Here is a 57,671-nt window from a genome sequence, read left to right on the forward strand (position 1 = left end):
CTACCAAATTCAACGCATCGTGGACGAGGGTCCGTATGTTTGGGTGACGGAACAGACGGTTGTTTCCTACGCCTATGACGACCTTGGCCGACTGATTTCAGCGACTAACGCTGTCGGCGAAAGCGAGATTTATCGGTACGACGATCAGCACGTCATTCTTGAGCGCGGCTTGGCCGGTGGGGCGAGTTTCTACTGGGAGTGGGAGCGGGCTGGCAAGGCGGCGCGGTGTGTCCGGCATTGGGCGAGCTTTTCGCAGATGGACACGCGGTATGCCTGGGACGACAACGGGCAGGTCACGGTGTTTAACGCCGATGGTAGCCAGGAAGTCTACGTGCATGACCAGCGCGCACGGCTGGTGCAGCGGGTGGATCCGGACGGGGCCGAGCACTTCAAGTCCTACGATGCCAACGGGCGGCTGACGGTTGAGCAGGATCCGCTGGGCGCGATCACGGCGTATCAGTACGACGAAGCTGGGCGCTTGGTGGCGTTGTTTCCGGGGGACGATGAGCCAACGACCTACGAGCATGACAACGGGTTCGTACGGGTTGTAAGGCGGGGTGAAGCGGTTTGGAAGTATGAGCGCAATGACCAGGGCGATGTTGTTCGCAAGGTCGATCCTGACGGTCATGTGACTGACTACAGCTACAACAAATACGGGCAGCTGGTTGGGGTTTGGTACCCGGATCATAGCTGTCAGCGACTGGTGTGGAATGAGCGTGGGCAGTTGCTTGAGGAGCAGTTGCCGAATGGTGGGATTAAGCGTTATCGCTATGACGATCTTGGGCGACAAATTGCTCGGGAGGATGAGCATGGCGCGCTGACCCAGTATCAGTGGGACAGCGTGGGTCGGTTGATTCGCGTTGTGCAGCCAGGCGGCGAGTTCAGGGAATACAGCTACAACCCCTACGGAAAAATCACCGCCGAACGGGATGAACTCGGCCACGTCACCCGCTACGAATACGCCGACGGCTTGCACCTAATCAGCCGGCGCATCAACGCTGATGGCAGCCAGGTCAAATACCGTTACGACAATGTGCGGTTATTGCTGACCGAAATTGAAAACGAGGTTGGCGAAACCTACCGACTCCAGTACCACAGCAACGGCCTGATCCAGCAGGAAAGCGGGTTTGACGGGCAGCGCACGGCTTACGTCTACGACCTCAATGGCAACCTGCAGGAAAAGACCGAACACGGTGATGACGGCAGTCAGCTGGTTACCCGCTACGATCGCGACTACGCCGGTCGACTCGTAAGAAAAACCCTGCCTGATGGCAACAAGGTTGACTACGCCTACGACCGCCAGGGCAATCTCCTAAGCGTCGAAGACGACCACTGGGCCCTGGCCTACGAATACGACGCTCAAAACCGCCTCACCGCCGAACACCAAGGCTGGGGCACCCTGCGCTACGGCTACGACGCCTGCGGCAACCTTCGAAACCTACGCCTGCCGGACAACAACCGCCTCACGTTCAATCACGACAAAGGCGGTCACCTCGCCACCGTCGAACTGAACGGCGCAGTACTCACCTCGCACCTCTTTACTGCGGGTCGCGAACAGCAACGCCAACAAGGCCAACTGCTCAGCCACTACCAACACGGCCACCAGGGACGCCTGTTCACCCAGAGCATCGCCGATGCCGAAGGCCCGCTATACCGCCGTCATTATGACTACGACAAATCCGGCAACCTCACTCGCCTGCTCGACACCCGCAAGGGCGACCACCGCTACCACTACGACCCCCTAAGCCGCCTCACCCGCGCCGACCACACCCAAGACGAGCAAGAACGCTTCGGCCACGACCCCGCCGGCAACCTGCTCATGCAAAACCGCCCCGGCCCCGACATCGTCGCCGGCAACCGCCTGATGATCCAGGGCGACCACCACTACGACTACGACGCCTTCGGCAACCTCATTCGCGAACGACGCGGCAAAGGCCATCAACTCGTCACCGAATACCGTTACGACTGCCAGCATCGGCTGATCGGCGTTAAGACGCCCAACGGCCAGACCGCCAGCTACCGCTACGACCCATTTGGCCGCCGCATCAGCAAAACCGTTGATGACATAACGACCGAGTTCTTCTGGCAGGGCGACAAACTCATCGCCGAGCACCACGCGAACCGCCACCGCAGCTACCTCTACGAACCGGACAGCTTCCGCCCGCTGGCCTTATTGGAAGGCTTCGGCCCAAAAGAAACCAAGCCCTACCACTACCAACTTGACCACCTGGGCACCCCACAGGAACTCACCGCCCCGGATGGCGAAATCGTCTGGTCCGCGCACTACCGCGCCTACGGCGAAATCACCCGTCTCGACATAGGAAAAGTCGACAACCCGCTGCGCTTCCAGGGCCAGTATTTCGATCAAGAGAGCGGACTGCATTACAACCGCCATCGCTACTACAATCCGGATGTTGGTCGTTACCTCACGCAAGATCCAGTTAAGTTGGCGGGTGGGGTTAACGCCTACCAGTACGTGCCCAACCCTACGGGTTGGGTGGATCCGCTAGGGCTGAGCAGGTGTCCGGGGGAGGATGGATGTAAACCCACAAATCGCCCAGAAAATCCGGCGGAAAACGTCAAAGTCAGTGAGGGTGACGTTGAGCTCCCCAGAGGCTTTGATACCAAACTATCTAGAAATGGCGCGTTCAAGAGAGCAAAAGCAATAGCCGAAATTCCAAAGACCCAACATCCAAAGCTAGTAAGCAGAGTTAAGATTACTGATCAGGAGCGATACATGGAGGGGAGAGTGTATACATTCGAATTAAAAAAACGCCAAATTGAAATTAGGGAACACTCATTGGGTCATGAAAAAGGTAACCTTGGTCCGCACTTCAACACCGAGATTAGAATTGACGAACAATCAATACCGTTAAAAAACGACGTAGATAATCACTCATACTTTAAGAGATAAAAATGAAAACAGTATTCATCAGACAAATAGGAATCCATCCCTGGGACCAAATTAATCCTAGCAACGATGAGACCTATATAACGATAACGCTGCTACATCAAGATTATGCGGGGGTATGGAAAACCTGGTGTGAGTTCAGCTCTTCGATTACAAAAAGATGGCCAAAAATTGTACGGTGGCATACCCATCTATCACCTTGCTACAGTAAGAGCGAAGAATACATTCTACAAAAAACATTTACTAAAAAATCAAATCCAGGAGACATCTTACGAAAAAACGCCCATACAAACATCTACTCACGAATAACTAATTTAGATCGCGATCCATTTCGAATAGATCCTGATAGCATGGCAGGCTACCGCACATCTGTAACACTTATGCTAAATACTAACAGTAGCCTTGAACACCTATGGCACAACCTGAGCACACTCACGTACATTTCAAAAACTGACGACTTCAAACTGATTCTATCAGATGAGAGCTCTTTTTCTTTCCGATTCTATGATGCAGAAACACATGGTGTTGCCCAGTTAATTTGCCACGCAGAACACTTAGCTTTTTTGGAAAAAATAATCAAAGAAATGAATTTGGAAGAAATTCAGCAGGAAGGTGTCTACGAATATATCCACAGGTAATGGATTCAAAAGCGTGACACTCACGTTGTTCACTTCACCTGTACGCTCTCTCAGAAAAGCAGAAAGTTAGGCCGCGCAGGTTCGTGCCCGAACAGCTCGGTGGCATAAGGCTGCCAAATCAAATAAATAGACCTAAACACGGCTTTAAAAAATTTAAAAAATTACCTTGAAGCGATGGCATTGAGCACGACACAAAAAAGTACACATATCGATGCATGGACTCATAGAAAAAAAACGGAACACACTATATATTTAAAGGCACGAAAAAAACGTGTTCCAGCCAACTGAAAGGTTCGTAAAAACGAGCTATCCTGATATTGAAACAATCAATGAAATTACTTGCAAATACAATCAAACCACTCACTAAAAGTGTTTTGATTTTTTAGGCGCCTCTATCGACAGCGCAAACTTAATTAACATTAACGATACCCCTCAAGCTCTACGGATACTTCCCACAATACCGCAGCATACCTATATAACCCAAAAAAAATCCAATTTGGATAGCCGGCATGTCTTTTGAGAGTGATACTTACCTTTCAAATCTAGTAATTAAAACCACAAGAAACTCTACTTGGCACAAAACACAGCAGAGCGGATGGCATTGGAGCCCCTCAATTTTATGGCCTTCTAAACGACCCCGAACGGCAAAGCCATTCGCACTAGAGCACACTTTTTTCAGGAGAAAAAATGAAATTCTGGAATGAAGTAGATAAAAATATATTTTTTGAAAAAATCTTTAGCAAACCTGTTGAGATAAGTAATATCGCTCAAATTTCTCTACAAATAGACAATGATCGCCCGGCTCTGGGAATCGGCTTCGATATACCCGAGTTTCCAGATACGCTACCGGAAAAATGGAAAAATAAAGGTTACAACGTTTGCAGGCTTGGCATTGACTGCTATGGTATTAGCAATCTAAAAATACTAAACATACCTAATCGAGGTGACTTTTCTCTAAAAATAAAAAAAGAAGGCGATCACTTTCGACTCCAAGCCATGAACAAAAACTCCTTACTTGAACTCAATGCAAAAACCATATTCCTTTGTAGTCCAAACGTCTATACAAAAGACAAAAAATAAGAATTTTAAAAAACCACCTCAATAAGAAAACCTTTTTATACGGAATTCTAAAATGAAAAACTGGAACGAGCTAGATAACAGCACATTTTTCAGTAAAATCTTCACCTACCCCGTTGAAATTGGAAAGATATCTCTTTTTTCTTTAAGGATAGAAAATGATCAATCTTGTATCAACTTGAATTTTGACATATCCGAGTTCCCAGATAATCTGCCAGAAAAATGGAAAAACCAAGGTTACAATATGTGTAGAGTCGGGATAATTTGCAACGACATTGAACACCTGAAGATATTAAACATTCCCAAGCATGAAGAGCTTATTGTAAAAATCAATGTAGACGACAACTACCACACATTTGAAGCAATCAGTGAAAACGCCTCTATAAAATTCAACGCAAAGTTTATCAAGCTCAGTGGACCGAATGTTTACATGAACGCCGCAAGCAACCACCACTTCAAAACAACTATAATTACAACTCACGAAAACTAATAAAATCGGCAATTATTTTGGTGACCGATCTACTATAAAATGCATAATTGGGGCGCAAACGAGGCTTGGTACAAAAATGTGCTCTATGACCCCCATAGCCAGCCCCAATTCGCCCCTCCCCCCAACCCCACCTAAACTCTCTCCATGCTATTTCAACGGACAGAGGATTCACCATCATGGGCAAACGTCATCCCAATCTCCCCGCCTGGCAATGGCGTAACTACCCGCAGAACCATCAGCACCCGACCAACCTGGCGTTGCATCTGATTGCCGTGCCGCTGTTTATCATCGGGTTTCTGTTGATCGTGTCCGGGGTGTTCAGCCTGAACCTGGCCAGTTTTGCCGTGGGGGTGGTCGGTATATTGGCTGGCCTGGCGTTGCAGCGTCATGGCCATAGCCTGGAAGCCGAGGCCAGTGAGCCGTTCAGTGACCGTAAAGATGCGGTGCAGCGTCTGGTGGTCGAGCAGTTCGTGACTTTTCCGCGCTTTGTACTAAGCGGCGGCTGGTGGCGCGCCTGGCGGCAGCGCCACCGACATTGAGGTCAGGCGAAGACCACTACGGTCTGGCGGCTGATGGCGATCAACTCGCCGGTCGGGCTCCAGAGGGCGGCAGCGGCATGGCCGTAGCCATCGCGGGCGTGTTCGATGTTGACGTAATACTGACACCAGTCGAGGGTCGTCAGATCCTGCAAGGGCTGGATGAATTCAATGGTCCAGGTCAGGGTACTGCCGGGAGCCGGCTTTTTCAGGTGCGGCAGCAAGGCTGGGGGCCAAGCGTCAACCAGGGCGAGAATATGCGCCTCAGTCAGGGGTTCTTCTTTGACATCGCCGCGTAAACGAACCCAACCGCCCATGTCCCGGGATTTATTGCCAGTAAAGGGTAAGCCACCGACACTCCAGCGCATCGCCAAATGACGCATGAACTCGGGGGTAACGCCCTTGATATAGGGCAGTTCCTGGCACTCATCCCAATGTTTGAACACCGGGGGCGCTTCGCTCTCGACAGCGATCTCTGACTCACGGGACGCGCCGAAACTGGCCTGCACCAGTGTCGCCACTTCACCGTTCTGTATCACGCGGCCAAGCAGTTGGCTGACGGCTTTGCCTTCGCGCAACACTTCGACTTGATAACTGGCAGGAACGTCTGGCGCTACAGGGCCGACGAAGGTGATGGCCAGCGACCGTAGCGGACGATCGGCTGGCACCTGGGCGCGCAGGGCTTCGTATTGCAAAGCAGCCACCAGACCACCAAAGGTCGCGCGACCCTGGGCCCATTCGGCAGGGATGGTGACATCCAGCGGGTTGCTGCGGGCGGCGTCGAGCAAATCACTAAAGCGCATGGTGGTCTCACATCAAAAGGAACAGATGATGGATCTTAACCATCGCGCCCGACAGGTACAGCGCCTATTCCGGCCAAATGCCGGACCGGCTTAGAAACAATCGGCGCTGAGTTTGTCCAGCACCCGATCTGCCTGGCCTTCAGCCTTGGCCATGGTTCGATGCCAGGTCGCGACACACGGTTGCAAATCCGGCTGGTGCTCAGCCTGGATCAGCCACTGCCAGCAGTCGTGCCAATCCCCCAGGGCGCCCTGGGCCTTTTTCAGGCGCGACATGGCGTTGGTGGGCAACTTGTCCAATTCGGGGTAGGCCTCGGCGGCGTAGCGTACGCGCTTGATCAGCAACCGCAGGCGATGGCGATCGTGGTCCGGATCCTTCAGGGCCTCATCGAGTTTCTGCCACTGTTTGGCCAGGCGTTTTTCAATGCGCGGGCGCAGGCCTTTGAGCAGTTTCTGGTGTTCGGAAGCACGGATGAAACGCGGAAAGGCATCGAGGATTAACAGCAGATGCGCGAGTTCCGGGCTTTGCGCCACGTGGCGATAGGCATTGGGTTGCAGGCGCAGGCGCCGGTCGGCGGCTTCGTGATGGCCATGCTGGTGCAAATACGCCGCCAGCACCTCGCGGTCGCGTAGCGGCGTCGTCAGTTGGCCGATGGTGCTGGCAGCCAACTCAAGCTGTTCAACCCCAGGCAGCCCGCGCAAAGGGCGCAAGAGGCTGCGCAAGCGGCGCACAGTGGTGCGCAGGTCATGCAGGGCTTCATCGTCGGTGACGGCGGCGAGGCGAGCCTGGCAGCTCAGTAACCCTACTTCCAGGCCAATGACCTGAGCGACTAACTGATCGACCAAAGCTGACATCCTGCCCTCACTGTCTGATGAAAATTTCTACTCGCGACTCCAGGTCGCCCCTACAGGTCAACGCCCGGCACGCGACTCACGAATATAGAACCGCGCCTTCTCGGCCTTGTTGGAACAGCCTTCAAACGCTTCAAATTGTTGCTGGGTTTTGGCGCCCGTCAACAGCGACAAGGCCTTGGAGTAGCTCACGGTGCCAGCAAACCCTTCAGCCTTGGCAAGGTCCAGTTCTTTCCAGGCCGCGTCCAATTGGGTGCCGCAGCTGTCGCGGTATGCGGTTTTCCCGGCACAACCGGCCAGGGCCAACATGATCACAGGCACACACATCCAGGCTTTCATCGATGACACCTCAAAATAAAGAAAAAACAGTCGTACGCTGTAGACGTTGCCTACATGGAAAAGTGCCTGTCCTTAGCCTGAAATCGGTAGTACCTAGAGACCAGAGCATACCCGAGCAGCACCGCTACCCAGGAAAAATATTGCAGGCCGCCACGAAGATTGAAGCCGGCCCCTCATGGGTGCATTGTGGGCACCTGCCTTGGGGAGGACATGGTCCATGAAAAAACGTGTTGCCTTGGTGCTGGGCTCCGGCGGGGCCCGGGGCTACGCCCATATCGGGGTGATCGAGGAAATCGAACGGCGTGGCTACGACATCGCCTGTATCGCGGGTTGTTCCATGGGGGCCGTGGTCGGCGGGATCTACGCCGCCGGCAAGCTGGATGAATACCGGAACTGGATTGAGAGCCTCGACTACCTCGACGTGCTGCGCCTGGTCGACGTCAGTTTTCGCCTGGGTGCGATTCGCGGTGAGAAGGTCTTCGGCCAGATCCGCAAGATCGTCGGCGAGATCAATATCGAAGAACTGCGCATTCCCTACACCGCCGTCGCCACCGACCTCACTAACCAGCAGGAAATCTGGTTCCAGGAAGGCTGCCTGCACCAGGCCATGCGCGCCTCGGCGGCGATTCCCAGCCTCTTCACCCCGGTGATGCAAGGCAATCGCATGCTGGTGGACGGCGGCCTGCTCAACCCGCTGCCCATCGTGCCGGTGGTGTCGAGCCATTGCGACCTGATCATCGCGGTCAACCTCAACGCCACCAACCAGAAGCACTACCAGTTGCCCATGATCCAACGCCCGCCCGCCTTCAAGAGTCGCTTCAACAACCTGGCGAAATCTCTCGGTTCGCACCTGCCATTTCGCCGTAAGCAGGCCGAACAGTTGATGAAGCTGGAGCAGGAGGCTTTGGAGGCGCAGGCCGCTGAGATCAACCCGTGGCTGGAGTCCGCCGAGCCGGAATCCCAACAACCTGCCGCCGCACCGGAAAAGCCCGGCGCACCGAAGTCGGCGACCGGGTCGTTCATCATCGATAACGTCGGCCCGGCGTCGCTGCTGGACCTGATCAACCAGAGCTTCGAGGTGATGCAGACGTCGCTGGCGCAGTACAAGATTGCCGGGTATCCGCCGGATGTGCTGATCAACGTGCCGAAGCGGGTGTGCCGTTTTTTCGAATTCTACAAAGCGCCGGAATTGATCGCCCTGGGGCGGGAGATTGCCAGTGATACGTTGGATCGGTATGAGAGTGAGCAGCGCTGAAATGCGTGGTGTCGCCGATGGCGCCATCGCAGGCAAGCCAGCTCCCACAGGGGAATGCATTCTGGATGTGGGAGCTGGCTTGCCTGCGATGACGCCAGAGCAAGCGCCGAAAATCTATCCGCCCAACAACCGATAACCCACCCCCGCCTCGGTCACGATAAACCGCGGCTGGGTCGGGTCATCCGCCAGTTTCTGGCGCAGGTGCCCCACCACGATACGCAGGTAGTGGCTGTCTTCGGTATGGGTCGGGCCCCAGATGTCCTTGAGCAGTTGCTGCTGGGTTATCACCCGCCCCGGATGCCGTGCCAGTTGCGCCAGCACCGCGTACTCCTTGCGGGTCAGCGCCACTTCAGCACCGTCGAGCAGCACCCGGCGATAGGCCAGGTCCACCGTCAGCGGGCCAAACCGCAGGGCGGCTTCCTGGGCTTCGCCCGCCGGCGCCTGGCGCAACAACGCGCGTACCCGGGCAAGAAATTCCTGGATGCCGAAGGGTTTGGTCACATAGTCATTGGCGCCGCCATCAAGGGCTTCAACTTTCTGCACTTCGCTGGCCCGTACCGACAGCACCAGCACCGGCACCGTCGACCATTCGCGGAACTCACGCAGTACTTGCTGGCCGTCCATGTCCGGCAAGCCAAGGTCGAGCACCAGCAAATCCGGCTTGCTCAGGGCGGCCTGGGCCAGGCCTTCGTTGCCGGTGCCGGCCTCAATCACTTTGTAACCTTGGGAGGCCAGGCTGATGCGCAGGAATTTGCGGATCTGGGGTTCGTCGTCAATGACCAAAATCGTCGAGGTCTGGCTCATGGTGTCCAATCAAAATCCGTGAAGAAAACAGGGTAGCTCATGCCTCGCGCTCCAGGCCAGGCTGTGTCGGCAAGGGCAGGAACAAGGTGATACAGGTGCCATGCCCTTCAATACCGTCGGCCACGCTGATATGCCCACCGTGGGCTCCGACCATGCCCTGGCAGATCGCCAGGCCCAGGCCCGTGCCCTGCCCGCCTCGGTCACCGCGTGCAGCGGTGTAGAACATGTCGAAAATTTTCGCGCGCTCGTCCTCGGGAATTCCCGGCCCCTCATCGGCCACGGCAAAAAACAGCTGGTTGTCCGACACGCCGGCGCTCAGTTGCAAGCGACCTTGAGCCGGCGAGAATCGTGCAGCGTTCTCCAGCACATTGACCAGTGCCTGCTCGATCAACGCGGCATGCACATACAACAAGGGCAACTCGGGCGGCACATCGGTACCCACCTGCAACGGTGCCAGCACCGCACGTAGACGGCCGAGGGCGCTGCCGACGATGTCGCCTGGCGACACCCAATCCCGCGCCAGTTTCAACGCGCCGTGGCCGAGACGCGTCATGTCCAGCAAGTTCTGGATATAACGATCGAGGCGCTCGGCCTCATCGCGGGTGCCTTCCAGCAGCTCGCGGCGATCCTCCAGGGGGATGGCCTCACCGAGTGCCAGCAGGCTGTCGATGCTGCCGCGCATGGAGGTCAGCGGTGTGCGCAAATCGTGGGACACCGAAGCCAGCAAGGCACTGCGCAGTTGCTCGGTTTCGCCGTGCAGCCGCGCGGACTCCAGTTCCTGGGCCAATTGCGCCCGCGCCAGCGCCTGGGCCAGTGGTTGGCTCAAGGCAGTGAGCAAGCGCCGGCGTTGGCCGCTCAATTCCAGGCCGGGTTTGGGGCTGACACCCAGCAAACCCAAGGGGCCTTCTTCGCCCGACAACGGCCACCACCACCAACGCCCGAACGGCAAGGTGCCGGTGCCCATGCCCGCTGGCTGATCATGCTGCCAGGCCCAGTCAGCAGCGGCGCGCTCGGCTTCGGTGAGGGTCAACGGGCCACCGGTCTCGATCGTCCAACCGCCCTGGCCATCGCGATTGACCAGGCACAGATCGAGGTCGCTCCAGCCTTGCAAATGATGCGCTGCGGCACTGATCACGGCCTGGCGATCGGTAGCGGCGGTGAGTTTGCGTGACAGGTCAAGCAGCTCGCTGGTTTCCTCCTGCGTGTCGCGCAATGCCTGCAACTGCCGGCGCTGACGTGCGGCCAGGTTGCCGGTCAGCGCTGCCATCAACAGGAAGAACAACAGGGTCAGCACGTCTTCCTCGCGCTGGATGGCAAAGGAAAAATTCGGCGGGATAAACAGGAAGTCGTAGGTCATGAACGACAAGGCTGCACACACCAGCGACGGCCCCAGGCTGCTGCGCACCGCCACCAGCAACACGGCGGCCAGGAACACCAGCGAGATGTTCGGCAGCGGCAAGACGCTGGACACCGCCCAGGCCACTGCCGCCGCCGCCACCGTCGCCACGACCGCCAGTGCGTAGTCGAACCACACCAGCCCGCGCACATCCGGCAAGCGTGGCGGTGCGGGGATGTCATCGCTGTCGAGCACGTTGATTTCCAGACCGCGCGCATTGCGCAGCAAACGCGCGGCCAGGCCACCGCCGAACAAGCGACGCCGCCAACGCATCCGTGACTGCCCCACCAGCAGCAGGCTGGCACGGCGTTCGGCGGCGTGCTGGATCAGCGTCTTCGCCACCTCCCCCGCTCGCAACAGCACCACCTCACCGCCCAGGCGCTCGGCCAGTTGCTGGGCATTCTGCAGGCGTAGCCGCGACTGCTCATCCCGCGCTCGACCGTTATCGATATGCACCAGGCTCCACGGCAGATGCCGGCGCTGGGCAACGCGACTGGCATGACGCACCAGGCGCTCGGCTTGCGCGTCGCCATCCACACCCACCAACAATCGACCGCGCACCGCTGGCGCAGCCTGGCCGAGTTGGCGATAGCCTTGGGCCAAATCATCATCGACGTGGGCGGCGGCGGTTTGCATCGCCAACTCGCGCAGGGCCATGAGGTTGGTCTGGGTGAAAAACGCATCGATGGCTGCGCGGGCCTGCTCCGGCACATAGACCTTGCCGTCGCGCAGGCGCTCCAACAACTCGCGGGAGGGCAGGTCGATCAATAGCAGTTCGTCAGCCTCCTGCAGCACCCAGTCCGGCAGGGTTTCACGCACTTGCACACCGGTGATGCCGCGCACCTGGTCGTTGAGGCTTTCCAGGTGCTGGACGTTGACCGTGGTAAACACGTTGATGCCCGCGGCGAGCAGTTCCTGAATGTCTTGCCAGCGCTTTTCGTGGCGGCTGCCGGGAGCGTTGCTGTGGGCCAGTTCGTCCACCAGTACCAGCTTGGGCTTGGCGGCGAGCAGGCCGTCGAGGTCCATTTCTTCGAGCATCACGCCGCGGTATTCGCTGCGCAGCAGAGGCTGTTGCGGCAGGCCGCTGAGCAAGGCTTCGGTCTCGGCACGGCCGTGGGTCTCGACTACGCCGGCAATCAGGCGCACGCCTTGGCGCAACTGCGTGTGAGCGGCCTGGAGCATGGCGTAGGTCTTGCCCACCCCTGGCGCGGCGCCGAGAAAAACTTTGAGCCGGCCACGGCCGTCCCGGGGCAGATCGGCTAAGAGGGCGTCGGCGCGGCCGGAGTCGCTCATGCTCGGGGGTTCCTTCAGGTGTTTATTGGTTGCGCTTAAGGCCGCCTTCGCGGGCAAGCCCGCTCCCACATTTGGAATGCATCCCCCTGTGGGAGCGGGCTTGCCCGCGAAGCGGTTTCACTGCTTACAATTTTTCCAAGGCCATATTCAGCGCCAGCACATTCACCACCGGCGGGCCCACCAGCGGACTTTCGATGTGCTCATCCAGCAACCGCTGCAAGGTCGACACCGGCACATTCCGCGCCGCCGCCACTCGCGCCAGTTGATAGGCAATCGCCGGTGGTGGCAAGTGTGGATCAAGACCGCTGCCAGAGGTAGTCAGCGACGCCAAAGGCACAGGCCCCTGGCTGGGCACCCACTGTTTGTTCGCATCCTCGAAGACGCGCGTGGCCAGCGCCGGGTTGCTTGGGCCCAGGTTACTGGCGCTGCTGGAAACCGTGGCAAACGCGCCGGCCGAAGGGCGCGGATGGAACCAGCTGTCACCGGTAAAATCCTGGGCGATCAGGCGGGAGCCGCGCACTTTGCCGCTGTCGTCGCGCACCAGGCTGCCATTGGCCTGGTTCGGGAACGCCACTTGGGCGACGCCGGTGACTACCAACGGGTAAGCGACGCCGGTGATCAGGGTCATGAGCACCAGCAGGCTCAGGGCCGGGCGGATTATGTTGGACATATCGGATTCCTCAATTCGGTCATTGCAACCTGTGGGCACCCACCGGGCGCCCACAGGAATAGGGTCAAACCAGGTGCAGCGCAGTCAACAGCATGTCGATCGCCTTGATGCCCACGAACGGCACCAGGATCCCGCCCAACCCGTAGATCAACAGGTTGCGCCGCAGCAACGCCGCCGCACTCGCCGCCTGCACGCGCACACCGCGCAGCGCCAGGGGAATCAGCACCACGATGATCAGCGCGTTGAACACGATGGCCGAGAGGATCGCGCTCTGCGGGCTCTGCAGGTGCATCACGTTGAGCACGCCGAGTTGCGGGTAGATCGAGGCAAACAGCGCCGGCAGGATCGCGAAGTACTTGGCCACGTCGTTGGCAATGGAAAAGGTGGTCAGCGCGCCGCGCGTCACCAGCAATTCCTTACCGATCTGCACCACGTCCAGCAGCTTGGTCGGGTCGCTGTCGAGGTCGACCATGTTGGCGGCTTCGCGAGCGGCCTGGGTGCCATCGTTCATCGCCATGCCGACGTCAGCCTGGGCCAGCGCCGGGGCGTCGTTGGCGCCGTCGCCGCACATCGCCACCAGGCGACCGTCGTTCTGCTCATGACGAATGCGGGCGAGTTTTTTCTCTGGCGTGGCTTCAGCCAGCACGTCGTCCACGCCCGCTTCGGCAGCAATCGCGGCGGCGGTCAGCGGGTTGTCGCCGGTGACCATGACGGTACGGATGCCCAGTTTGCGCAGTTCGGCGAAACGCTCGCGGATGCCGGGCTTGACCACGTCCTTCAGGTGGATCGCGCCGAGCAACTTGCCATCGGCACACACCAGCAACGGGGTGCCGCCGCTTTGGGCGATCTTGTCGATTTCCCGCGACAGCGCGGGCTGCAGGTCGCGACGTTGTAGACCGATGAACGCCAACAGCGAATCCACCGCGCCTTTACGGAATACGCGGCCCTGATAATCAACGCCGGACAGCCGGGTTTCGGCACTGAACGGCACGGCCGTCAGCTCGTCCGCAGTCGGCTCGGCCTGAGGGTGCAAGGCGCGCAGGTATTCGACGATGGATTTACCTTCCGCCGTGTCATCCGCCAGCGAGGCAAACAACGCCCCTTCGGCGACTTCCCTGCCGCTGACGCCAGGCGCCGCGACCACCGCCGCACACCGACGGTTACCAAAGGTGATAGTGCCGGTCTTGTCCAGCAGCAACACATGCACGTCCCCCGCCGCTTCCACGGCACGGCCGGACTTGGCGATCACGTTGAGACGCACCAGGCGGTCCATGCCAGCGATACCGATGGCCGAGAGCAAACCGCCAATGGTGGTAGGAATCAGCGTCACCAGCAGTGCGACCAGGAACACCAGGGGCAAGCTGCCACTGGCGAAGTGGGCGAACGGCTGCAGGGTCACCACCACCAACAGGAAGATCAGGGTCAAGCCGATCAGCAGGATATCCAGCGCGACTTCGTTGGGGGTTTTCTGGCGTTTGGCACCTTCCACCAGGGCGATCATGCGGTCGAGTGTCGACTCGCCCGGGTTCGCGGTGATGCGGATCAGCAGCCAGTCCGATACCAGTCGGGTGTTGCCGGTGACGGCCGAACGGTCGCCGCCGGATTCACGGATGACGGGGGCGGACTCACCGGTGATCGCGGCTTCGTTGACCGCCGCGATACCTTCGATGACTTCGCCGTCACCGGGGATCATTTCCCCGGCGGCAACGCGCACCACATCACCTTTGCGCAGGCCGGTGGCCGGCACGACCTTGAAGCTGCCATCGGCTTCCTTGCGACGTGCGCTCAGGCCTTCGCTGCCAGCCTTGAGGCTGTCGGCACGCGCCTTGCCACGCCCTTCGGCCAAGGCTTCGGCGAAGTTGGCGAACAGGACGGTGAACCACAGCCAGACGGCGATTTGCACGGCGACATAGGTCGGCACGCTGGTGTCGGGCACGAAGCACAACACGGTGGTGAGGATGGCGGTCAACTCGACCACCAGCATCACCGGCGAGCGTTGCAGTTGACGCGGGTCCAGCTTGACGAACGCCTGGACCAGCGCCGGGCGCCACAGGGCGGAGATGGCGGTTTTGGCGGGTTCCTGGGTGTGCGCCGGAGCCGCGTTTTTTGCAGGCATATTCATTTTCATATCCCTTTACTAGAAGCCCATGCTCAAGTGTTCAGCAATGGGACCTAACGCCAGCGTTGGCAGGAAAGTCAGGCCGCCCACCAGCAAAATGGTCACGGTCAACAGGGTCACGAACAGCGGGCCATGGGTCGGGAAGCTGTTCTGGCCGATCGGGGCGGTCTTCTTCATCGCCAGGCTGCCGGCCAGGGCCAGTACCGGAAGGATGTAGCCGAAGCGGCCGATCAACATGCCCAGGCCCAGCATCAGGTTGTGGAACGGCGTGTTGGCGCTGAAACCGCCAAATGCCGAGCCGTTGTTGGCACTGGCCGAGGTGTAGGCGTAGAGCAACTGGCTGAAACCGTGGGGGCCAGGGTTACTGATGGCACCGGCCGGGCCGGGCAGGCTCGCGGCAATGGCGCCGAGCACCAGCACGCCAACCGGCATCACCAAGAGGGTCACGACCAGCAATTGCACTTCCTTGGCCTGTAGCTTTTTGCCCAGGTATTCCGGGGTGCGGCCGATCATCAGGCCGGCGAGGAACACCGCAATCAACACGTTGAGCAGCATGCCGTACATGCCGGCGCCGACGCCGCCGAAGATCACTTCGCCGACCATCATGTTGACCAGCGCAACCATGCCGCTGAGGGGGTTGAGGCTGTCCTGCATGCCGTTGACCGAACCGTTGGACGCCGCCGTCGTCGTCACCGACCACAGCACCGTACCGGTGGTGCCGAAGCGGGCTTCCTTGCCTTCCAGCGGCGCGGTCTGCTCCACGGCCGGGTTGCTCAAGGTCGGGTTGGGCTGGTATTCGGCCCACAACGAGGTCGCGCCGCCGATCAGGAACAGCGCCAGCATGCAGCCGAGGATCGCGCGGCTCTGACGCAGGTCTTTGACGTAGTGGCCGAAGGTGAACACCAGCGCCACCGGAATCAGAATGATGGCCGCCAACTCAAACAGGTTGGCCCAGGCCGTCGGGTCTTCAAACGGGTGCGCCGAGTTGACACCGAAGAAGCCGCCGCCGTTGGTGCCCAATTGCTTGATCGCAATCTGGCTCGCCGCCGGGCCCAGGGGAATCACTTGATCCACGCCTTGCATTGTCACGGCGTCAACGTAGTGAGCGAAGGTCTGCGGCACGCCCTGCCACACTAGGAACAACGCCAGCACCAGGCACAACGGCAGCAGGCCGTAGAGCGTGGCGCGGGTCATATCGACCCAGAAGTTGCCCAGCGTCTTGGTGGATTTGCGACCGATCCCACGGCAAAGCGCGACCAAGACCGCCAGACCGGTCGCCGCGCTGACGAAGTTCTGCACCGTCAGGCCGGCCATCTGGCTGAGGTAACTCAGGGATGCCTCACCGCTGTAGGACTGCCAGTTGGTGTTGGTCATGAAACTGACCGCGGTGTTGAAGGCCAGGGTCCACTCCTGCCCCGGCAATTTCTGCGGGTTCAGTGGGAGGTAGTCCTGGAACAGCAGGATCGCGAACAACATCAAAAAGCCCGCGAGGTTGAACGCGAGCAAGGCCAGCATGTACTTCTGCCAGCTCTGTTCCTGCTGCTCATCCACGCCCGACAGGCGATAACAGGCACGTTCCACCGGGCCCAATACCGGCGTGAGCCAGGTGCGCTGCCCCTCCATCACCTTGTAATAGAACCGCCCCAGGAACGGTGCCGGCACCAGTACCACGGCGAAGAAGGCGATGATCAGCCAATAGTCATAACTGTGCATAGCCCGCTCCTAGTTCCGATCCGCGCGTAACAGCGCAACCAGCAGATAAATGAACAGCGCCACGGCCAATAGCAGTGACACCCCGTCCAGAACGCTCATGGAAGTCTCTCCGTTTAGCGGCGAGTGCCGCGTGTAGGGCAATTGTCGGCAGGAGTGGCGTAAAGGAACGAGAGCGAGGGGGTAGGCAGGGCGTAAAGAAGGCGTAAAGAGTGGGTTTATGCGGGGTTTACAGGGGTAGGTGTGGGGTCTTCAAGGGCCTCATCGCGGGCACGCCCAGCTCCCACACTCGCCCGCGTTTCAGCAGGAAATACACGCTCCAATGTGGGAGCGGGCTTGCCCGCGAAGGCGCCGGCTGAGTCAACACAGCACTTATCTGGTGCAACACAGGGGAAATTCAAACGCCAAACCGTTCCCGCGGCGACACTTGCACCGCTTTACGACAATGATTCTCAGCCTGGCATGCACGCTGCAACACCTTGAATCATTCCAAACCGTTCAGGGAGCAACACAATGAACACTCAACTCAAACCCACCTTGGGCACCCTGCACTTATGGGGTATCGCCGTCGGCCTGGTCATTTCCGGTGAATACTTCGGCTGGAGCTATGGCTGGGGCGTCGCCGGGACGCTGGGCTTCCTGGTGACCTCCCTGATGGTGGCCGCGATGTACACCTGCTTCATCTTCAGCTTCACCGAGCTGACCACCGCCATTCCTCACGCCGGCGGGCCGTTTGCCTACAGCCGGCGGGCCTTCGGAGAAAAAGGCGGTTTGATCGCCGGCCTCGCGACACTGATCGAATTCGTCTTCGCGCCACCCGCCATCGCCTTGGCCATCGGCGCTTATCTGAATGTGCAGTTCCCCGCACTGGACCCGAAACATGCGGCCGTGGGCGCCTATATAGTGTTCATGGGCCTGAATATCCTCGGCGTGAAACTCGCCGCCACCTTCGAGCTGGTGGTGTGCGTGCTCGCCGTCGCTGAGTTGCTGGTGTTCATGGGCGTGGTTGCACCCGCCTTCAGTTTCAGCAACTTCGCCCTCAACGGCTGGGCCGGCTCCGACACCTTTGGCGCACCAGCGATTGCCGGCATGTTTGCCGCGATTCCTTTCGCCATCTGGTTCTTCCTCGCCATCGAAGGCGCAGCCATGGCCGCCGAAGAAGCGAAAGATCCGAAGCGCACCATTCCAAAAGCCTACATCAGCGGCATCCTGACCCTGGTCATCCTGGCCATGGGTGTGATGTTCTTTGCCGGCGGCGTGGGCGATTGGCGCACACTGTCCAACATCAACGACCCCTTGCCACAAGCCATGAAAACCGTGGTCGGCGACAGCTCCGGCTGGTTGCACATGCTGGTATGGATCGGCCTGTTTGGCCTGGTGGCAAGCTTCCACGGCATCATCCTCGGCTACTCGCGCCAGTTCTTCGCCCTGGCCCGCGCCGGTTACCTGCCATCTTTCCTTGCCAAGCTGTCACGCTTTCAGACACCGCATCGGGCGATCATCGCCGGCGGCGTGGTGGGTATCGCGGCGATCTACAGCGACGGCCTGATCAACCTGGGCGGCATGACACTGACTGCGGCGATGATCACCATGGCGGTATTCGGTGCCATCGTGATGTACATCATGAGCATGCTTAGCCTGTTCAAACTGCGTAAGACCGAACCCCTGCTGGAACGCACCTTCCGCGCTCCGGGTTACCCAATCGTGCCGGGCATTGCGCTGGTGCTGGCGGTGGTGTGCCTGGTGGCCATGGCCTGGTTCAATGCGCTGATCGGGCTGATCTTCCTGGGTTTCATGGTGGTGGGGTTCGCCTACTTCCAGATGACCGCGCAAGACCGTGCCGACGCGCCGGCGGATGCGATGTTGACCGGGCTCTGATCTACTACGAGGCAGAACGGGCCTACACTGAACTAGTAAGAAAGCCCGTCACTCAAAGCAGTTATTACCGTGGGAAAACTCTCCCACGGCAATCTGCCTCAAGGAGAGCCTTATGCCGTGGTATGCATGGTTGATTTTAGTGGTCGCCATCGGGTCGATCGTCGGTGGACTGATGATGCTGCGTGACAGCGCCAACAAAGTGGAACTCACCGACGAACAACGCAAGCGCGTGGCCGAGCGCAACGCCCAGGCGGATGCCAAGGATGCGCAGGATCGCTGAACCTTGGGTTACTCCCAAGCCGCCTTGGCAATATGCAAACCGTGCTGCCCCTTGTAGGCAGCACGTTCCGGCTGGCTCCAGCCGTTCAGCAACTCATCCTCCAGCTTATAGATCTCAACCCCAAGCGGGCGGCACACCGTCAGCGGATCCTGCGCCTCAGGCCCCCACATCGGCAGCGACAAATCCCCACCGGGACACGTCGACAACGCGCACAGCAAATCAATCTCGGCAAAAAATTCCAGGTAATCGCCCGTCTGCGCCGGGCAGGCTTTCATGAAATACATGTCGTCATGATTCAGGCCCGTGCACTGGAAAATATTCAGCACGTCATGCACGTCGAATTCCGTCAGACCGTGGGGTAAAACCGCGCGGGTCAGGTTCGAGTGACAATGGTGATGGAAGTCCTCGCCAGTGAGCATGCGGTTCACATACGGATCACAGCGCGTACCCAGCAAATCATGCAGACGCCCGCCGTGCTCATCGATGCCGTAACTGGCCAGGCTGTCATCGGTGATCGTCACCAAAGGCCGCAGGAATGGCAGGTTCGACCACAAGCGGTCATGGGTGCTGACATGGGCACCTTGCAGCTGACGCGTACGCGCCGCCCACAAACGCTCGCGGGGGTCGTTGGCGTTCCACACGTTGAAGTCACCCACCTGCGGGCCCACCGGCGTGGTGACACGAAACACATGCCCGGCCGGCACCTTCCACGCCCTGCCCGTACGGATCGGCACTTCAAACTGCTCGATCAATGTGCGTTGCTGTTTTCGATCACGAATACGCTCGTAAAACGGCGTGTCGACCTGCAACGCCGAACCTTTGCTGACCTGATAAGCGGCCGGGTAGTCTTTGTACATGGTGCAGATCCTCGATCAAGGGTGGTTAAACAAGGCCAGGGACAGATGTTCCGAATCCTCCAGGTACAGGCTCATCGCCTCCCCTGCCGCCGTTTTATCCTGCTGGGCCAGTAAGGTGTAAATTTCACGATCACGCTCTAGCCACGGCGACTGGAAGCGCTGCTCATCGGGCGCGGCGCAAAACACCAGGCGCAATTGGGCGATCACCTGGGCAAAAAACTCATCGAACAGCGGGCTGTGCATCAACCCGACAATATGCTGGTGAAACACCAGGCTGTGGGTAGCGACCGCACGCCAGTCTTCTCGCTCACGGGCCAGGGTGGTGGCGTCGATGGCGTTCTGCATGCGTCGGGATTGATCTTCTGTCAGAGGGCCGCTGTGGGCGATGGCCTGCAACTCCAGGGTGCGACGGACGACAAACAAGTCACGCACTTCCTCCCGCGCCAACCGCCGGACCATCACCCCTCGATTGCGCACATAACGGGTCAAGCCTTCCTGCCCCAATCGGTGCAACGCTTCACGAATAGTGTTACGCGATGCGTTATAGGCCTTCACCAGTTCCATTTCGACCAAGGGCATTCCTGGTAGCAGTCGCCCGCCGATGATGTCAGCACGCAGCTCCAGGGCAATCTGGTCGGCTAAAGACAAACTGAGTGTCATGGCTACCTCACGATTGTTGAACAATCTTCCACATAGAGGTAACCACTTTTCGTGCCAAAGGCTAACGAACAGGACATGGGTGTAAATCAAATCAAGTTGGTTAAAATGTCAGCCTGTCACCGAGGCCGTCCCTATGCGTTATTCATCCGACCACAAAGCCCAGACGCACCAACGCATCATCAAGGAAGCCTCAGTACGCTTTCGCCGCGACGGTATCGGCGCAACCGGCCTGCAGCCGCTGATGAAAGCGCTGAACCTGACGCATGGCGGGTTTTACGCGCACTTCAGGTCCAAGGACGAACTGGTGGAAAAGGCCCTCCAGGCCGCAGCGACCGAGCTGGATGCCCATTGCGAGAAGCTGTTCAGCCAAGAGCGGCCGCTGGAAGCCTTCATTGACAGCTACCTGTCGGAGTGGCACCTGACCTCGCCGGCAGAAGGCTGCCCGTTGCCGACCATGTCTTCTGAGCTAGGCCTGAGAGGCCAGCACAGTGCAACAACAGATGCAGTACTCGGCGCTCGACTCAAGCAGATTGAAACAGCCTTGGGGAATGGACAGTCTGACGCGCAAGGCTTGGTGATGATGTCGACACTGGTAGGAGCCTTGGTACTAGCCCGGAGTGTCGAGGACAAGTCACTGGCGATGCGCATCCTGGACGTGGTGCGCGACAGCTTGAAAAACCAGGTTGCAAAGGATGAAAAAGCCGGTCAATGACCGGCCTCCCCTTATTGGCTTAGTTGATGACAAGCCGATCGCGGTTCTTCTCCAGCAGCGCCTTGCCAATCCCCTTCACTTCCAACAACTCATCCACCGCCGTGAACGGGCCATTGCTTTCGCGGTAGGCGATAATTGCCTTGGCTTTCGAGGCACCAATGCCGAATAAATCACGGCGCAATGTCTCGGCGTCTGCGGCGTTGAGATTGACCTTGACGGATTGCTCTGCTTTGACTACCTGGGCGGTGATGGGAGTCGTGGCTTCCGGTTTGATGGACGGTGCCGCGGTGGTGGTGAAGGACAGGGTAGTGAGGAACGCGAACATAAGAGAGGTTAGATAGATATTTTGCATTGTGACACTCCATGAATTAACTAAGCGAAGGCAGCTTTCCGAAGCCGCACTCGAAACTTAGACGATCTATTCAAATCGTCAAAACGGAGAACGTTACATTGTGTAAGTACTACCGATCTGAGCATACCCACCCACGCAAACATATTTGGCCTCATTTCACCTATTTACTTCTTTACCTGCTTACCACCATCATTGACTCGATAAACACATACATATCGTTGAAGCGCGAGTAATTTAGTTAGGTATAACTGCCCTGCTAATTGAGCCCCGCTCTATAAAAAGTGTGCCTAGAGATTTCCGCATTTGAAAAATTAGCGCATACTGTAGGAATTTAGGAAGATGGGGAGGGGAAAATGGGAGCGTACAAATGCATGTTCAAAATCGACGAGACGGCTGACTCCGCAGCCTTCTTCGAGGAATTTGAGCGCGTGTGTGCTAAGGAGCTTACGCCTGCGTACTCAGGATCCGACGCCTGGACGGGCGTCAGGGTCTTCGATTTGCGTGGAGCCAATCGTTTATCAGAACTACCCTACTTGAGATCACACCTGGAAAAAATCGGCATGAAAAACGTCGCCATGGTGAATTATTACAACATGGCACCGCGTTCAGAACAGCATGCTCATCGAGACCAATCGGGAAATCTACTGTTTGGAATATCTCGACTCCATATACCACTGAAAACAAACCCTCTTGCTTTTTTGGAAATTGAGCACATTCGTTACCAACTTAAGCTGAATGAAGTTTGGGCGCTTGATACGTCAGGACTCCACGCCGCACAGAACGAAAGCGATGTAGAACGCGTTCATTTGGTTATTGATGTCAAACGCGCCCCCGAAACAGAAAAGTACTTCCCTAAGATGACAATGGCAGTAAGGCTTCACTTAGCTAAATTCATAATCATCATGGGTTTTAAGGTCTTGCGTGACATTTTCACAAAGCCAGCAACCATTCTAGACCGCATGAGCTACATCGTAAGAATGGTGACCAAGCAAAATAGGTAACGTCTAGCTAGCCAACCCTTCGGGAACGCTAGCTTTTCTATAGCCGGTTAGATTGGTAAGTCGCCTCGTCGCTGAGCGTTGCTACCATGGAATGGGTCTCCGGACATGTACCGAAAATATTCACCCCCCTGGAGACGTGAGTATTCGTTTCGAGCACGCTGGATTGGGGACCTGGTACGCCTGACTCATGTAGAGGCCCACCATCGCTGGCTCCCGGCACTCAATCGAAAACTATCAACCCACCCGTCGGGCGACGAACTTAATGTTCGATCAAACCCGACATGGCAGAATTTAGTGGGTTTGAGTGGAGCGCAAAACCAGGCGCTTTCCATACGCAATTCGGTTTATCCAAAGGAGCAGGGATACCAATATAAAAACAGCAAAAATACTGTTCCATGTCATGATACTTATTAGGAATGATGAGTAAGTATAGGCGATGAAACACATGTAAATAGCGGGTGAAAATATCGGCCTGGCGTTCTTCAGCATGCTGATGTACCCAGCGTTGAAAAACAAACCTGACAATAGAAAGTACATCAATGCACCGAAAGCAGAGAAGTCAGTAATAGTACCACGGAACATTGTATATATATTAGACTGAATAATATTGTTGAAGTTGTAATATTCATCGTAGTAGCCCTCTGGAATAAAGGCGGTACTGCCTAGCGCTTTAAAGAGAGCCATGAATGTGTACAACCCATAAGTATTTTCGCCGCTATCAGCGAAGTGAGCAATTGAGTAGCCAGAGTAAACACTGGAAAACCAATCCGAAAAAGCATAAAAATGCCCAAAAGCATAAGACGAAAAGTAGTACAGTAGCTTATCTATGGTTTCCTCGGTGGTTCCTCCACCAATGCCTCTTGCCAAAAAAGATAGAATGAGTATGGGCAGCAAGCAGATTAAAGAGAAAAAAATCACACGATTTGTTTTCTTGTTGGTGAGGGAAAAATCGCCGGAACTTATCCTGGCTACCAGCACACCAGAGTAAAAAAATGCAGCACATTGGAACAAGGTCCCTTTATCTGCGTAGACCACCATGTAAAGGCAGGCCGGAACGAAACTGAATAAAAAAACGAGCAGTTTTTTCGGGTTTGTTTTTCCTGCTATGATCAAACCGCCAATACAGTTGGCGGTATAATTAAGCAAGGTTCCTGTACGTGAAAAGAAATTCGCCTCAATATTGCCACTGTAGCGATCATTCAAATATCTATAAGCTGTTCCAGTCAAATCGGTTAGAAAATCGTAAGGAGAATACCCCTGGATGGATAAATTGATGAAAATACAAAGCACCACAACGATCTGCATTGAATAGAAAGAAATCGTCAAAAATGAACCGTTATATATATCCGCAGACGCTATTGATTTCTGTTCGTTCTTTGTATTTTTTGACTTCCATGTCGTCAATAGGGACGGTATTGAAAATGCCAACAAGCACGCAAATATATAAACCATTGCGAACGGGTTCGAAGGAACACTGAACATCACGACCAAGGGTAAAAAGGTCAACAAAAACCAAAACAACGTAAATACCACCGACGGCGCCACCCAGGATTTACATTTTATCTTAAGCAAATATGCAAAAGGCAGTATCATGAGGCTAATCATAATTGATATTGCTTTTAGGATGTAGTCATCTGGACTCATTGTTTTACCGATATTGTGAGACGTATGAATAGGGGCATTACAATTACCCTATTGTCATTGAAAAAATATACATGTAACGGTCTCAGGGCCTTCTTTGCAGAAAGACTTTAGATCTCGCACCGCCTCGCGTTCCCTCTTCATTTCAGTTATCTCTGTCTAAAATCCGCAAAGCCACTAGATGCGACATACCGGTCAAAGAAGAACACTATTCTTTCACAAGAAACCACCGAGACATTCTAGCACGTGCTCTGTGGCGAGAGATGCACCGTGAAGGCTTGACCGTTCAGCGAAATATCTGTGCCCAGAACGGTTAGAACGGCTCACTGAAAGGAATTGATGCTGTTCACCCGGGCCGAGCATCCTTGCGCAGCTTTGGGTGAATCGGTTTGTTGGGGCCTCCACTGCCCTTGGCATTGCGACTACGGGCATGATTACGCATCCAGAATAAATACGAGCGTACGTTCATCAGTGTCGCCAGATGCATCATGGGAGGGGTCGTCTGACGGTCACTCAGTACGCTCATCACGAAATAAAGCCATGCCAGGACTAGCCAGAGTACTGAGTCGGCAAGCATGCCGCGCCGACAAATGGCGCGCATGAATGAGTAGATCCGGCTCACACCGTACGCTCCAATGGAAGTATTTGGCCAAACGTACTCAGGTCGCAGAAGCTGGAAAGATCAATGAGGTTGAGCAATTGATGCTGAACACACATAAAAAATCCGATGCTAGATATCTAGCATCGGACCTTAAGATTTATATATCAGCAGCGTCCACGCACTATAATTATTTCCAGTCCAGTTGATGCTGCCCCGACCCTAGCTCTGCTGATTGCCCATTGTGAATGAACTTCGCAGATGAGCCGACTGGAACCGTCACGTTGATAAGGCGCTTAGGATAGTCAAAATTCAAGAAAATGTTCCCCTTTGGCGTAGGGAGGGTGGCGACTGCCGAAAAGCGGAGCGCGCGGGAGGGAGCTAGTTCCCAATTCTGCCAGCCCGCCTTAGTCGGTCTCACCCCCAGTAAGTACCTAGGTATTATATTGGCGGGTGCCGCTCCCCACGCGTGAGTCCAATCTTCATTGTCTTTGAATTTTACGTCCCACGCCTCATGGGTGATGGTGGCATCGTATTTATTGAGCATGTTAAGCCAGCCACGGTCACTCTCATTTAAAATCAAGCTCAATGCGAGATCATCCTCGCCCATCTTGAAGAGCGATTCCAATAAATACTGGGCCGCAAACACGGAACTCGGAAACCCCCCTCCGTAGGCGGTGATTTTCTTTTTTATCTCGGTTAAAAATAACTGACGCTCATCTTCATTTACAAGCCCGAAATCCAACGGTACAAATAGACTGTGTGCAGACGTATGACTTGAGCCTATACCGTCAGAAAACAATCCATTGCTCAAGGTAACCTTTCCACGAATTGCTGCCTTTAGCTTTTCAGCTTGCTCAGTGAAAAACTGACGATCAGACTCCTCATCCAACGCGTGTGCGATGTCGGCCATCCGAAGCATAGACTCATAGACAAAAGCATTAGTTACCGTGTTATTCGCGACCATCTCATGGCCGTCGCGCTGGCTGGGTGGCCAGTCAACCAAGTCACCCATAGGGTACGTTACCTTGAGTGCTTTCTTGAGCTCAGGTTTTATCTTGCTGATATCCACCATGCCCGTTTCCGAGATGGCGTCCTTGAGGGTCAACAGTTTCAACCAAGCATAATGCGTACGAAGAAACTCCTTATCTCCGGTTTGCATGAAGTCAGCCCATGCCATCAAGATCATGTGAGACTGCCACTCAGTCGGCCAAGTGGGGTTTTTCACCAGAAACTCAAATGTCCGCCTTGGAACACTAACTTCGCCCACCTGCGCGAACCAACCCAGCATGTTGATATATGCATCGGCCTCATAAGGCAGGCGCTCCCTGTCTCCATCGACGAAAATACCTGCAAAACTAGTCGCCATCATCGTATGGTCCATTAAGCGCATAATTCGATCGAGCTCAAGCGCAGAAGGATCACCCGTAAACGAAATTTTCCCCTGCTGCTGAAAAGCGGAAGAACGCGCATACTGAATCGAAATGGACTGCTTGGAAAAATTGCCCTTCCAACCATAGATATCGATATACCTGAAGGGCATGACAGAACCAATATCGCTAGGCATCAATCGCGCATCTTCTGGAGGAAGAGCTACAGGCTGCGAGCCTTTTTTGAGCGTGATTTCAGTATCATAAAATCGCACCCCAATCCGCTCAGCACCAATACTGGGAAGGGGCTCTGGCTCGGAGCTTTCTCTGAGTTTCAGTCGGATTTTAGATCCACTATTAGCCGCATCGACATTGAAGGCCACTTTTGCGAAGTACACCTTACCCAAGTCAATCGTTATCTTATCTACCGAGGTAGCGATATTAAAGTCCGGCAGATCAACGAGACTGACAATAGGCGCTTCGACGTTGTCCGCTTCTAAACTTTTTTTATAAAAAAAACCACACACAAAGAAAAACAAACACAGCAAAATGAGGCACGTATAAACACCTCCCTTCCGTGGTAAAAAACGCGAAACATGCATAGACACTACCTTATTTAGAAGTCAAGAATCCAATCGCCGCTGTTGATAAATCCAATCCACTATTTCTCCATCTGGCGAGTACCCACTGACTGTTTCCCTGAGCAGTTGCCTCACACTGCTGTAATCATCCTTCGACACAGCAGAGTTAAGCTCTCTCAACTTGAGCTTTAATTGTTCCCAGGGAATATAGTCCTCATTGGCACTCATGATCATTGGGTGATCTGTGGCAATGACATTTTCACCAATCAGCAATTCCTCGTACAGCTTCTCACCGGGCCTCAGCCCAGTGAATTCGATTGCAATATCGCCATGGGGGTTAGCGTCGGAACGCACACTCATTCCAGACAGATGAATCATTTTTTTGGCTAATTCAATTATCTTTACCGGCGCACCCATATCCAAAACAAACACGTCCCCCCCCAATCCCATCGACCCGGCTTGAATAACCAGCTGAGCCGCCTCTGGAATTGTCATGAAGTAGCGCGTGATTTTGGGATGGGTAACCGTTACAGGACCGCCTGACTTGATTTGCCGATGAAACAGTGGAATTACCGAGCCGGACGAACCGAGGACATTTCCAAACCTGACCATCGTAAAGCGGGTCTTATTGATAGTCGACACCGCGTCTTGTGCCTCGTATAGCACGGGCGCTTTTTCGCGACTCAACGCCTGAAGCACCATCTCTGCAAGGCGCTTGGTGCTCCCCATGACATTTGTCGGCCGGACGGCTTTATCTGTCGAAATCAAGACAAAGTTAGAAACACCTGCGCGAAGAGCGGCTTGGGCGGTATAAAGGGTTCCGTTGATGTTATTTAACACGCCCTCCGCAATGTTATGCTCAACCATGGGCACATGCTTATACGCAGCCGCGTGATAAACGGTATCTACTTTCCATGCTTTCAGCACGTCAAATATCTTTTCCTGATTACGGACTGACCCCAGTATCGGCAACAGCTTAATGGGTAGCGATTCGCGTTGTATCCGATGTTCTAACTCAGAAAAAATACTATATAAATTGAACTCGCCATGTTCAAAAAGGAGTAACGCTGTAGGGCGTAATTGAAGTATTTGACGGCACAGTTCCGAACCGATCGAGCCCCCCGCCCCGGTGACAAGCACGACCATACCCTTGATACAGTGCTCGAGCAGTTCGCCTTGCGCCGGAACGGCATCCCTGCCCAAAAGGTCTGCCACATCAACCTCTTGGATATCATCAACCTTCACTCTACCGCTGGCCAGGTCCATGAAGCCTGGCACACTACGCACATGAAGGGGGAAACCTTCCAGATAATCGAGTACCTCACGCCGACGTGCACGCGTCGAGGAAGGAATCGCAAGCAGAATTTCCTGAGCGCCGGTAACATCAACCATCGTTTGGATATTTTTAGGCTTGTAGACTTGCAACCCTGCAATCACGCTATTGGCGATGCTGGAATCATCATCGATAAACGCCACCGGCCGCATCAACCGCCCCATACGCAAGGCAGCCACAAGCTGATTACCTGCCGCTCCAGCGCCGTAAATCGCCACCTTGGGAATACCATCATCCCGGTTGGTGAAGGGCACATGCTGTGAAGCTGCAAACCAGTCGCCTAAAAAGTATTGGCGCATCGCTAAACGCAGCCCACCCACCATGACCATGCTCAACCACCAATAATTGAACACGATCGATCTAGGCACTACGTTCTGATGATTGCTATACCAATAAACTATGAGCCCAAGAATTAACGAAGAAAGAGTCACCGCTTTAATGATTGCGATCAGAGCATCATTGCCAAAATATCGCATGACGGCGCGGTACATACCAAACCGAATAAATAGAGGTATCGCGACTGCTGGCGCGCTTAAAAACAACCAAGTGTGCATTAAGAAAGGGTTGCTAATTTCGTCTAACCCTAGACGGACTACAAACGCCATCCACAGCGCTACCCAGATCAGTACGACGTCCGCCAATAATTGGAATATTCTTTTTTTTCTGCGCGGCAGATTCAATAAGAAGCTACGTACTTTATCCATTTCGATTCTATCCCCTTCAGGAAGCTGATAACTGCCTTTACTACCGGCTAGCGCGGGCAGCACCCTACCAGCTGCCTCATTACTACGGTGAGGCGAAAAATAAATAGGGCTGTGTGAGCGCACTCTGGGTCTGGCAGAGCGACTCAACAGCCTTAACAACTACCGCGACAACTTAGTTTTCAGCCGCCTCGTGCATTACAGCAATCAAGGCATCGCACGTCTTATCTATCTCAGCCGCACTCAATGTAGGGTGCACCAAAAACATCAAACTGGTTTCACCCAGCTCCTTCGCTATCGGCAAGCGATCCTTAGGTTTGAAAGACGTACCATCAAATGCCTTTTCCAAGTAAACCTCGGAACAGGAACCTGAAAAACTTGGAACGCCTCTTTCCGCCAAGCTGGCGATAATTCTGTCTCGGTCCCAGCCCTGCCGGAGCATTTCGGGTTGCACGAATACATAACATTTATACGCCGCATGACTGACATCATCCGGTAAATTGGGCACCCGCAGCCCTTTCAGCGCCTTAGCGCAGCTCCAGATTTTACTGGCATTTTCGGAACGTATTTTATGCCATTGCGCCATCTTCTTGAGTTGCAACCTACCGAGAACGGCTTGCACCTCAAGCATCCTCCAGTTGGTGCCAAAGCTATCATGGAGCCATCGAAAACCCGGGGGGTGCTGCCGCTCGTAGACGGCAGTCCAGTTTTTTCCATGGTCTTTGTAGGCCCACATGGTTGACCAGAGATCAGGGTCGTTCGTCGTCACCATCCCGCCCTCCCCGCCAGTCGTCATGATTTTGTCCTGGCAAAAAGACCACGCGCCGATATGACCAATACTGCCAACTGGACGGCCTTGGTACGTTGCACCATGTGCTTGTGCACAATCCTCAATGACTTTAATACCATGCGTTTCAGCCAACTGCATGATCGGCGCCATCTCGCATGGCCAGCCAGCAAGGTGCACACAAATAATCGCTTTGGTCTTCTCGGTTAGAACTGCCGCGATGGAGGAAGCGGTAATGTTTTGCGAGTCTCGATCGACGTCCGCGAATACAGGAGTCGCTCCTGCAAGGACCACGCATGAAACCGAAGCCAGAAACGTACGCGAAGTTACGATGACCTCGTCCCCTGACCCGATTGACAGTGCTTTGAGTGCAAGGTCCAGTGCTACGGTGCCATTCGCGACAGCAACGGCATGCTGAGTGCGAGTCCAGTGGGCAAATTCTTCCTCGAATTTTCGGCCTTCTTGACCAGTCCAATAGTTTACCTTATTGGAAAGGATGACCTCGCGAACGGCGTCTGCTTCTTCTACCGTAAAAGATGGCCATGGCGAAAATTGCGAATTGAGCATCAGACGAATCCCGGATTAATATTTGAAGAAGCCTTGGCCCGTTTTCCGACCCAGGTGATTAGCGCGCACCATTTTCCTCAATAGAGGGTGAGCACGATATTTGGGGTCTCCCGTCTCGTTGTGGAGCGTCTCCATAATCGAGAGGTTCACATCATTACCGATCAAATCCGCTAAGGCTAGAGGACCTATGGGGTGATTTGCGCCCAATCGCATGGCCTTATCGATTTCCTCAGCTTCAGCCACACCCTCAGCCAAAATGCCTATCGCCTCGTTGATCATCGGTATGAGCATTCTGTTCACGATAAATCCCGGCGCTTCGTTTACCAGTACAGGGTCTTTACCCAGTTTTCTAGCAAATTCCATGGCCGTGGAAATCGTCTGCGAAGAGGTCGTAAGACCACAGATCACCTCAGCAAGCCTCATGAGCGCTGCCGGGTTGAAAAAATGCAGGCCGACGACATTCTGTGGATATTTAGTTATACCCGCCAGTTCTGTTATCGATAACGAAGAGGTATTGGAGGCAAGTATCGTCGAAATGCCCACCACGTGAGACAGCTTCGCAAAAACCTCGCGCTTAGCATCCATGTCCTCTGAGACTGCCTCAACAATCAGCTGCGCATCTGAAAGTGCTGGAAAATCCGTGACGACCGATATTTTTCCGATAAAGTCAGCGGCGTCTTCTTTAGAAATCCGACTCTTTGAGGCTAGCCGGTTGAATAACGTTTCCAGCTCCAGAAAAGCGCGCTGGCCTTTTTCTACGGAATTGCTTTTCCATATAACAGTACTGACGTGCGAGCACTGCGCCAAAATTTGAACAATTCCCTTGCCCATAGTGCCAGTGCCAATAACACCAACAGTCGAAATAATAAGTGGGTCACTCATTTGCACTTCCTTATTCCGAAATATTTTTGATCAGTTTGGCTGGGCTGCCAAAATACACAGTCTGAGCAGGCATGGATTTCGTCAGTACACTTCCCATCCCCAGCATTGAGCCAGCGCCGATTGAAATGCCTTGGCGAATGGACGCCCCGGTGCCTACCTCAACGCGCTCTTCAATACTCACATTTCCAGAAATGGCGACAATGGGTGCAACCGTCGAAAAGTCACCGATAACAGTGTCGTGGCCTACCGTACAGTTAATATTCACAATCACATGATCGCCGATTTCGATATCCACTGTGCATATTGTGCCCGCGCAGATGACACTGCCGTTACCTATCCGGACATGTTCAGCGTGCACAATCGCAGCAGGGTCGATCAATGTTGCGTATGAAGGACGTCCCCTGACTTCCATTGCCTCTACAACTCGCTTCCTGACGCGAGGGTTGCCAATCGCAACTACAAACTCACAATCAGAATAGTCCGTCCATCTATCGACGCTGGATAAAACCACCGTATTACCATAGGCCTTTCCGTGGTTGTCGACGTTATCATCGAGAAACCCACGAATCTTCATCCCCAGCCGAGTTGCAAGCAGGTACACCTCTCGTCCGAAGCCACTAAAGCCTACAATTACTAATTCCTTGCAATCTGCCATCACACACCTGCCCACTTCCACATTCGTCGTCTCTCGTCTGTATTGATCAACAACGAGGGTTACTTGTTACCGGTAAATTTGCTCATCGTTGCCTCACCGGCGGCACTGATGCCGTCACGCACGACGACCTTTTTTACTGTCAGGAAAATTATTTTAATATCGAGCCAGAAAGAGCGATTATTGACATACCAGACGTCCAGCTTAAATTTATCGTCCCAGCTGAGTTCATTCCGACCATTTATTTGGGCCCAACCAGTAACACCTGGTTTTACTTCGTGACGTCGAAACTGCTCTGGCGAATATAGAGGCAGATACTCCATCAACAACGGCCTGGGCCCCACCAAGCTCATATCACCTTTCAAGACATTTATCAGCTCAGGCAACTCATCCAGGCTAGTTGCACGCAAAAAAGCCCCGTACGGCGTCATCCGCTCAGCATCGGGTAGAGGTCTTCCATCACGGTTCACCGCGTCACGCATTGTCCGAAACTTGATCATTTCGAACGGCTTTCCTCCGAGCCCCGGTCGCACCTGGCGAAACAAGACAGGCGAACCCAGTCGCTTCCTGATTCGCCAGGCCGTAAAGGCAATGACCGGTGAAAGGATAATCAGGCCTATTGTCGACGCGACTATATCAAAAATGCGCTTGATCATTTAACAGCACCTTCCAGCCAGTCTGCGAAACGGTTTGAAAGCAGTACACGATCAAATTCCTCACGCGCTAAACGTAATGAGTTTTGGCCCATCACTGCTAATGCCTGGCGGTCGTCAGCCGCCGCCTCAAGGGCATCTGCAAACCCCGACGCGTCCTCCGGGCGAACGGCGAAGCCACACTCGTTTTTTTCGATCATGTCGCATAACCACCCAGGATAGTTATTCAAAACGGGGAGCCCCGCCGCGATGTAATCAAAAAACTTGTTTGGGGACGTGCCAAAATAAAAGGCAGGGACATTGGCCAGCAATTGCAGGCCTACATCAGTTGAGGCCATCAATCCGGAAAGGCGAGCCTTGTTGACCGGATCATGAAATATCACATTGGTAAGGCCTTCTTTCTCTGCTCGGCTCTGCAGGGCCGGCTTAAGCTTGCCTTGGCCGATCAGTACAAATTTGATATCCGTTCGGCCGCGACGCTTTAGCTCCACAGCGCTATCAAGCAAGGCATCAAGACCATTAGCCATGCCATGGGTCCCTGCAAACAAAGCAACACAATCCGTGGGCGACACACCCGCTGGACGCCAGGGCTGCGTAGACTCATTAAAAATATCCAAATCGCAACCGTTGGGAACCAGTGCAATTTTTGAGCGGTCCACTCCCCGGTGCGCAATACCTTCAACGATTCCTGGTGATAGACCTATTACACGATGAGCTGAACGGTAACTCGCCCACTCAAGCACGGACAACGCTTTCAGCAAAATCGGATTACGTATAACGCCCATGGCTCTAGGTAATTCAGGCCATAGGTCACGCACCTCAAACACAAATTTCTTGCCTCTCAGCCAGCGTGCAAATATGCCCGGGATCCCAGCAGTCAAAGGCGTAGTGGTTGCAAAAATCAAATCATAACGTTCAGTCAGCGCAATCTTAACACTGGACGCAGCAAACCTTAAAAAAGTAAACGCTCGGGACAAAAGACCGTCACTGTTGGAATAAGCGAGGTCAAGTTCAATAATGTTGATACCGTCAATGGTCCCACGGCGAACGCGCCTTAGAAAAGGCCCCTCCAGCCCAGTATCTCCGCCGCCATAACTGCCGCAAACAATCGTTACTTCATGCCCACGTAAAATCAGGCGCCGTGCCATTTCGTATGAGCGAATACCAACGGTGCCTTTAGGCGTAGAGAAATGTTGGTGAAAATAAATGACTTTCATAAATCCCAGCGATACTCCGTAATTAAAGACCCGGGCTGCGTGACTTCCAACTCAAGAACGGGCACCAGGTGTTTTTGCAAATAATAGCGAGACTCCCACCCGTCGATGACCTCACACCGCCGTACCGACATCGTGGGTTCTATCGAAATTCGATCTCTACCATTCGTAAAAGAATAATCGCTCTCTCGCACCCACACCCCCGGAGACAATCGCCAACGAAGAACGGCTTTGTCTTTAAACCCGTTGATTTCGTCAGAAACTTTCAGCCCCCCCTTATCCAGGAGGATTGATCGCTTGTGGCTGCAACGTTCACTGTCCATATATGAGGCAGAAAAACTGACTGCAGTTTGTTGCGCATGAATGTGCGACCGTTCCCGGGTCTTTAACCAGCGACCAAAAAGAAAACGGCTCAATCGTGGCATTTGGTCACGACCGTCAAATTGAACGGTATTGTGAGACTGGGTACCAGGGAAGTAGTTTTGCCAAACAGGCTCTGTGTTATAAGAGTAGCTTCCGGCGTCTCGCAGCAGATTCGTATTCCCCCTCCATAGATCCACATGCATTGCGTCTGCTTGGCTGGGTCTGAAGCGAAACCGCGGATAACGCATGACGACCATCGCATCACTTGCGTGGAGCACCGCTAAACCGCCGCTATCATTTAACCTACTGGCAGGTAGTTCCAAATCAGACGCTGCCCGCGACAGGCCAAACCATTCAAGTCGATCGTCCCAGGGCCCGGGAGGATAGGCATTAGCGTTAAGAAACAGGCGGCTCGACATCTGTACGGCTGGCCGAAAATCCCGATAGTCATCATCTAACAACGGAAGTAAGCGTGCACCATCATTGGCACCCAAATTTGGAGCATCCCCATTTGCGCCGCGAACCATCGTGTACAACCAATGAGTAGCAGCTCCAGCGCGCGAATTCCATAATGTCGAAAATTGCTGATCACCACGGCTAAGTCGCCAAAGCTCAACCATGCACAAAGTATCAAGCAACACACGATGGTAGGTAACAGAGTACTGGCTGAAGCTGCCGTCCTTGCCTATTAGCCGTTTCGACCGGTTTTCTAACCAGTAGACGCCCATGCGTCGCCAACCAGCACCGCCCTCAATGTGGTGGCTAGCCAACAGGCTACCGCCTATGTAAAGCGCCGCTGCCTCGGACGTTCCATGGTTGTTGTCCTGCGCTATCGCGTATTGCAAGGTCGGGGCGATACGGCATAAGTGCAGTCGGATCAACTCAAGTAGCGGTGCTGACACATCGTGGGAGGAACCGATAATTAAACTGGCCATGGCAAGATGCATGACCCTGATCGAGGCCTCCTGACCACATTTCCAGTTTGCACCGAAATAAGGTGGGTTATGTTCGCACCAATCGTTCAGCCAAGAATTAAGCGTTTCAAGTGCAACGTCATCCCCCTCTTTAACGCGCTGCGCGAACGAAAGCACCCAATCAAATCGAGAGGCTTCCCATATTAGTTTTATATCACCAACCTTGGGATCAAAGTCAGGTATTTCCCACCAAGGCCGGTCTTGGTACTCCATGACCTCACCATTAATTGGATTTTTATGCCAATCGGGTGGGAGTGCACCCACCGGATACGGAATATAGCCAAATAACAAGCCGTTGCCGTGCCAGTGACCGGGAGAAACCAATTTTTTGGACGGGTGAGATGATGGAAAGAAGAAGGCTCCCTGAGGAGCCTCCCCTTCCAATTTGAAAATAGGATTCAACTTCAGCTTCAGCCCGAGACGATAAAAAAGCACTCGAACGAGGTTCGGCACACCTAAAGAGAGTGCTGTCGTGAACTTAACAAAAAGTAATTTCATTGTTCACGCAGTAATTCAGCAATTTCGATCGTCACGCGCGCCACCTCAAAAATCTCGTCCACAGGAATTGCGGGTTGGCCAGTCTTGATGGAATCAATAAAGTTGAGAGCACACTGATGCTGGCCTTTATCTTGCTTCCAAAGATTAAGCTTAGCAAAGCCGGGCCAACCATACCCCTTGAGCTTGCGAAAATTATCCAGCTGTAAGACTCTGCCAGCCGTAAAGACTTCCACGCGCTCTTTAGGAAAACTGGACGCGCCATTGGCGGTGTAAATAATAGTGCCGAAAGAGCCATCCTCGAATCCCAACGTGATCGACGCCCGATCTTCGACAATCTCGATACCAGGGCTATCACCCATCCGGCGGGCCTGTACCGAGACAATTTTACTGCCTGCCAGAAACCTCATTAAATCGACAAAGTGGCACGCCTCGCCAATAATACGCCCACCACCCACCGCGTTATCCTGGGTCCAATGATTGGAAGGTATCGCTCCGGCGTTCATCGTCAAAAGAAACGTTTTTGGTTCCTTGACGGAAGCTAAAAGAGTTTTCATTTTAGCGACCTGGGGAGAAAATCGGCGGTTGAACCCCACCATCAGGTGGGGTGATGAACCACGTCCATGCGCCTGCCAATAGGCTTGCTGTACCTGTTCAAGTTCAAGCTGGCTAATAGCCAACGGCTTTTCGACAAACACGTTCTTGCCTGCTTCAAGCGCCTGCGATACAAAGCGAGCATGGGTATCATGACGAGTCACGACCGCGACGGTGTTGATTTCAGGCTCCGAAAGCGCTGCCTCCAAGTCTGTAGATGCCTTGGCAAACCCGGTTTTTTTACCGTGAATAACTCCGCTAATACCACCCGCCGTGACAATTGTATGAAGCTGTGCGCCGGCCGCCTTGAACGCGGGTATTAAAACTCGAGAGGCATAGTTGCCTGCACCAACAAAAGCCAGTACGGGTACTTCCGGGTTGAACGTAGCCGCCGGATTCAGTGAAACCTCTTTTATCGCTCTCTCGGCTACGTTTGATGTGTACTCAAGAATAATACCCAAGCCCGATCGATCGTCCGTCAACGCCTGGTACGCTAGCTCAGCATCCTCAAAGTTGAACTGATGGCTGATCAACGGTTTTACATTCAGCTGACCCGAAGCAAGCATATCCAGGACGGCTTCGAAGTTGCGTTGCTCAGTCCAGCGAACGAATCCGATTGGGTAATCTTGCCCTCTGTCCTCGTAGTTGCTGTCGTATCGCCCAGGCCCGTATGAACAAGAGACCTGAAAAGATAACTCCTTCTCGTAGAAATCAGCACGGTTGAGCTCCAACCCCGTGACCCCCACCATCACGATACGCCCGCGTTTTCGGGACATCCTCGCAGCCTGCGTAACAGGATCACTGACCTTTGTCGACGCGGTAATAATTACACCGTCAACGCCGTGCCCTCGACTGAACGCCATACCCGCGGCAACGGGATCTTCGCCTTTTCCAGGATTACATGTCACGGCGCCGAACTGACGAGCCAGTTCTAACTTCGAGTCATCAAAATCAATCGCCAGAACCCGGCAGCCGTGCGCAATTAGAAGTTGGACCGTAAGCAACCCAATCAGACCAACGCCCGTGACAACAAATGACTCACCCAACGTGGGCTCAGCCAATCGAATACCTTGCAGGCCGATACTGGCAACAACCACAAAAGCTGCCTGCGCATCCTCAACATTGTCGGGGATGCGCGCGCACAAGTTTTTGGGGACTTTAACAATATCGGAATGTGCGCCGTTGGAAACGACGCGATCTCCTATTTTAAAACCGTCAACTTCACTTCCAAGCTCGGCGACAATACCGACATTGCAGTACCCCAGAACAAGTGGCTGGGAGAGTTTTGACTGGACAGCCTCAATGGTCGTCATCAGTCCATCTGTTTGGATTTTTTCGAGCACCATCTTAACTTTTTCTGGTTGCTGTCGCGCTTTCTCTAGGTAAGACGCTTTACCAAAACCAACCAACATACGTTCTGTCCCCGCTGAGATCAGGGAGATGCGGGTATTAATAACAACGCTTCCGCGGGACACCTGTGGTGCTGGGGCTTCAGCGATTGTCGTACCGCCTTTGGCCATATCTTGCAAAATCTGCTTCATAAATCACCAACCATTAAGAGTGATAAGTGTCAACGATATACTTGATTGACTTAACGTGCTCGTTCGCAATAAAACTGAGCTTTTCTTGTGATGTAGAACCGTGGTCAAAATCCGATATTTTTATGCTGGGTTGATAGCTGACCTTAAGCCCAGATCGTCGACACTCTTCAGCAACAAAGTCTTCTTCGCCAAACAGAAATTGTGGGTAATCATATGAAGCACCGCTCAGAAAATAGTGCCGCGTAAATATAATAAATGAGCCGTGTGGAGAATAAAATTCCATTCCTTCAGGGTATTTTATCAACGGTCTTCTAGCCTTCAGATCAGACAGCTTTCTGTAGAGCCGGAATAACCAGAGGCGCTTGAAAATAAATATGTTTTTCTGAAGAGACAATCGGGTGGGGCGATACAACGTCTTGGGGTTCAGGTCAGCAACGCGTTCTTGTGAAATGATAGCAGGCGCGACGATACCGACGTTATCCGGCAGCTCCCCCAAGCACACTGTTAGCGATTCAAAAAAATCATCACTGACGCTTAGATCAACATTGGAGACCGCCACACAATCAAATTCAGAAAGCGAAGGCAGAAAATCCACACCTTTTTTAAAGGCGGGAAAATATCCGACGTTGCCTGACTTTATGTAGTGGTAATCGAATTTCATATCCGAGATGAGGCTGAGCGTATCCGCCCCGGTCAATTGTGTAGAGTTGTCCACAACGACGAGAGAGAATTCTACGCCTTCGGCATTTGAAATAGCAGCTTCCAAAGAGCGCGCGTACGCTAACAGATGATCGTACGCGTTGTAGCAAACACAGATTATCGCAATTCTCATATCGCCCTGCTTCTGTAAAGGATCCATTCAAACCATTGCATAATCGGTCCAGCATCAGCATTACATACCTATAGTGAAAGGTATCGTTTGAGCAGATTGTCTTTTTCCGTAGGCGATGGATAATTTATCAGAACGGCTTTATAAACGCCTTTAAACACGAACAGACTACCCACAGCAGCACCTACAATTCCGAACTTATTGATGAGCGCCCCAATATCATCCAACGAACCAGCCCCCCCCAAAATCGTCAGCGGCACATGTATGTTTTTGTGAATTTTCTCTGCAATGTCAAGATTATAGCCTTTCATTGCTCCGTCAGCATCGATGGAGTTGACTACAATTTCTCCAACGCCCAAATCCTGTAATACCTTTGAGAGCTCTATTGGGCATTTGCCAGTATTTTTTCTTCCGTTATTGATCCACACTTCATAACGTCCACCCAGCAACTTCTTTTTAACATCTAACACGACAACCACGCTTTGGCTGCCAATTTCATCCGCAATCTGTTTGACCAGCGAAGGGTTGAGCACCGCGGCGGTACTCAGTGCTATTTTTTCCACACCAAGACCGATAATCTTTTTGGCTTGGTCAGCATTGGAAATTCCGCCGCCGTAGCAAAAAGGCATACGGCATTCCATTGCCATTTTTTGTATCAACGCATAGTCGGGCTCACGCCCCTCAACCGAAGCATCGATATCCAAAACGATAAGCTCGTCTACTTCTTTCTCATTGAATATTTTCACCGCATTTAACGGATCACCCACATATTTAGGATCTTTGAATTTTACCGTTTTAACAAGACCCTTATTGTGAATCAACAAACAGGGAATAATTCTAGGTCGCAGCATGGCTTACAACTCCGAAAAATTTTTGAGTAGACTCATGCCATATTGGTGGCTTTTTTCTGGGTGGAACTGTACACCATGAACATTATTATTTTTTACTGCGCACGTGAAATCAGCGCCATAATTCGCGGTGGCCAAAACATGGGCCTGCTGCTCACACTCATAATAATAAGAGTGCAAAAAATAAAACTTTGATGAGTCTCCAAATCCTTTGAACAAGCCTTCAGCGTCGACAGGGTCAACGTCGTTCCAGCCCATATGCGGTAACTGCTTCACACGCTCAAGATCAAATTTTTTGACGCTTCCAGGAACCCACCCCAAACCCGCTCGCTGGCCTTCATCGCTAGAGCCCGCCAACATCTGCATACCAACGCAAATACCTAATACCGGCAGTTTTTTTTCAAGAATAAGCTCATCCAATGCGGGACGCATGCCTGATTGATTCAAACTGTCCATGGCATGATCAAATGACCCAACACCCGGTAGAATAATACGGGTCGCACCCTCAAGCTCTCTTGAAGAGGTCGCAACACCACACTCGATGTTCAACCTTTTATATAAGTTTATAAAAGAGAGTATATTACCCAAACCATAGTTGATAACCTTTATCATCGCTTAATTGCTCTTTCCATGCCAAGGAAGTGCATAACCTTAGCACCCAGATCAAACAGATACCGTTGAGACTTATAGTCACGGTAAGACTTATTAGGCAATTCCATCAAACGCTGCAGTTCGTCTACAGTCATGTCCAACTTGTTAGCCACGTACTCGAAATCCTGGTCTATCGTTTCGGGATCATGGGCCGGTAGTGCCAACTTTGACAGTGCATCATCACGCGTCATTTGCTTTGTCAAAATCAAGCTCGAATACTGAATTTTTCGAGTGTCATAACCAAATTTCTTTGGCAGCCAATACCCTTCATAAAATTTTGTGAAGCGTGACTCGTCGTGCTTTCTTGGATACGATTTCCAGCCATACTCCTCAGTCAGAGTCTTAATAGCATCCTCACGGATATACGGGACATAATTCAGCGGCTTGACAACTTTCACGCCTTTGATAAAACGCAAGTACACTTTATGAAACCAAATACTGCTCAATGGATAATCTTTAAGAGGTCGATCACCAAACTGATTATGAATATCTTTCAACTGCCACATATCTGTGCCGTAATACATCCACTCCAGTGGGTTACGTACGCACTCGGTAGAATAGTTACCGCCATTCAAAATGTATTTAATGCCATGTTTATTTGCAAATTTATAGAGTGTTGCAATGAAAGCATGATCTTGAGGAATATCGATATGAGGCACGGAGGCTTTAAAAAAAGCTCTCTGGAAGTCTTTCATTTCTTCCCAGTTGATTACTTCAGTATAAAGATCGAGGCCCAGCTTCTCCACAATCACTTCAATATTGTGAACCGCCAGCTGTGAATTCCAGCCACCATCGACGTGAAACACCAACGGGCGCAAACCAAATTCTTTCACCGCAATATGGAGCAGGTAGGAGCTGTCTAGCCCGCCACTCATGCCCATGATGCAATCAAACGGTTTTCCTTTGTTATCGGCTTTTATCTTTTCGAAAATCGCCGCGATCTGCTGACGGCCTTTTTCCCCGGTGTCCCAGTGGGGCAGCAGGTCACGATAGAAGCCGTTGCAATGGTCGCAGACCCCTTTTTCGTCGAACGTAATATTTTCGTCCGATGTGTCCATTACGCAGTTGTTGCAGATTTGGTATGTCCGACCACTCATAAAAGAGCCCCCTCCAATTCGTAATATGTTCAAAGCGTCTCAAAGTGCACTTTATGCATTGTTTTGAGCCGCCGTTTCAATTTTTCGCTAACACCCGCTTTTCAAGTACCTACGCAGAATCAGAAGAAACAACATAACTTCACCAAAAACAAAACTGGCTGCGGCACCATAAACCCCAATAAGTTTGGTTGACGCGACACAAAGTGTGAGGGTAAGTATGCCCGTCGCAATCAAAGATTTGGCCAGGTACCTTTTTGCATTCAAACTGTTCAGACCTGCGGTCCCTAGCATGAAATTCGAGACACCGAAAAACACACCCACTGACATCAGCAAGAATAGATTCGCCATGAGTGGCTTATCGGGATAGCGACTTAGAAACGCGACTTTATCGTTCAGCAACACCCATACAGTAACAATGGCGAGCAGTATCAATAAAAGAATCATGAGCTGCAGATAAGTTAGGCGCAGAATTCTATAGAGCGCTATTTTATCTGGTTCCGGACGCCCATATACGGCGTGTATGACACGAGGAAAGAAAAACTGGTTTAGCGGTCGTATCACGGCCTGAAATGCCTTGATAAATTTTTCTACCACTGAGTAACTGGCTACGGATGCTGCGCTCACCCCGAAAAAACTCAAGACCAACAAGTTTGAGTCCCGAAAAAGTACAACCGCAAAATTTCCGGAAAAAATTTCTTTCCCGTCAACCAAGCTATTCCACATATTGTTCCAGGAAACGGACGTGAATTTAACCCCTATAACAAGCAACAAGTACAGCGTTGAAAACAGCCCACCGACCAAATAACTACACCCCACTATAAGTGGAAGAAAATAGGTCGGATCGGAAGGCTTCAAATAAGTAAATACAATGCCACAACAGGCCAGGCGACTGACGAGCGACAGCACTGCGACGGGTACATTATTTTCAAGAGCTTGAAAAAAATAGGTGGATTGAAATATGTATGCCAGTGGAAGCAACATCCAACACAACAAGGCCAGGTAAACATCATGCGCAAGAAACACACCACTGATCAACACAATGCCGACACAGAAGGCCCATATAATAAGGCGCGAACACATCACCTCACTGAACACTTTGGATGCTAGCGCTACGCCCTCCTGCTTCAATGCATGGACGGACCTCGTAACTCCATTAATCTCATAGCTGTAAAGTACGATCGCCAGCACAATGAGCCCAATGGCTTCAGAGACCACCAAGTCCTTGTATTTTTCAGCTCCAATCAGATGTAATACGTAGGGAAAGATAAAAATGGGCAGCAACGCATTCGCACCCTGCACGCACGCAAGTGAAAATATGTTAGCCAGATTTTTACGTATCAATATCATAACTCGACGGCAATACTCAGACCAAACCCATTAATACAAAATGCCTGCCCATGACGAATGGGTACAGGCATTTCATAATGACAAAATTAACGACCAAAGATGCCGCGCGTATCAATTATCTGGCGCGTTTCAAGCCGACTCTTTGGTATTCCCTTAAACGCTTTATGATCAACAAGCAGTACGACGATATCAGCCTCATGGAGCGCGCTATCGGCACTCTTCAACTCTACCGAATTTGTCAACGATTCAGGCAATCTCTCTATATTCGGTTCGACGGCAAGCACGCGACCTGGGTGTTTTTTTGCCAATGCAAGCGTGATACCGACGGATGGGCTTTCGCGTAAGTCATCAATGTCGGGCTTAAATGCCAAACCAAAGCATGCGATTGTCACATCTTTCGCAGACTTATCAGGATTGGCCTGTAGATGCTCCGCGACGGCTATTTGAACTTTGCTGATAACCCACTCAGGTTTACTGTCATTTACCTCGCGGGCACAGCGAATAAGTTTTGCCAGATCTGGCGTACTGCTTACAATGAACCATGGGTCGACGGCTATACAATGCCCCCCCACCCCGGGACCTGGTTGCAGTATGTTAACCCGAGGGTGCCGGTTAGCTAACGCGATAAGCTCCCATACATCGATGTTCAACTTATCAGCAATCATCGACAATTCATTGGCAAATGCAATATTCACATCGCGAAAGCTGTTTTCTGTCAGCTTGCACATTTCGGCTGTACGCGCATTAGTGACAATGCACTCACCTTCTACAAATAATTTGTATAAGCTGACTGCCGCGTTAGAACACTTATCACTCATGCCGCCGATAACTCGGTCATTCTGAACCAATTCACGTAGTACATGCCCCGGCAACACGCGCTCTGGACAGTGAGCTACACGGATGTCAGAAGCTTCACCGTGGGTTTGCGGAAAGGTAAGATCATTGCGAATTTCCGCGAGCCATTTAGACATCTGCTCCGTTGCACCGACCGGCGAGGTTGACTCTAGAATCACCAAATCGCCGGCTTTCAATACAGGTGCGATGGCCTTACAGGCCGACTCAATGTAGGAAAGATCCGGCTCATGGTCTGCTTTAAATGGCGTGGGCACTGCAATAAGGAACGCATCAGCAGGCTCAGGCGTACAGGTAGCCCGCAAATACCCCTCAGTGACTGCAGCATGAACGACCATATCCAAGTCGGGCTCGACGATATGTATCTCACCACGGTTAATCGTCTCTACAGCAACCGTATTAACATCGACGCCAATTACTTTAATTTTACGAGACGCAAAAACGGCTGCAGTAGGCAGACCGATATAGCCGAGACCAACAACCGAAATAGTTTTAAACACAAATATATCCTTGACCAATTATCAGCAATCGGCTTTGTGAAAATTATTAAATAAAATCTCGACGATTCTGTTACATGCTTGGCCATCGCCATACGGATTGTGTGCGTACGCCATTTCCTCATAGAAAGCACTATTGGTTAACAATCGACTTAAATTGTCTTTAATTGTTAAAACATCCGTACCCACAAGTTTTACTGTGCCTGCTTCAACCGCCTCAGGGCGTTCGGTGGTATCTCGCATAACCAATACAGGCTTACCGAGAGAAGGCGCCTCTTCCTGTATGCCACCTGAATCAGTCAAAATCAGATACGACCGGTTCATCAAATAAACAAAAGGCAGGTAATCCAAGGGCTCGATCAAGTGAATATTTGCGATCCCTGACAACAGTCGATTTATTGGCTCTCTGACGTTAGGATTCAGGTGCACGGGATAAACAATTTCGATATCCGGGTACTCACGTGCTGTTTCAGCAAGTGCAGTACATATTCTTTCGAAGCCTCCACCAAAGCTTTCGCGTCGGTGGCCCGTGACCAGAATAGTTTTTTTGCTTTTGTCCAAAAACGAAAATTGCTTATCGAGTTGGCTTTTTAACAAACTATCGCCTTCCAGTTTCGCCACGATTTCGAGCAGTGCGTCAATAACGGTATTGCCTGTTACATGCACAGCAGCTTGGTCGATACCCTCACGGAGCAGGTTTAGTGCAGCGTTCTCGGTCGGTGCAAAATGAAGTTCTGCCAAAGCGCCGGTCAGCTTTCGATTCCCTTCCTCAGGCCACGGCGAGTAAAGGTCGCCGGTTCTTAAACCGGCCTCTACGTGTGCGACGGGAATTCTATGGTAATAGGCAGCCAATGCTGTCGCAAACGTCGTAGCCGTATCACCGTGTACCAAAATAATGTCCGGGGTGAATGAAGCAAATACGTCCTTCATCCCCAGCAGGATTCCAGTAGAAATATCAGACAGGTCCTGCCCGGGCTGCATGATGTCAAGGTCGTAGTCAGGCTTCAGGTTGAAAAGCTCCAGGACCTGATCAAGCATTTGACGGTGCTGCGCTGTCACGCAAACTCGACCATCAAAACGGTCATCAGTTGCCAAGGCTAATGCTAAAGGAGCCATTTTGATGGCCTCCGGACGAGTCCCAAACACTGAAAGCACTTTTATCGACATTTGCATCCCAAAGGTAAGAAGTTGGCTGAGCAACCTATGCTCTCGCGCAACCGGATTCTCCTGAATAAATACGTTGCTCCCAAGCATCACTCTACTCCCTTAGGAGCACTTTATGATCAGCTGAGGGAGCCCTCAAAAAACAAGCTAATTTAAACGCAAATTAGAGGCCTGTGCTTATCTAATAGGCGCCTGAGCAAAACCAAACACTTACGGCGTATTGATATAGAGAACCTTAGAGTTGGCGCGGATCTTTTGACTGCCTAGCCTCTGTTATTTGAGTCGCAGTATGTCTTGTAGGAAACTGACGAATTACATCGCAGATCAACGCAAAACATCCAGTCAGCCGCCAAAAAATTGACAATATCTACCCTCATATGAGGTCATGCGACATTCCTGCGTTTATGCAGCACAGTATACAAGCGAATCGAATCTACTTCACGCGCGGGCGCGCCCCGCGATAACCAGCAGTGGCCGGTACAACGCGCGAGCCCTCTTTTTTGTAGACCCTTCTACGGCTGGCGAAGCGTGCAACGGTTGCACAGATAGATATGTCACGCTCAGCAGAATGCAGGCGTGGGCGAACATGGCTCACCGCTGACGATGGTACTGGCTGCTGATCACGAAACATCATTTGCCAGCAAACCCTGCTCGCGCGAGACACTTTTTTGAAGGAATGTCAAAACCTGGCGACGTCAAAATGCGGCTTACCAGGTCATCACCTGATCAAAACAGCACGAAGCATGAGGCTCGACACCATTGGACTGGAAAGGAATCTAGGAAGGGCAAAGATTGATGCACAATCTCGTTTTTGAGGTTCGCACACCGACGGGCTCATCTGAATCAAACAGCGCGGAGTGCAGAAAAACGGTCATTAAATGGATAATGGGCGTAATAGTTTTCGAGAACTCACAAGGCCTATCAGCCAGACCGAAAGCGACGCGCCCATGAGCACATTAAGATTCACTACCGACTATTGGCGCCGGTTAACTGCCCCATCACGCCTAAATAGGAGCGCGATCAAAGGCCCAACGGACAACCCGACAATCAGCGCCACCACTACAAACACCGATGCGGGAACTTGAGGTGATACCCAGCCCAAGAAAGAAAAAGCCAACGACTGTTGATTCTCAAGCACGAACACCAGGATCACCAACGCCGCAATCAATAGCAGTATTAGCAGTGCAACCCGCTTAATTTCATGCACGATCAGCTTCCCCAAAAAAGAAAATCAAACCACATCCTCATCTTCATTCACACGATCCCTAAGCTCCTTCCCCGGCTTGAAGTGAGGTACGAATTTGCCGTCGAGGCTGACGGACTGACCAGTCTTCGGATTCCGCCCCACCCTCGGCGCGCGATAGTGCAGCGAAAAGCTCCCAAACCCACGGATCTCAATCCGATCACCCGTCGCAAGGCACTGGGACATTTGCTCAAGCATGGTCTTGATAGCCAGCTCCACATCCTTGGATGAAAGCAGCCCTTGATGGGTGACAATTCGTTCGATCAACTCCGACTTCGTCATATTTTTCCCTTCTTTTTCAAGCAGCTAGGAAAAGCGCTTCGAAGGTTTTAGCATGACTTGATGAATTTGAACAGCCCGCCAGACAACTTATCTGCAGGTTAGATGGCAACTTGCTATAGGCGTATTCCATCATCAATTACAGATCACCAGCATGGTACGGGTGACGGCGCCGGCGGGGTTCCAGCCGAACAGGTAGTCGCCCTCTTCGTCCGTGGCGTCACTGGACTTGGTGATGACCTTGTAGCCCTGCATTTTGCACTCTCGGGCCGCGCGCTTCTCGCACTTCTCCCATTTGTTACCCAAGCCCGAACAATCGATCTCGATGCCGCTGACGCCGCGTTTGGCGTGGGTCTTGGCGCTGGTGGTGGAGCAGCCTGCGAGCATGACCACTGCGAGTATTACGATAAGCCTGTTCATTCCATTCCTTATTGAAGCGACAACACAAGAACCGCTTTTTTTCTTAAGACTATAGTCAGTTCTGACACTGAGCTATACGCCTTGGTTCTTGGTGTTGATTCAACGAATTTCAGGCACAAAAAAGGGCGACCGAAGTCGCCCTTTTTCTATGGTCTGACAGAACTTAGTTCTGTTTTTCCATTTGTGCACGCAACAGGTCGCCCAGAGTGGTAGGACCAGCAGCGATGCTATCCGAAGGCTTGTCTTTCAAGCTTTGGATGGCTTCTTTCTCTTCAGCATCGTCTTTCGACTTGATGGAGAGCTGGATTACACGGCTCTTGCGGTCAACGCTGATGATCTTGGCTTCTACTTCCTGGCCTTCTTTCAGAACGTTACGCGCGTCTTCAACGCGGTCACGGCTGATTTCGGAGGCTTTCAGAGTCGCTTCGATATCGTCGGCCAGAGTGATGATGGCGCCTTTAGCGTCAACTTCTTTCACAGTGCCCTTAACGATTGCGCCTTTGTCGTTGTCTTGAACGTATTCAGAGAACGGGTCGCTTTCCAGTTGCTTGATACCCAGGGAGATACGCTCGCGCTCTGGGTCAACCGACAGGATAACGGTGTCCAGCTCGTCGCCCTTCTTGAAACGACGAACAGCTTCTTCGCCCACTTCGTTCCAGGAGATGTCGGACAGGTGAACCAGGCCGTCGATGCCGCCGTCCAGACCAATGAAGATACCGAAATCGGTGATCGACTTGATGGTGCCGGAGATTTTATCGCCCTTGTTGAACTGGCCAGAGAAATCTTCCCATGGGTTAGATTTGCACTGCTTGATGCCCAGGGAGATACGACGACGCTCTTCGTCGATGTCCAGAACCATAACTTCCACTTCGTCGCCGACTTGTACGACTTTCGAAGGGTGGATGTTTTTGTTGGTCCAGTCCATTTCGGAAACGTGTACCAGGCCTTCCACGCCTTCTTCCAGCTCAGCGAAGCAGCCGTAGTCGGTCAGGTTGGTAACACGCGCGGTAACGCGAGTGCTTTCTGGGTAACGGGCTTTGATAGCAACCCATGGATCTTCACCCAGTTGCTTCAGGCCCAGGGAAACACGGTTGCGCTCGCGATCGTATTTCAGAACCTTGACATCGATCTCGTCGCCAACGTTGACGATTTCGGAAGGATGCTTGATACGCTTCCAAGCCATGTCGGTAATGTGCAGCAGGCCATCCACGCCACCCAGGTCGACGAATGCGCCGTAGTCGGTGAGGTTTTTGACGATACCTTTGACTTGTTGGCCTTCCTGCAGGGATTCCAGCAGAGCTTCACGCTCGGCGGAGTTCTCTGCTTCCAGGACGCTGCGACGGGAAACGACAACGTTGTTGCGCTTCTGGTCGAGCTTGATGACCTTGAATTCGAGTTCTTTGCCTTCCAGGTGCGTGGTGTCGCGCACAGGACGAACGTCGACCAAAGAACCTGGCAGGAACGCACGGATGCCGTTAACGTCGACAGTGAAGCCGCCTTTAACCTTACCGTTGATAACGCCCTTGACCACTTCTTCAGCTGCGAAGGCTGCTTCGAGAACAATCCAGCATTCAGCGCGCTTGGCTTTCTCACGGGACAGCTTGGTTTCACCGAAACCGTCTTCAACCGAGTCCAGAGCAACGTGAACTTCGTCACCGACATTGATTGTCAGATCACCAGCATCGTTGTAGAACTGTTCCAGCGGGATCAGAGCTTCAGACTTCAGACCAGCGTGAACGGTTACCCAGCGAGCTTGGTAATCGATATCAACGATAACACCGGTGATGATGGAGCCTGCCTGAAGGTTCAGGGTTTTTAGGCTTTCTTCAAAGAGTTCCGCAAAGCTTTCGCTCATTTTAATTCCTGTTGATAAGGGCGAAGAATACGCCCATCTCCACACCCCAGACGGCGTGGGTCAGTTTCAATTAAAAGAAGCACCACAGGACTATGACTGGTCCCCTGCGGCCTTCTTGGTCACCCGGCGATATCGCGAATGGCGATCTCGCTCAAGATGCGTTCCAGCACCTGCTCGATGGACAACTCCGTGGAATCCAGCTGTATGGCATCAGCCGCCGGCTTGAGCGGGGCTACTGCGCGCTGGGTATCACGCTCATCGCGTGCACGGATCTCATCTAGCAGACTCGACAGACTAACACCATCGACTTTGCCCTTCAACTGCAAGTAGCGGCGGCGAGCCCGCTCCTCGGCGCTGGCGGTCAGGAAAATCTTCAAGGGTGCCTCGGGAAACACCACGGTTCCCATGTCACGGCCATCGGCCACCAGGCCCGGCGGCTCCTGGAAAGCCCGCTGGCGCTGCAGCAGCGCATCACGCACGGCCGGCAGCGCGGCAACCTGGGAAGCCCAGGAGCCGACTTGTTCGTTGCGCAGGTCGTCCGTCACATCGTCCCCTTCGAGGATGATGCGCTGGGGATGACCTTCCGTCGCGCCGACGAACTGCACATCAAGGTGCGCCGCCAGCAGCTTGAGGGATTCTTCGTTGGTCAGGTCGACGCCATGGTTGCGTGCAGCGAATGCCAGCAAGCGGTACAGCGCGCCGGAATCCAGCAGGCACCAGCCCAGGCGCTTGGCCAGGATGCCGGCGATCGTGCCTTTGCCCGAGCCGCTTGGCCCGTCGATGGTAATCACCGGTGCTTTGATATTCACAATTGAGCCTCTTGGGCAACACGGATGCCGACTTGGGCACACAGTGTAAGAAAATTCGGAAAAGACGTAGCAACATTGGCGCAGTCACGGATACGAATCGGAGCCGCCGCCCGTAGGGAAGCTACGCTGAACGCCATGGCAATCCGATGATCGCCATGGGCATGGACTTCACCACCGCCCATCAGGCCACCGTCAATGATAATCCCATCGGGGGTCGGTTCACACTTCACCCCCAGTGCCAGCAGACCGTCGGCCATGACCTGGATGCGGTCGGACTCCTTCACGCGCAACTCCTGAGCTCCACGCAACACGGTTCGCCCCTCGGCACACGCCGCCGCGACGAACAGCACCGGGAACTCATCGATTGCCAGCGGCACCAGGGCCTCGGGAATCTCGATACCTGTTAGCGTCGCCGCGCGCACGCGCAGGTCGGCAACCGGCTCGCCGCCGACTTCGCGCTGATTTTCCAGGGTGATATCCGCGCCCATCAGCCGCAGGATGTCGATCACGCCAGTACGCGTCGGATTGACCCCCACATGCTCCAGCAACAGCTCGGAACCTTCGGCGATCGAAGCCGCTACCAGGAAAAACGCCGAAGAAGAAATATCCCCCGGCACTTCTATATGGGTAGCCGTCAACGCCTGGCCCGATTCCAGCGAAGCCGTCGCGCCCTCCACCGCCACCGGGTAACCAAAGCCGCGCAACATGCGCTCGGTATGGTCACGGGTCGGTGCAGGCTCGATGACCGCGGTCTTGCCCTCGGCGTACAACCCCGCCAGCAGCAAGCAGGATTTGACCTGCGCGCTGGCCATCGGCATGGCGTAGGTCAGGCCTTTCAACGACTGCCCACCACGGATGGTCAGCGGCGGACGCCCTTCCGGGCCCGTCTCGATCACCGCGCCCATGTCCCGCAGTGGCTTGGCCACGCGGTTCATCGGGCGCTTGGACAGGGACGCGTCGCCCGTCAGCACGCTGTCGAAACGCTGCGCTGCCAGCAAACCGGACAGCAGGCGCATGGAGGTACCCGAGTTGCCGAGGTAAATCGGCCCCGGCGCTGGCTTCAAACCCTGCAAGCCCACGCCATGGATGGTGACGCGCCCATGGTGCGGGCCTTCGATCACCACACCCATGTCGCGAAAAGCCTGCAAGGTCGCCAGGGCGTCTTCACCCTCAAGGAAGCCTTCAACTTCAGTCACACCCTCAGCCAACGAACCCAGCATGATCGACCGATGGGAGATCGACTTGTCCCCCGGCACCCGAATGCTTCCGCTCAAGCGGCCGCCCGGGTTGGCGAGGAAGGTCAGGTCATCGGCGTTCACAGCGGTTTCCATGTAGGCCCGGCGCGCCAGGATCTTGCTGAAATGCTCACGCGCCACCCGCGCACGGGTGAACACGCCCAATAATTGATGGCCATCGCCGGCATCCACCGCGTCGCGCAAGGCATCGAGGTCGCTGCGGAAGGTGTCCAGGGTGCGCAACACTGCCTCGCGATTGGCGAGGAAGATGTCGTGCCACATCACCGGGTCGCTGCCGGCAATCCGCGTAAAGTCACGGAAGCCGCCGGCGGCGTAACGGAAAATCTCGAGGTTCTCATTGCGCTTGGCCAGCGAGTCCACCAGGCCAAATGCCAGCAGATGCGGCAGATGGCTCGTCGCGGCCAGCACTTCGTCGTGACGCTCGACCTGCATATGCTCGACATCCGCCCCCAGCTCGCGCCACAGGCGATCTACCACCGCCAACGCAGCCGGATCGGTTTGCTCCAGCGGTGTCAGGATGACCTTATGCCGACGGAACAACTGCGCATTCGACGCCTCCACCCCGCTCTGCTCGGAACCGGCAATCGGATGGCCCGGCACGAAGCGCGCCGGCATGCCACCAAACGCCTGTTGCGCCGCGCGCACGACGTTGCCTTTGGCACTGCCGACATCCGTGAGGATCGCCTGGCCCAGGTCCATGCCCGCCAACACCGCCAGCAATTTCTCCATGGCCAGGATCGGCACCGCCAGCTGGATCACATCAGCGCCTTGGCACGCGAGCGCCAGGTCCGCCTCGCAACGATCCACCACCCCCAACTCGACCGCCAACTTGCGCGATTGCGGGTCCAGGTCGACACCCACCACTTCGCCACACACGCCGCTTTCACGCAGGCCTTTGGCGAAGGAGCCGCCGATCAACCCCAGACCGACCACCACCAGGCGACCGATCATAGGCACAGCAGGTTGCAATGCAGTGACATCAACCACGAGCCAGAACCTTGGCCAGCGCCTCGAGGAAGCGGCTGTTTTCCGCCGGCAGGCCGATGGTGATGCGCAGGTGGTTCGGCATGCCGTAGTTGGCCACCGGCCGCACGATCACGCCTTCGCGCAGCAGGCCCTGGAATACCGGAGCAGCCACTTGGCCGAGGTCGACACAAATGAAATTGCCCTTGGACGGAATCCAGCCCAGGCCTAGCTCACGGAAACCTTCCTGCAACTGCAGCATGCCGGTTTCGTTGATGCGACGGCCTTCTTCCAGGTACTCGGCATCCTTCACCGCCGCACAAGCCGCCGCCAGGGCGAGGCTGTTGACGTTGAACGGCTGGCGCACGCGGTTCAGCACATCAGCGACCACCGCGGTGGACAGGCCGTAACCCACGCGCAGCGACGCCAGACCATAGGCCTTGGAGAAGGTGCGCGAGACCAGCAGGTTCGGGTACGCCGCCAGGAAGTCGAGGCCGTCTGGCAGGTCGCTGCCCTCGGCATACTCGATGTACGCCTCGTCCAGCACCACCAGCACGTGTTCAGGCACGTCTTGCAGGAAGTCGTTCAGCGCCTGAGCGTCGAACCAAGTGCCGGTCGGGTTGTTCGGGTTGGCGATAAACACCACGCGGGTTTGTGCATCGATGGCCGCCAGCATGGCCGGCAGGTCGTGGCCCCAATCCTTCGCTGGAATGACGCGCGCATCGGCACCGACCGCCTGGGTCACGATCGGATAGACCGCAAACGCGTGCTCACTGAACACCGCGTTCAAGCTTGGCGCCAGGTAGGCACGGCCGACCAGCTCAAGAATGTCGTTGGAACCGTTACCCAGGGTTACCTGGTTCAGCTCGACCCGGCACTTCTCCGCCAGCAGGGACTTGAGTGCAAAGCCGTTGCCATCGGGGTAGCGGGTCAGCTCGGCCAATTCTTCACGGATCGCCGCCAACACTTTCGGGCTAGGGCCCAGTGGGTTCTCGTTGCTCGCCAGCTTGACGATCCTGGACGGATCCAGGTTCAACTCACGCGCCAGCTCGTCCACAGGCTTGCCCGGGACGTAAGGCGACAGTTGTTGCACGCCCGGCTGAGCCAGGGCGAGGAAGTTGCCACTCATGTTAAAGCCTCACAAAACCGCTTTCGGGTAAGAGCCCAGCACCTTGAGTGCCACGGCTTCCTGACTGATTTTCTCGAGCACGCCCTTGACCAGTGGGTCCCGGTGGTGGCCGATGAAGTCGATAAAGAACACGTAAGTCCATTTACCGCTGCGCGAAGGACGAGTCTCGATGCGCGTCAGGTCAATCCCGTTGTCGTGGAACGGCACCAGCAGCTCATGCAGCGCGCCGGGCTTGTTGCTCATGGAAACGATGATGGAGGTCTTGTCGTCGCCGGTCGGTGGCACTTCCTGGCTGCCGATCATCAGGAAGCGCGTGGAGTTGTCCGGGCGGTCCTCGATTTTCTCGGCCAGGCGCGTCAGGCCGTACAAGCCCGCCGCCATATCACCGGCGATGGCCGCCGAATTCCACTCGCCCTTGACCCGCTTGGCGGCTTCGGCGTTGCTTGAGACCGCGACGCGCTCGACATTCGGGTAGTGAGCGTCCAGCCACTTGCGGCACTGGGCCAGGGACTGGGCATGGGAGTAGATGCGGCTGATGCTGTCAGTCTTGGTGTTCTCGCCCACCAGCAGGTGGTGGTGAATACGCAGCTCGACTTCGCCGCAGATCACCATGTCGTGCTCAAGGAAGCTGTCCAGCGTGTGATTGACCGCGCCTTCGGTGGAGTTTTCCACCGGCACCACGCCAAAATTCACCGCACCGGCTGCCACTTCACGGAACACTTCGTCGATCGCCGCCATCGGCTTGCTGATCACCGCGTGGCCGAAGTGCTTCATGGCCGCCGCTTGGGTGAAGGTGCCTTCGGGGCCGAGGTATGCCACTTTCAGCGGCTGCTCAAGGGCCAGGCACGAAGACATGATTTCACGGAACAACCGCGCCATCTCTTCGTTGCCCAACGGGCCCTTGTTGCGCTCCATCACACGCTTGAGCACCTGGGCCTCACGCTCGGGACGGTAGAACACCGGCACTTCGCCTTCAGCCAGGGACGCCATCTTCACCCGTGCCACTTCCTGGGCACACCGCGCGCGCTCACTGATCAGCTCCAGGACTTTCTCGTCCAGGCTGTCAATGCGTACGCGCAGGGCCTTGAGTTCTTGCTCAGACATTAGCCGTGTTCCTTTTCGAACTCTGCCATGTAGGCAACCAGCGCCTTGATGGCGTTGATGTCGACAGCGTTGTAGATGGAGGCGCGCATGCCACCGACCGAACGGTGACCCTTGAGGTTCAGCAGGCCGCGCTCGTCGGCACCGGCCAGGAATGGCTTGTCCAGACGGTCGTCAGCCAGGCGGAACGGCACGTTCATCCACGAGCGGTCCGTCAGGTTGATCGGGTTGCTGTACAGGCCGCTGGCGTCGATGAAGTCGTACAGGGTGCGCTTCTTCTCTTCGTTCAGCTTGCCCATGGCGGCGACACCGCCCTGCTCCTTCAGCCACTCGAAGACCAGGCCGGACAGGTACCAGGCGAACGCCGGCGGGGTGTTGTACATCGAGCCGTTATCGGCCGCGACCTTGTAGTTGAGCATGGTCGGGCACAGCGAACGGGCACGCCCCAGCAGGTCTTCGCGAATGATGTTGACCAGGATGCCGCTCGGGCCGATGTTCTTCTGCGCGCCGGCGTAGATCATGCCGTACTTGGACACGTCGATCGGGCGCGAGAGGATGTCCGAGGACATGTCGCACACCAGCGGCACGTCGCCGACTTCCGGCACCCAGTCGAATTCCAGGCCGCCGATGGTTTCGTTGGCCACGTAGTGCACGTAGGCAGCGTCCTTCGACAGCTTCCACTCGTTCTGACCGGGAATGGCGAAGTAGTCATAAGGCTTGGCGGTACCCGCGACGTTCACGTGACCGTAACGGGAAGCCTCTTCAATGGCCTTCTGGCCCCAGATACCGGTGTCGATATAGTCAGCCGTGCCGTCTTCCGGCAGCAGGTTCAGCGGGATCTGGGCGAACTGCTGGCTGGCGCCGCCCTGCAGGAACAGCACTTTGTAGTTGGATGGGATGTCCAGCAAGTCGCGCAGATCCTGCTCGGCCTTGGTGGCGATGGACACGAACTCATCGCTGCGATGGCTCATTTCCATCACGGAGAGGCCTTTTCCATGCCAGTCGAGGAGTTCACCCTGCGCACGCTGCAGGACTGCTTCAGGAAGCGCCGCGGGACCGGCACAGAAGTTATAGGCTCTCTTGCTCACATCCAATCTCACTCTGATCTGGTGGGGCTGCAATCATGTTCAGTAACAACCTTTCTCTGGAGCGAACCCTTGTGGGAGCTGGCTTGCCTGCGATAAGGGCACCTCGGTAGCGCAGTGATACCGCGGCGCTGCCATCGCAGGCAAGCCAGCTCCCACATTGACCGCGTCCAGCCAAAGGACGTGTTATTTCATAAGGGACAAACAACAAGGGGGCGAATCTTCATCCGCCCCCTGTGTGTCCGCTTATTCCTGCGGTTCTTCTTCGTCTGCGGCAGCATCGAGGGTTGGCTCGTCGACGTTGTCATCGCCGGCTGCGATCACCTCGCCGTCAAACTCCTCACCTTCCAGCTCTTCGCCTTCGACTTCCGATGGTTCCTGGACACGCTCCAGGCCAACCAGTTTTTCGTCCTTGGCCAGCTTGATCAGGGTCACGCCCTGGGTGTTACGGCCCAGGCTCGACACTTCAGCCACACGGGTACGCACCAGGGTGCCCTGGTCGGAAATCAGCATGATCTCCTCGCCGTCGAGCACCTGGACCGCGCCGACCAGACGGCCGTTGCGGTCGTTGCTGACCATGGCGATCACGCCTTGGCCGCCACGCTTGTACTCCGGGAACTCGCTGATGGCCGTACGCTTGCCATAACCACGCTCGGAAGCGGTGAGGATCTGGCTGCCTTCTTCCGGGATCAGCATCGAAATCAGCTTTTGCCCTTCTGGCAGGCGCATGCCGCGCACACCGCGGGCGGTACGGCCCATGGCGCGAACGTCGGATTCCTTGAAGCGCGTGACCTTGCCGCCGTCGGAGAACAGCATGACTTCACGCTCGCCATCGGTGATGGCAGCGGAGATCAACACGTCGCCTTCGTCCAGCTCCAGGGCGATCAGGCCCACGCTGCGCTGGCGGCTGAAGGATTCCAGCGGGGTCTTCTTGACGGTGCCTTTGGCGGTGGCCATGAAGATGAAGTGACCTTCGGTGTATTCCTCGACCGGCAACATGGTGGTGATGTATTCATCACTGTCCAGCGGCAGCAGGTTGACCAACGGACGACCACGGGCGGCACGGGAGGCTTCCGGGATCTCGTAGGTCTTGAGCCAGTACACCTTGCCTTTGCTGGAGAACAGCAGCAGCGTGGTGTGGCTGTTGGCGACCAGCAGGTGAGCGATGTAGTCCTCATCCTTGACGCCAGTTGCCGATTTACCTTTACCACCACGACGCTGGGCCTGGTACGCAGCCAGCGGCTGGGTCTTGGCATAGCCACCGTGGGAGATGGTCACCACACGCTCTTCTTCCGGGATCATGTCACCCAGGGTCAGGTCGAGGCGCGCGTCGAGAATCTCGGTGCGGCGCACATCGCCGTATTCGGCGCGGATCACTTCCAGTTCTTCGCGGATCACTTCCATCAGGCGCACGGCGCTGCTGAGGATGCGGATCAACTCGCCGATCTGGTTGAGGATCTCCTGGTACTCGGCCAGCAGCTTCTCGTGCTCCAGGCCGGTCAGGCGGTGCAGGCGCAGTTCCAGGATGGCCTGGGCCTGTTCCGGCGACAGGAAGTACTTGCCTTCGCGCAGACCGTATTGCGGGTCCAGGGTCTCCGGACGGCACGAATCGGCGCCGGCACGTTCAACCATGGCCACCACGGCGCTGGATTCCCAAGGGGTGCTGATCAGCGCCTCTTTGGCTTCCGACGGGGTTGGCGAGGCTTTGATCAGGGCGATCACTGGGTCGATGTTCGACAGCGCAACGGCCTGGCCTTCCAGGATGTGGCCGCGTTCGCGAGCCTTGCGCAGTTCGAACACGGTACGGCGGGTGACCACTTCGCGGCGGTGACGCACGAAGGCTTCCAGCAGATCCTTGAGGTTCAGGATGCGCGGGCGGCCGTCGATCAGTGCAACCACGTTGATACCAAACACGCTTTGCAGCTGGGTCTGGGCGTAGAGGTTGTTGAGGATCACCTCAGGCACTTCGCCACGACGCAGCTCGATCACTACGCGCATACCGTCTTTGTCGGACTCGTCGCGCAGCTCGGTGATGCCTTCGAGCTTCTTCTCTTTGACCAGCTCGGCGATCTTCTCGATCAGACGCGCCTTGTTCAACTGGTATGGGAGTTCGGTGATGACGATCTGCTGGCGGCCACCGACCTTGTCAATGTCTTCGATGATCGAGCGGGCGCGCATGTAAATGCGGCCACGACCGGTGCGGTAGGCTTCGATGATGCCGGCGCGACCGTTGATGATCGCAGCGGTCGGGAAGTCCGGGCCCGGGATGTATTGCATCAGCTCGTCGACGGTCAGCTCGGGGTTGTCGATGAGCGCCAGGCAACCGTCGATGACTTCACCGAGGTTGTGCGGCGGGATGTTGGTCGCCATGCCCACGGCGATACCGCTGGAACCATTGACCAGCAGGTTGGGGATCTTGGTCGGCATGACGGCCGGGATCATTTCGGTGCCGTCGTAGTTCGGCACCCAGTCCACGGTTTCTTTATGCAGGTCGGCCAGCAGCTCGTGCGCCAGCTTGGTCATGCGCACTTCGGTGTATCGCATGGCCGCGGCGTTGTCGCCGTCGACCGAACCGAAGTTGCCCTGGCCGTCTACCAGCAGGTAGCGCAGGGAAAACGGCTGGGCCATCCGAACGATGGTGTCGTACACCGCAGTGTCGCCGTGAGGGTG

Annotated in this window: 48 protein-coding genes (1 of these 48 running past the window's edge); 10 read left to right on the forward strand and 38 right to left on the reverse strand. The window is 54.5% G+C overall.

Features of this window, described 5'->3' with window-relative positions; genetic code table 11:
* From KHP07_RS00005 to KHP07_RS00025, 5 genes are all read left to right on the forward strand, one after another.
* Window positions 1-2,914 (forward strand): RHS repeat-associated core domain-containing protein (locus KHP07_RS00005; RefSeq protein ID WP_214496365.1); only part of this gene is annotated, 2,914 nt, incomplete at its 5' end.
* Between the two features lie 2 nt (window positions 2,915-2,916).
* Window positions 2,917-3,549 carry a hypothetical protein gene (locus KHP07_RS00010; RefSeq protein ID WP_214496366.1) on the forward strand — a complete coding sequence of 211 codons (633 nt, stop codon included), beginning with the start codon at window positions 2,917-2,919 and terminating at the stop codon, window positions 3,547-3,549.
* Between the two features lie 687 nt (window positions 3,550-4,236).
* Entirely contained in the window at window positions 4,237-4,629 is a 393-nt protein-coding gene (locus KHP07_RS00015) for an Imm50 family immunity protein (RefSeq protein ID WP_214496367.1), read from the forward strand.
* Window positions 4,630-4,681: 52 nt separating this feature from the next.
* Window positions 4,682-5,116 carry an Imm50 family immunity protein gene (locus KHP07_RS00020; RefSeq protein WP_214496368.1) on the forward strand — a complete coding sequence of 145 codons (435 nt, stop codon included), beginning with the start codon at window positions 4,682-4,684 and terminating at the stop codon, window positions 5,114-5,116.
* 176 nt (window positions 5,117-5,292) lie between these two features.
* Window positions 5,293-5,655: an Mpo1-like protein gene (locus KHP07_RS00025; RefSeq protein ID WP_078047533.1), complete on the forward strand. Its 363-nt coding sequence runs from the start codon at window positions 5,293-5,295 to the stop codon at window positions 5,653-5,655.
* Between the two features lie 2 nt (window positions 5,656-5,657).
* On the opposite strand, the gene KHP07_RS00030 is transcribed toward KHP07_RS00025, so the two are convergent.
* The 3 genes from KHP07_RS00030 to KHP07_RS00040 all read right to left on the reverse strand — a co-directional run bounded on the left by KHP07_RS00030 (window position 5,658) and on the right by KHP07_RS00040 (window position 7,643).
* Entirely contained in the window at window positions 5,658-6,455 is a 798-nt protein-coding gene (locus tag KHP07_RS00030) for an acyl-CoA thioesterase (protein WP_078047532.1), read from the reverse strand.
* Between the two features lie 90 nt (window positions 6,456-6,545).
* Entirely contained in the window at window positions 6,546-7,307 is a 762-nt protein-coding gene (locus KHP07_RS00035) for a CHAD domain-containing protein (RefSeq protein ID WP_214496369.1), read from the reverse strand.
* A gap of 57 nt (window positions 7,308-7,364) precedes the next feature.
* Window positions 7,365-7,643: a hypothetical protein gene (locus tag KHP07_RS00040; RefSeq protein ID WP_024074187.1), complete on the reverse strand. Its 279-nt coding sequence runs from the start codon at window positions 7,641-7,643 to the stop codon at window positions 7,365-7,367.
* 217 nt (window positions 7,644-7,860) lie between these two features.
* On the opposite strand from KHP07_RS00040, the gene KHP07_RS00045 reads away from it, so the two are divergent.
* Window positions 7,861-8,898, forward strand: a complete 1,038-nt coding sequence (locus KHP07_RS00045; RefSeq protein ID WP_214496370.1) for a patatin-like phospholipase family protein — start codon at window positions 7,861-7,863, stop codon at window positions 8,896-8,898.
* A 114-nt stretch (window positions 8,899-9,012) separates the two neighbouring features.
* Here KHP07_RS00045 and KHP07_RS00050 read toward each other — a convergent pair whose 3' ends face one another.
* The 6 genes from KHP07_RS00050 to kdpF all read right to left on the reverse strand — a co-directional run bounded on the left by KHP07_RS00050 (window position 9,013) and on the right by kdpF (window position 16,992).
* Entirely contained in the window at window positions 9,013-9,702 is a 690-nt protein-coding gene (locus KHP07_RS00050) for a response regulator (protein WP_078047530.1), read from the reverse strand.
* 37 nt (window positions 9,703-9,739) lie between these two features.
* Window positions 9,740-12,391: a DUF4118 domain-containing protein gene (locus tag KHP07_RS00055; protein ID WP_214496371.1), complete on the reverse strand. Its 2,652-nt coding sequence runs from the start codon at window positions 12,389-12,391 to the stop codon at window positions 9,740-9,742.
* A gap of 124 nt (window positions 12,392-12,515) precedes the next feature.
* Complete coding sequence (gene kdpC, locus KHP07_RS00060; RefSeq protein WP_078047528.1) at window positions 12,516-13,061, reverse strand: potassium-transporting ATPase subunit KdpC; 546 nt, start codon at window positions 13,059-13,061, stop codon at window positions 12,516-12,518.
* A gap of 64 nt (window positions 13,062-13,125) precedes the next feature.
* The gene (gene kdpB / locus KHP07_RS00065; protein WP_502937524.1) at window positions 13,126-15,183 is read right to left on the reverse strand and encodes a potassium-transporting ATPase subunit KdpB; all 2,058 of its coding nucleotides are present in this window, start codon (window positions 15,181-15,183) and stop codon (window positions 13,126-13,128) included.
* Between the two features lie 15 nt (window positions 15,184-15,198).
* The gene (gene kdpA, locus KHP07_RS00070) at window positions 15,199-16,893 is read right to left on the reverse strand and encodes a potassium-transporting ATPase subunit KdpA (RefSeq protein ID WP_214496373.1); all 1,695 of its coding nucleotides are present in this window, start codon (window positions 16,891-16,893) and stop codon (window positions 15,199-15,201) included.
* A 9-nt stretch (window positions 16,894-16,902) separates the two neighbouring features.
* Window positions 16,903-16,992: a K(+)-transporting ATPase subunit F gene (gene kdpF / locus KHP07_RS00075; protein ID WP_003218754.1), complete on the reverse strand. Its 90-nt coding sequence runs from the start codon at window positions 16,990-16,992 to the stop codon at window positions 16,903-16,905.
* 411 nt (window positions 16,993-17,403) lie between these two features.
* On the opposite strand from kdpF, the gene eat reads away from it, so the two are divergent.
* A complete protein-coding gene (gene eat / locus KHP07_RS00080) occupies window positions 17,404-18,768 on the forward strand; it encodes an ethanolamine permease (protein WP_010211919.1) in 1,365 nt (454 codons plus the stop codon).
* Window positions 18,769-18,880: 112 nt separating this feature from the next.
* A complete protein-coding gene (locus KHP07_RS00085) occupies window positions 18,881-19,048 on the forward strand; it encodes a DUF2897 family protein (protein WP_012722955.1) in 168 nt (55 codons plus the stop codon).
* Between the two features lie 8 nt (window positions 19,049-19,056).
* Here the strand turns inward: KHP07_RS00085 and KHP07_RS00090 are convergent, their stop codons facing one another.
* A complete protein-coding gene (locus KHP07_RS00090) occupies window positions 19,057-19,905 on the reverse strand; it encodes an urea carboxylase-associated family protein (protein WP_214496374.1) in 849 nt (282 codons plus the stop codon).
* A gap of 15 nt (window positions 19,906-19,920) precedes the next feature.
* Window positions 19,921-20,565: a GntR family transcriptional regulator gene (locus tag KHP07_RS00095; RefSeq protein ID WP_214496375.1), complete on the reverse strand. Its 645-nt coding sequence runs from the start codon at window positions 20,563-20,565 to the stop codon at window positions 19,921-19,923.
* 133 nt (window positions 20,566-20,698) lie between these two features.
* Here KHP07_RS00095 and KHP07_RS00100 point away from each other — a divergent pair, with 133 nt between their 5' ends.
* Window positions 20,699-21,277: a TetR/AcrR family transcriptional regulator gene (locus KHP07_RS00100; protein WP_214496376.1), complete on the forward strand. Its 579-nt coding sequence runs from the start codon at window positions 20,699-20,701 to the stop codon at window positions 21,275-21,277.
* A gap of 19 nt (window positions 21,278-21,296) precedes the next feature.
* Here the strand turns inward: KHP07_RS00100 and KHP07_RS00105 are convergent, their stop codons facing one another.
* Window positions 21,297-21,629 (reverse strand): ComEA family DNA-binding protein, encoded by a 333-nt coding sequence (locus KHP07_RS00105; protein ID WP_214496377.1) that lies wholly within the window; start codon window positions 21,627-21,629, stop codon window positions 21,297-21,299.
* Window positions 21,630-22,000: 371 nt separating this feature from the next.
* On the opposite strand from KHP07_RS00105, the gene KHP07_RS00110 reads away from it, so the two are divergent.
* Window positions 22,001-22,630 (forward strand): aspartyl/asparaginyl beta-hydroxylase domain-containing protein, encoded by a 630-nt coding sequence (locus tag KHP07_RS00110; protein WP_214496378.1) that lies wholly within the window; start codon window positions 22,001-22,003, stop codon window positions 22,628-22,630.
* 291 nt (window positions 22,631-22,921) lie between these two features.
* On the opposite strand, the gene KHP07_RS00115 is transcribed toward KHP07_RS00110, so the two are convergent.
* The 26 genes from KHP07_RS00115 to gyrA all read right to left on the reverse strand — a co-directional run.
* Entirely contained in the window at window positions 22,922-24,274 is a 1,353-nt protein-coding gene (locus KHP07_RS00115; protein ID WP_214496379.1) for an O-antigen polymerase, read from the reverse strand.
* A gap of 785 nt (window positions 24,275-25,059) precedes the next feature.
* Window positions 25,060-26,841 (reverse strand): alpha-L-rhamnosidase-related protein, encoded by a 1,782-nt coding sequence (locus tag KHP07_RS00120; RefSeq protein WP_214496380.1) that lies wholly within the window; start codon window positions 26,839-26,841, stop codon window positions 25,060-25,062.
* 21 nt (window positions 26,842-26,862) lie between these two features.
* Window positions 26,863-28,857, reverse strand: coding sequence for a polysaccharide biosynthesis protein (locus tag KHP07_RS00125; RefSeq protein ID WP_214496381.1), 1,995 nt, complete (start codon window positions 28,855-28,857; stop codon window positions 26,863-26,865).
* A gap of 172 nt (window positions 28,858-29,029) precedes the next feature.
* A complete protein-coding gene (locus KHP07_RS00130; RefSeq protein WP_214496382.1) occupies window positions 29,030-30,208 on the reverse strand; it encodes a DegT/DnrJ/EryC1/StrS family aminotransferase in 1,179 nt (392 codons plus the stop codon).
* Window positions 30,209-30,223: 15 nt separating this feature from the next.
* Window positions 30,224-31,090, reverse strand: a complete 867-nt coding sequence (locus KHP07_RS00135; protein WP_214496383.1) for a 3-hydroxyacyl-CoA dehydrogenase family protein — start codon at window positions 31,088-31,090, stop codon at window positions 30,224-30,226.
* Window positions 31,091-31,100: 10 nt separating this feature from the next.
* Window positions 31,101-31,745: an acetyltransferase gene (locus KHP07_RS00140; RefSeq protein WP_214496384.1), complete on the reverse strand. Its 645-nt coding sequence runs from the start codon at window positions 31,743-31,745 to the stop codon at window positions 31,101-31,103.
* Window positions 31,746-31,804: 59 nt separating this feature from the next.
* Entirely contained in the window at window positions 31,805-32,398 is a 594-nt protein-coding gene (locus KHP07_RS00145; RefSeq protein ID WP_214496385.1) for a sugar transferase, read from the reverse strand.
* Window positions 32,395-33,612 (reverse strand): glycosyltransferase family 4 protein, encoded by a 1,218-nt coding sequence (locus tag KHP07_RS00150; protein WP_214496386.1) that lies wholly within the window; start codon window positions 33,610-33,612, stop codon window positions 32,395-32,397. The genes KHP07_RS00145 and KHP07_RS00150 overlap by 4 nt, the downstream gene beginning before the upstream one ends.
* Window positions 33,609-35,444 carry a heparinase II/III family protein gene (locus tag KHP07_RS00155; RefSeq protein WP_214496387.1) on the reverse strand — a complete coding sequence of 612 codons (1,836 nt, stop codon included), beginning with the start codon at window positions 35,442-35,444 and terminating at the stop codon, window positions 33,609-33,611. Before KHP07_RS00155 ends, KHP07_RS00150 begins: the two co-directional genes overlap by 4 nt.
* On the reverse strand, window positions 35,441-37,576 hold the full coding sequence (locus KHP07_RS00160; RefSeq protein ID WP_214496388.1) for a bi-domain-containing oxidoreductase: 2,136 nt from the start codon (window positions 37,574-37,576) through the stop codon (window positions 35,441-35,443). Before KHP07_RS00160 ends, KHP07_RS00155 begins: the two co-directional genes overlap by 4 nt.
* 13 nt (window positions 37,577-37,589) lie before the next feature.
* Window positions 37,590-38,342, reverse strand: a complete 753-nt coding sequence (locus tag KHP07_RS00165; protein WP_214496389.1) for a glycosyltransferase family protein — start codon at window positions 38,340-38,342, stop codon at window positions 37,590-37,592.
* A gap of 134 nt (window positions 38,343-38,476) precedes the next feature.
* Entirely contained in the window at window positions 38,477-39,256 is a 780-nt protein-coding gene (locus KHP07_RS00170; protein WP_214496390.1) for an AglZ/HisF2 family acetamidino modification protein, read from the reverse strand.
* 3 nt (window positions 39,257-39,259) lie between these two features.
* Complete coding sequence (gene hisH / locus KHP07_RS00175; RefSeq protein ID WP_214496391.1) at window positions 39,260-39,865, reverse strand: imidazole glycerol phosphate synthase subunit HisH; 606 nt, start codon at window positions 39,863-39,865, stop codon at window positions 39,260-39,262.
* The gene (locus KHP07_RS00180; RefSeq protein ID WP_214496392.1) at window positions 39,862-41,001 is read right to left on the reverse strand and encodes an N-acetyl sugar amidotransferase; all 1,140 of its coding nucleotides are present in this window, start codon (window positions 40,999-41,001) and stop codon (window positions 39,862-39,864) included. Before KHP07_RS00180 ends, hisH begins: the two co-directional genes overlap by 4 nt.
* Before the next feature lie 87 nt (window positions 41,002-41,088).
* Complete coding sequence (locus tag KHP07_RS00185; protein WP_352152327.1) at window positions 41,089-42,348, reverse strand: oligosaccharide flippase family protein; 1,260 nt, start codon at window positions 42,346-42,348, stop codon at window positions 41,089-41,091.
* 86 nt (window positions 42,349-42,434) lie between these two features.
* Window positions 42,435-43,700 carry a UDP-N-acetyl-D-mannosamine dehydrogenase gene (wecC, locus tag KHP07_RS00190; RefSeq protein ID WP_214496394.1) on the reverse strand — a complete coding sequence of 422 codons (1,266 nt, stop codon included), beginning with the start codon at window positions 43,698-43,700 and terminating at the stop codon, window positions 42,435-42,437.
* Between the two features lie 21 nt (window positions 43,701-43,721).
* Window positions 43,722-44,864 (reverse strand): non-hydrolyzing UDP-N-acetylglucosamine 2-epimerase, encoded by a 1,143-nt coding sequence (wecB, locus tag KHP07_RS00195; RefSeq protein WP_214496698.1) that lies wholly within the window; start codon window positions 44,862-44,864, stop codon window positions 43,722-43,724.
* Window positions 44,865-46,092: 1,228 nt separating this feature from the next.
* Complete coding sequence (ihfB, locus tag KHP07_RS00200; protein ID WP_122543193.1) at window positions 46,093-46,386, reverse strand: integration host factor subunit beta; 294 nt, start codon at window positions 46,384-46,386, stop codon at window positions 46,093-46,095.
* Between the two features lie 132 nt (window positions 46,387-46,518).
* The gene (locus KHP07_RS00205) at window positions 46,519-46,803 is read right to left on the reverse strand and encodes a hypothetical protein (RefSeq protein ID WP_214496395.1); all 285 of its coding nucleotides are present in this window, start codon (window positions 46,801-46,803) and stop codon (window positions 46,519-46,521) included.
* A 163-nt stretch (window positions 46,804-46,966) separates the two neighbouring features.
* Complete coding sequence (rpsA, locus tag KHP07_RS00210; protein WP_025856938.1) at window positions 46,967-48,658, reverse strand: 30S ribosomal protein S1; 1,692 nt, start codon at window positions 48,656-48,658, stop codon at window positions 46,967-46,969.
* A gap of 119 nt (window positions 48,659-48,777) precedes the next feature.
* Window positions 48,778-49,467, reverse strand: coding sequence for a (d)CMP kinase (gene cmk / locus KHP07_RS00215; protein ID WP_003172653.1), 690 nt, complete (start codon window positions 49,465-49,467; stop codon window positions 48,778-48,780).
* The gene (locus KHP07_RS00220; protein ID WP_250883470.1) at window positions 49,464-51,674 is read right to left on the reverse strand and encodes a bifunctional prephenate dehydrogenase/3-phosphoshikimate 1-carboxyvinyltransferase; all 2,211 of its coding nucleotides are present in this window, start codon (window positions 51,672-51,674) and stop codon (window positions 49,464-49,466) included. The genes cmk and KHP07_RS00220 overlap by 4 nt, the downstream gene beginning before the upstream one ends.
* Window positions 51,675-51,702: 28 nt before the next feature.
* Window positions 51,703-52,815 carry a histidinol-phosphate transaminase gene (gene hisC, locus KHP07_RS00225; RefSeq protein ID WP_214496397.1) on the reverse strand — a complete coding sequence of 371 codons (1,113 nt, stop codon included), beginning with the start codon at window positions 52,813-52,815 and terminating at the stop codon, window positions 51,703-51,705.
* Between the two features lie 9 nt (window positions 52,816-52,824).
* On the reverse strand, window positions 52,825-53,919 hold the full coding sequence (gene pheA, locus KHP07_RS00230; RefSeq protein ID WP_003172650.1) for a prephenate dehydratase: 1,095 nt from the start codon (window positions 53,917-53,919) through the stop codon (window positions 52,825-52,827).
* Window positions 53,919-55,004 carry a 3-phosphoserine/phosphohydroxythreonine transaminase gene (serC, locus tag KHP07_RS00235; protein ID WP_078047491.1) on the reverse strand — a complete coding sequence of 362 codons (1,086 nt, stop codon included), beginning with the start codon at window positions 55,002-55,004 and terminating at the stop codon, window positions 53,919-53,921. Before serC ends, pheA begins: the two co-directional genes overlap by 1 nt.
* 243 nt (window positions 55,005-55,247) lie before the next feature.
* On the reverse strand, window positions 55,248-57,671 hold the 3' portion of the coding sequence (gyrA, locus tag KHP07_RS00240) for a DNA gyrase subunit A (RefSeq protein WP_028619469.1). Its footprint extends 231 nt past the window's final position; the window shows 2,424 of its 2,655 coding nt (coding positions 232-2,655); its start codon lies beyond the right edge, outside the window; the stop codon is at window positions 55,248-55,250.

Source organism: Pseudomonas sp. VS40 (assembly GCF_018587885.1).
In the GTDB taxonomy this organism is placed as follows: domain Bacteria; phylum Pseudomonadota; class Gammaproteobacteria; order Pseudomonadales; family Pseudomonadaceae; genus Aquipseudomonas; species Aquipseudomonas pergaminensis.

Bases quoted from the DNA above. Each gene is read 5' to 3' on its own strand.
- KHP07_RS00010 (WP_214496366.1), top strand. From the start codon at position 2,917: ATGAAAACAGTATTCATCAGACAAATAGGAATCCATCCCTGGGACCAA.
- KHP07_RS00015 (WP_214496367.1), top strand. From the start codon at position 4,237: ATGAAATTCTGGAATGAAGTAGATAAAAATATATTTTTTGAAAAAATC.
- KHP07_RS00020 (WP_214496368.1), top strand. From the start codon at position 4,682: ATGAAAAACTGGAACGAGCTAGATAACAGCACATTTTTCAGTAAAATC.
- KHP07_RS00025 (WP_078047533.1), top strand. From the start codon at position 5,293: ATGGGCAAACGTCATCCCAATCTCCCCGCCTGGCAATGGCGTAACTAC.
- KHP07_RS00030 (WP_078047532.1), bottom strand. From the start codon at position 6,455: ATGCGCTTTAGTGATTTGCTCGACGCCGCCCGCAGCAACCCGCTGGAT.
- KHP07_RS00035 (WP_214496369.1), bottom strand. From the start codon at position 7,307: ATGTCAGCTTTGGTCGATCAGTTAGTCGCTCAGGTCATTGGCCTGGAA.
- KHP07_RS00040 (WP_024074187.1), bottom strand. From the start codon at position 7,643: ATGAAAGCCTGGATGTGTGTGCCTGTGATCATGTTGGCCCTGGCCGGT.
- KHP07_RS00045 (WP_214496370.1), top strand. From the start codon at position 7,861: ATGAAAAAACGTGTTGCCTTGGTGCTGGGCTCCGGCGGGGCCCGGGGC.
- KHP07_RS00050 (WP_078047530.1), bottom strand. From the start codon at position 9,702: ATGAGCCAGACCTCGACGATTTTGGTCATTGACGACGAACCCCAGATC.
- KHP07_RS00055 (WP_214496371.1), bottom strand. From the start codon at position 12,391: ATGAGCGACTCCGGCCGCGCCGACGCCCTCTTAGCCGATCTGCCCCGG.
- kdpC (WP_078047528.1), bottom strand. From the start codon at position 13,061: ATGTCCAACATAATCCGCCCGGCCCTGAGCCTGCTGGTGCTCATGACC.
- kdpB (WP_502937524.1), bottom strand. From the start codon at position 15,183: ATGAATATGCCTGCAAAAAACGCGGCTCCGGCGCACACCCAGGAACCC.
- kdpA (WP_214496373.1), bottom strand. From the start codon at position 16,893: ATGCACAGTTATGACTATTGGCTGATCATCGCCTTCTTCGCCGTGGTA.
- kdpF (WP_003218754.1), bottom strand. From the start codon at position 16,992: ATGAGCGTTCTGGACGGGGTGTCACTGCTATTGGCCGTGGCGCTGTTC.
- eat (WP_010211919.1), top strand. From the start codon at position 17,404: ATGAACACTCAACTCAAACCCACCTTGGGCACCCTGCACTTATGGGGT.
- KHP07_RS00085 (WP_012722955.1), top strand. From the start codon at position 18,881: ATGCCGTGGTATGCATGGTTGATTTTAGTGGTCGCCATCGGGTCGATC.
- KHP07_RS00090 (WP_214496374.1), bottom strand. From the start codon at position 19,905: ATGTACAAAGACTACCCGGCCGCTTATCAGGTCAGCAAAGGTTCGGCG.
- KHP07_RS00095 (WP_214496375.1), bottom strand. From the start codon at position 20,565: ATGACACTCAGTTTGTCTTTAGCCGACCAGATTGCCCTGGAGCTGCGT.
- KHP07_RS00100 (WP_214496376.1), top strand. From the start codon at position 20,699: ATGCGTTATTCATCCGACCACAAAGCCCAGACGCACCAACGCATCATC.
- KHP07_RS00105 (WP_214496377.1), bottom strand. From the start codon at position 21,629: ATGCAAAATATCTATCTAACCTCTCTTATGTTCGCGTTCCTCACTACC.
- KHP07_RS00110 (WP_214496378.1), top strand. From the start codon at position 22,001: ATGTTCAAAATCGACGAGACGGCTGACTCCGCAGCCTTCTTCGAGGAA.
- KHP07_RS00115 (WP_214496379.1), bottom strand. From the start codon at position 24,274: ATGAGTCCAGATGACTACATCCTAAAAGCAATATCAATTATGATTAGC.
- KHP07_RS00120 (WP_214496380.1), bottom strand. From the start codon at position 26,841: ATGCATGTTTCGCGTTTTTTACCACGGAAGGGAGGTGTTTATACGTGC.
- KHP07_RS00125 (WP_214496381.1), bottom strand. From the start codon at position 28,857: ATGGATAAAGTACGTAGCTTCTTATTGAATCTGCCGCGCAGAAAAAAA.
- KHP07_RS00130 (WP_214496382.1), bottom strand. From the start codon at position 30,208: ATGCTCAATTCGCAATTTTCGCCATGGCCATCTTTTACGGTAGAAGAA.
- KHP07_RS00135 (WP_214496383.1), bottom strand. From the start codon at position 31,090: ATGAGTGACCCACTTATTATTTCGACTGTTGGTGTTATTGGCACTGGC.
- KHP07_RS00140 (WP_214496384.1), bottom strand. From the start codon at position 31,745: ATGGCAGATTGCAAGGAATTAGTAATTGTAGGCTTTAGTGGCTTCGGA.
- KHP07_RS00145 (WP_214496385.1), bottom strand. From the start codon at position 32,398: ATGATCAAGCGCATTTTTGATATAGTCGCGTCGACAATAGGCCTGATT.
- KHP07_RS00150 (WP_214496386.1), bottom strand. From the start codon at position 33,612: ATGAAAGTCATTTATTTTCACCAACATTTCTCTACGCCTAAAGGCACC.
- KHP07_RS00155 (WP_214496387.1), bottom strand. From the start codon at position 35,444: ATGAAATTACTTTTTGTTAAGTTCACGACAGCACTCTCTTTAGGTGTG.
- KHP07_RS00160 (WP_214496388.1), bottom strand. From the start codon at position 37,576: ATGAAGCAGATTTTGCAAGATATGGCCAAAGGCGGTACGACAATCGCT.
- KHP07_RS00170 (WP_214496390.1), bottom strand. From the start codon at position 39,256: ATGCTGCGACCTAGAATTATTCCCTGTTTGTTGATTCACAATAAGGGT.
- hisH (WP_214496391.1), bottom strand. From the start codon at position 39,865: ATGATAAAGGTTATCAACTATGGTTTGGGTAATATACTCTCTTTTATA.
- KHP07_RS00180 (WP_214496392.1), bottom strand. From the start codon at position 41,001: ATGAGTGGTCGGACATACCAAATCTGCAACAACTGCGTAATGGACACA.
- KHP07_RS00185 (WP_352152327.1), bottom strand. From the start codon at position 42,348: ATGATATTGATACGTAAAAATCTGGCTAACATATTTTCACTTGCGTGC.
- wecB (WP_214496698.1), bottom strand. From the start codon at position 44,864: ATGTCGATAAAAGTGCTTTCAGTGTTTGGGACTCGTCCGGAGGCCATC.
- ihfB (WP_122543193.1), bottom strand. From the start codon at position 46,386: ATGACGAAGTCGGAGTTGATCGAACGAATTGTCACCCATCAAGGGCTG.
- KHP07_RS00205 (WP_214496395.1), bottom strand. From the start codon at position 46,803: ATGAACAGGCTTATCGTAATACTCGCAGTGGTCATGCTCGCAGGCTGC.
- rpsA (WP_025856938.1), bottom strand. From the start codon at position 48,658: ATGAGCGAAAGCTTTGCGGAACTCTTTGAAGAAAGCCTAAAAACCCTG.
- KHP07_RS00220 (WP_250883470.1), bottom strand. From the start codon at position 51,674: ATGATCGGTCGCCTGGTGGTGGTCGGTCTGGGGTTGATCGGCGGCTCC.
- hisC (WP_214496397.1), bottom strand. From the start codon at position 52,815: ATGAGTGGCAACTTCCTCGCCCTGGCTCAGCCGGGCGTGCAACAACTG.
- pheA (WP_003172650.1), bottom strand. From the start codon at position 53,919: ATGTCTGAGCAAGAACTCAAGGCCCTGCGCGTACGCATTGACAGCCTG.